The organism is Pseudomonas sp. GL-B-26 (assembly GCF_019947405.1).
Lineage (GTDB): Bacteria > Pseudomonadota > Gammaproteobacteria > Pseudomonadales > Pseudomonadaceae > Aquipseudomonas.
Map to the genome: position 1 here is coordinate 1 of NZ_JAGYGJ010000027.1, position 57,671 is coordinate 57,671.

Annotated in this window: 48 protein-coding genes, 8 tRNA genes and 1 pseudogene (1 of these 57 running past the window's edge); 42 read left to right on the forward strand and 15 right to left on the reverse strand. The window is 59.6% G+C overall.

From position 1 onward, the window contains the following. Window positions 1–160 precede the first annotated feature (160 nt). Entirely contained in the window at window positions 161–430 is a 270-nt protein-coding gene (locus KGB23_RS18105) for a hypothetical protein (RefSeq protein ID WP_046047769.1), read from the reverse strand. A 473-nt stretch (window positions 431–903) separates the two neighbouring features. Between KGB23_RS18105 and KGB23_RS18110 the strand changes: the two genes are divergently transcribed. Then, window positions 904–1,122 carry a hypothetical protein gene (locus KGB23_RS18110; RefSeq protein WP_223432055.1) on the forward strand — a complete coding sequence of 73 codons (219 nt, stop codon included), beginning with the start codon at window positions 904–906 and terminating at the stop codon, window positions 1,120–1,122. A gap of 119 nt (window positions 1,123–1,241) precedes the next feature. On the opposite strand, the gene KGB23_RS18115 is transcribed toward KGB23_RS18110, so the two are convergent. From KGB23_RS18115 to KGB23_RS18140, 6 genes are all read right to left on the reverse strand, one after another. Further along, window positions 1,242–2,027 carry a transporter substrate-binding domain-containing protein gene (locus KGB23_RS18115; protein ID WP_223432056.1) on the reverse strand — a complete coding sequence of 262 codons (786 nt, stop codon included), beginning with the start codon at window positions 2,025–2,027 and terminating at the stop codon, window positions 1,242–1,244. A gap of 122 nt (window positions 2,028–2,149) precedes the next feature. Continuing rightward, window positions 2,150–3,085 (reverse strand): copper homeostasis membrane protein CopD, encoded by a 936-nt coding sequence (gene copD / locus KGB23_RS18120; RefSeq protein WP_223432057.1) that lies wholly within the window; start codon window positions 3,083–3,085, stop codon window positions 2,150–2,152. A gap of 3 nt (window positions 3,086–3,088) precedes the next feature. Beyond that, on the reverse strand, window positions 3,089–3,460 hold the full coding sequence (gene copC, locus KGB23_RS18125) for a copper homeostasis periplasmic binding protein CopC (RefSeq protein WP_223432058.1): 372 nt from the start codon (window positions 3,458–3,460) through the stop codon (window positions 3,089–3,091). A gap of 55 nt (window positions 3,461–3,515) precedes the next feature. Continuing rightward, the gene (locus KGB23_RS18130; RefSeq protein ID WP_223432059.1) at window positions 3,516–4,403 is read right to left on the reverse strand and encodes a copper resistance protein B; all 888 of its coding nucleotides are present in this window, start codon (window positions 4,401–4,403) and stop codon (window positions 3,516–3,518) included. Between the two features lie 11 nt (window positions 4,404–4,414). Further along, complete coding sequence (locus tag KGB23_RS18135) at window positions 4,415–6,112, reverse strand: copper resistance system multicopper oxidase (protein ID WP_223432060.1); 1,698 nt, start codon at window positions 6,110–6,112, stop codon at window positions 4,415–4,417. 110 nt (window positions 6,113–6,222) lie between these two features. Beyond that, window positions 6,223–6,927, reverse strand: a complete 705-nt coding sequence (locus KGB23_RS18140) for a murein L,D-transpeptidase catalytic domain family protein (RefSeq protein ID WP_223432061.1) — start codon at window positions 6,925–6,927, stop codon at window positions 6,223–6,225. Between the two features lie 81 nt (window positions 6,928–7,008). Between KGB23_RS18140 and KGB23_RS18145 the strand changes: the two genes are divergently transcribed. The 7 genes and pseudogenes from KGB23_RS18145 (at window position 7,009) to KGB23_RS18170 (ending at window position 14,761) form a co-directional block, all read left to right on the forward strand. Beyond that, the gene (locus tag KGB23_RS18145) at window positions 7,009–8,766 is read left to right on the forward strand and encodes a murein L,D-transpeptidase (protein ID WP_223432062.1); all 1,758 of its coding nucleotides are present in this window, start codon (window positions 7,009–7,011) and stop codon (window positions 8,764–8,766) included. A gap of 147 nt (window positions 8,767–8,913) precedes the next feature. Further along, window positions 8,914–9,309: a hypothetical protein gene (locus KGB23_RS18150; RefSeq protein WP_223432063.1), complete on the forward strand. Its 396-nt coding sequence runs from the start codon at window positions 8,914–8,916 to the stop codon at window positions 9,307–9,309. A 172-nt stretch (window positions 9,310–9,481) separates the two neighbouring features. Next, window positions 9,482–9,664, forward strand: a pseudogene (locus KGB23_RS30475) (hypothetical protein); the annotation flags it as partial. A gap of 65 nt (window positions 9,665–9,729) precedes the next feature. Beyond that, on the forward strand, window positions 9,730–11,301 hold the full coding sequence (locus KGB23_RS18155) for a GGDEF domain-containing protein (RefSeq protein ID WP_223432064.1): 1,572 nt from the start codon (window positions 9,730–9,732) through the stop codon (window positions 11,299–11,301). Between the two features lie 143 nt (window positions 11,302–11,444). Then, entirely contained in the window at window positions 11,445–12,851 is a 1,407-nt protein-coding gene (locus KGB23_RS18160) for a DUF1254 domain-containing protein (protein ID WP_223432065.1), read from the forward strand. Between the two features lie 177 nt (window positions 12,852–13,028). Continuing rightward, on the forward strand, window positions 13,029–13,823 hold the full coding sequence (locus KGB23_RS18165; protein WP_223432066.1) for an exodeoxyribonuclease III: 795 nt from the start codon (window positions 13,029–13,031) through the stop codon (window positions 13,821–13,823). 110 nt (window positions 13,824–13,933) lie between these two features. Further along, window positions 13,934–14,761 (forward strand): arylamine N-acetyltransferase family protein, encoded by an 828-nt coding sequence (locus tag KGB23_RS18170; RefSeq protein ID WP_223432067.1) that lies wholly within the window; start codon window positions 13,934–13,936, stop codon window positions 14,759–14,761. Window positions 14,762–14,764: 3 nt separating this feature from the next. Here KGB23_RS18170 and KGB23_RS18175 read toward each other — a convergent pair whose 3' ends face one another. Then, complete coding sequence (locus KGB23_RS18175; protein WP_223432068.1) at window positions 14,765–15,250, reverse strand: hypothetical protein; 486 nt, start codon at window positions 15,248–15,250, stop codon at window positions 14,765–14,767. Between the two features lie 241 nt (window positions 15,251–15,491). Here KGB23_RS18175 and KGB23_RS18180 point away from each other — a divergent pair, with 241 nt between their 5' ends. Then, window positions 15,492–17,009, forward strand: a complete 1,518-nt coding sequence (locus KGB23_RS18180; RefSeq protein ID WP_046047754.1) for a nucleobase:cation symporter-2 family protein — start codon at window positions 15,492–15,494, stop codon at window positions 17,007–17,009. 1,002 nt (window positions 17,010–18,011) lie between these two features. Here the strand turns inward: KGB23_RS18180 and KGB23_RS18185 are convergent. Next, a tRNA-Asn gene (locus KGB23_RS18185) sits at window positions 18,012–18,087 on the reverse strand. 227 nt (window positions 18,088–18,314) lie between these two features. On the opposite strand from KGB23_RS18185, the gene KGB23_RS18190 reads away from it, so the two are divergent. Continuing rightward, window positions 18,315–18,545: a hypothetical protein gene (locus tag KGB23_RS18190; RefSeq protein WP_008007186.1), complete on the forward strand. Its 231-nt coding sequence runs from the start codon at window positions 18,315–18,317 to the stop codon at window positions 18,543–18,545. Here KGB23_RS18190 and KGB23_RS18195 read toward each other — a convergent pair. Then, entirely contained in the window at window positions 18,542–18,742 is a 201-nt protein-coding gene (locus tag KGB23_RS18195) for a hypothetical protein (protein WP_008151298.1), read from the reverse strand. The two genes, KGB23_RS18190 and KGB23_RS18195, sit on opposite strands and share 4 nt — an antisense overlap. 250 nt (window positions 18,743–18,992) lie before the next feature. Then, the gene (locus KGB23_RS18200; protein WP_095128606.1) at window positions 18,993–20,189 is read right to left on the reverse strand and encodes an amino acid aminotransferase; all 1,197 of its coding nucleotides are present in this window, start codon (window positions 20,187–20,189) and stop codon (window positions 18,993–18,995) included. A gap of 337 nt (window positions 20,190–20,526) precedes the next feature. Here KGB23_RS18200 and uvrB point away from each other — a divergent pair, with 337 nt between their 5' ends. Further along, entirely contained in the window at window positions 20,527–22,542 is a 2,016-nt protein-coding gene (gene uvrB, locus KGB23_RS18205) for an excinuclease ABC subunit UvrB (protein WP_223432069.1), read from the forward strand. Window positions 22,543–22,712: 170 nt separating this feature from the next. Here the strand turns inward: uvrB and KGB23_RS18210 are convergent, their stop codons facing one another. Both KGB23_RS18210 and KGB23_RS18215 read right to left on the reverse strand, forming a co-directional pair. Then, window positions 22,713–24,203, reverse strand: a complete 1,491-nt coding sequence (locus tag KGB23_RS18210) for an MDR family MFS transporter (RefSeq protein ID WP_223432109.1) — start codon at window positions 24,201–24,203, stop codon at window positions 22,713–22,715. A 49-nt stretch (window positions 24,204–24,252) separates the two neighbouring features. Continuing rightward, window positions 24,253–25,302: an HlyD family secretion protein gene (locus KGB23_RS18215; protein WP_223432070.1), complete on the reverse strand. Its 1,050-nt coding sequence runs from the start codon at window positions 25,300–25,302 to the stop codon at window positions 24,253–24,255. Window positions 25,303–25,521: 219 nt separating this feature from the next. On the opposite strand from KGB23_RS18215, the gene gltX reads away from it, so the two are divergent. The 9 genes from gltX (at window position 25,522) to KGB23_RS18260 (ending at window position 30,995) form a co-directional block, all read left to right on the forward strand. Beyond that, the gene (gltX, locus tag KGB23_RS18220; protein ID WP_223432071.1) at window positions 25,522–27,003 is read left to right on the forward strand and encodes a glutamate--tRNA ligase; all 1,482 of its coding nucleotides are present in this window, start codon (window positions 25,522–25,524) and stop codon (window positions 27,001–27,003) included. 284 nt (window positions 27,004–27,287) lie between these two features. Further along, window positions 27,288–27,363 (forward strand) — tRNA-Ala (locus KGB23_RS18225). Between the two features lie 79 nt (window positions 27,364–27,442). Beyond that, window positions 27,443–27,518 (forward strand) — tRNA-Glu (locus KGB23_RS18230). A gap of 53 nt (window positions 27,519–27,571) precedes the next feature. Continuing rightward, window positions 27,572–27,647: transfer RNA gene (locus KGB23_RS18235), tRNA-Ala, on the forward strand. 80 nt (window positions 27,648–27,727) lie between these two features. Continuing rightward, window positions 27,728–27,803: transfer RNA gene (locus KGB23_RS18240), tRNA-Glu, on the forward strand. Between the two features lie 183 nt (window positions 27,804–27,986). Then, window positions 27,987–28,526 carry a TetR/AcrR family transcriptional regulator gene (locus KGB23_RS18245; protein ID WP_008028313.1) on the forward strand — a complete coding sequence of 180 codons (540 nt, stop codon included), beginning with the start codon at window positions 27,987–27,989 and terminating at the stop codon, window positions 28,524–28,526. Between the two features lie 31 nt (window positions 28,527–28,557). Then, window positions 28,558–29,391 (forward strand): alpha/beta fold hydrolase, encoded by an 834-nt coding sequence (locus tag KGB23_RS18250; RefSeq protein WP_223432072.1) that lies wholly within the window; start codon window positions 28,558–28,560, stop codon window positions 29,389–29,391. Window positions 29,392–29,439: 48 nt separating this feature from the next. Next, the gene (locus tag KGB23_RS18255; protein WP_046047743.1) at window positions 29,440–29,877 is read left to right on the forward strand and encodes an acyl-CoA thioesterase; all 438 of its coding nucleotides are present in this window, start codon (window positions 29,440–29,442) and stop codon (window positions 29,875–29,877) included. Between the two features lie 158 nt (window positions 29,878–30,035). Continuing rightward, window positions 30,036–30,995, forward strand: a complete 960-nt coding sequence (locus tag KGB23_RS18260) for a tRNA dihydrouridine synthase (RefSeq protein ID WP_223432073.1) — start codon at window positions 30,036–30,038, stop codon at window positions 30,993–30,995. A 322-nt stretch (window positions 30,996–31,317) separates the two neighbouring features. Here the strand turns inward: KGB23_RS18260 and KGB23_RS18265 are convergent, their stop codons facing one another. Next, complete coding sequence (locus tag KGB23_RS18265) at window positions 31,318–34,596, reverse strand: EAL domain-containing protein (protein WP_223432074.1); 3,279 nt, start codon at window positions 34,594–34,596, stop codon at window positions 31,318–31,320. 65 nt (window positions 34,597–34,661) lie between these two features. Then, window positions 34,662–35,552 (reverse strand): LysR family transcriptional regulator, encoded by an 891-nt coding sequence (locus KGB23_RS18270; RefSeq protein ID WP_223432075.1) that lies wholly within the window; start codon window positions 35,550–35,552, stop codon window positions 34,662–34,664. A 146-nt stretch (window positions 35,553–35,698) separates the two neighbouring features. Between KGB23_RS18270 and leuC the strand changes: the two genes are divergently transcribed. The 22 genes from leuC to KGB23_RS18380 all read left to right on the forward strand — a co-directional run. Then, on the forward strand, window positions 35,699–37,117 hold the full coding sequence (gene leuC, locus KGB23_RS18275) for a 3-isopropylmalate dehydratase large subunit (protein WP_008151269.1): 1,419 nt from the start codon (window positions 35,699–35,701) through the stop codon (window positions 37,115–37,117). Between the two features lie 10 nt (window positions 37,118–37,127). Beyond that, window positions 37,128–37,772 (forward strand): 3-isopropylmalate dehydratase small subunit, encoded by a 645-nt coding sequence (gene leuD / locus KGB23_RS18280; protein WP_046047740.1) that lies wholly within the window; start codon window positions 37,128–37,130, stop codon window positions 37,770–37,772. A 146-nt stretch (window positions 37,773–37,918) separates the two neighbouring features. Then, entirely contained in the window at window positions 37,919–38,686 is a 768-nt protein-coding gene (locus KGB23_RS18285) for a class I SAM-dependent methyltransferase (protein WP_223432076.1), read from the forward strand. Window positions 38,687–38,758: 72 nt separating this feature from the next. Continuing rightward, a complete protein-coding gene (gene leuB, locus KGB23_RS18290; RefSeq protein WP_223432077.1) occupies window positions 38,759–39,841 on the forward strand; it encodes a 3-isopropylmalate dehydrogenase in 1,083 nt (360 codons plus the stop codon). Window positions 39,842–39,910: 69 nt separating this feature from the next. Further along, a complete protein-coding gene (gene asd / locus KGB23_RS18295; protein WP_033061853.1) occupies window positions 39,911–41,023 on the forward strand; it encodes an aspartate-semialdehyde dehydrogenase in 1,113 nt (370 codons plus the stop codon). Window positions 41,024–41,280: 257 nt separating this feature from the next. Then, entirely contained in the window at window positions 41,281–42,291 is a 1,011-nt protein-coding gene (locus KGB23_RS18300) for an aspartate-semialdehyde dehydrogenase (RefSeq protein ID WP_223432078.1), read from the forward strand. 207 nt (window positions 42,292–42,498) lie between these two features. After that, the gene (locus KGB23_RS18305) at window positions 42,499–45,327 is read left to right on the forward strand and encodes a FimV/HubP family polar landmark protein (RefSeq protein WP_223432079.1); all 2,829 of its coding nucleotides are present in this window, start codon (window positions 42,499–42,501) and stop codon (window positions 45,325–45,327) included. Window positions 45,328–45,525: 198 nt separating this feature from the next. Continuing rightward, complete coding sequence (truA, locus tag KGB23_RS18310) at window positions 45,526–46,350, forward strand: tRNA pseudouridine(38-40) synthase TruA (protein ID WP_046047735.1); 825 nt, start codon at window positions 45,526–45,528, stop codon at window positions 46,348–46,350. 63 nt (window positions 46,351–46,413) lie between these two features. Continuing rightward, complete coding sequence (locus tag KGB23_RS18315) at window positions 46,414–47,034, forward strand: phosphoribosylanthranilate isomerase (RefSeq protein WP_223432080.1); 621 nt, start codon at window positions 46,414–46,416, stop codon at window positions 47,032–47,034. Between the two features lie 182 nt (window positions 47,035–47,216). Beyond that, window positions 47,217–48,137, forward strand: a complete 921-nt coding sequence (gene accD, locus KGB23_RS18320) for an acetyl-CoA carboxylase, carboxyltransferase subunit beta (RefSeq protein ID WP_027921583.1) — start codon at window positions 47,217–47,219, stop codon at window positions 48,135–48,137. Continuing rightward, window positions 48,134–49,441, forward strand: coding sequence for a bifunctional tetrahydrofolate synthase/dihydrofolate synthase (gene folC / locus KGB23_RS18325; protein ID WP_223432081.1), 1,308 nt, complete (start codon window positions 48,134–48,136; stop codon window positions 49,439–49,441). The genes accD and folC overlap by 4 nt, the downstream gene beginning before the upstream one ends. Continuing rightward, entirely contained in the window at window positions 49,425–50,090 is a 666-nt protein-coding gene (locus KGB23_RS18330) for an SPOR domain-containing protein (protein WP_223432082.1), read from the forward strand. Before folC ends, KGB23_RS18330 begins: the two co-directional genes overlap by 17 nt. Before the next feature lie 98 nt (window positions 50,091–50,188). Beyond that, complete coding sequence (locus KGB23_RS18335; RefSeq protein ID WP_074875247.1) at window positions 50,189–50,749, forward strand: CvpA family protein; 561 nt, start codon at window positions 50,189–50,191, stop codon at window positions 50,747–50,749. Window positions 50,750–50,790: 41 nt separating this feature from the next. After that, window positions 50,791–52,296, forward strand: coding sequence for an amidophosphoribosyltransferase (purF, locus tag KGB23_RS18340; protein WP_007905939.1), 1,506 nt, complete (start codon window positions 50,791–50,793; stop codon window positions 52,294–52,296). Between the two features lie 64 nt (window positions 52,297–52,360). Then, the gene (locus tag KGB23_RS18345; protein WP_223432083.1) at window positions 52,361–53,572 is read left to right on the forward strand and encodes an O-succinylhomoserine sulfhydrylase; all 1,212 of its coding nucleotides are present in this window, start codon (window positions 52,361–52,363) and stop codon (window positions 53,570–53,572) included. Further along, on the forward strand, window positions 53,569–54,345 hold the full coding sequence (locus KGB23_RS18350; RefSeq protein WP_223432084.1) for an SDR family oxidoreductase: 777 nt from the start codon (window positions 53,569–53,571) through the stop codon (window positions 54,343–54,345). The genes KGB23_RS18345 and KGB23_RS18350 overlap by 4 nt, the downstream gene beginning before the upstream one ends. 159 nt (window positions 54,346–54,504) lie before the next feature. Beyond that, window positions 54,505–54,580 (forward strand) — tRNA-Val (locus KGB23_RS18355). Between the two features lie 55 nt (window positions 54,581–54,635). Next, a tRNA-Asp gene (locus tag KGB23_RS18360) sits at window positions 54,636–54,712 on the forward strand. 93 nt (window positions 54,713–54,805) lie between these two features. After that, a tRNA-Asp gene (locus KGB23_RS18365) sits at window positions 54,806–54,882 on the forward strand. 379 nt (window positions 54,883–55,261) lie between these two features. Then, entirely contained in the window at window positions 55,262–55,771 is a 510-nt protein-coding gene (locus KGB23_RS18370) for a sigma-70 family RNA polymerase sigma factor (RefSeq protein ID WP_223432085.1), read from the forward strand. After that, window positions 55,768–56,718 (forward strand): FecR domain-containing protein, encoded by a 951-nt coding sequence (locus tag KGB23_RS18375; RefSeq protein ID WP_223432086.1) that lies wholly within the window; start codon window positions 55,768–55,770, stop codon window positions 56,716–56,718. Before KGB23_RS18370 ends, KGB23_RS18375 begins: the two co-directional genes overlap by 4 nt. A gap of 67 nt (window positions 56,719–56,785) precedes the next feature. Continuing rightward, a protein-coding gene (locus KGB23_RS18380) for a TonB-dependent receptor (RefSeq protein ID WP_223432087.1) crosses the window boundary here: on the forward strand, window positions 56,786–57,671 show its 5' portion. Its footprint extends 1,538 nt past the window's final position; 886 of the gene's 2,424 nt are visible here — the first part of the coding sequence; its start codon is at window positions 56,786–56,788; the stop codon falls past the right edge of the window.

Genomic DNA, 57,671 nt, shown 5'->3' on the forward strand with positions numbered 1-57,671 from the left:
GGGCTTCATCTCACATTACAACCATCGCCGTTGCCATTCCGCTTCGAACCACCTGCCGCCTGCGCTGTTTGAGCAGCAAGCGGCTTAATGCTCCTACAGAGCGGTTCAAAAAAACTGAACCACTACAAGGGGCGTCCGGGAAGGGCGCCCCTTTGTGACGTCAGGACGGTTCAGCATCCATACGTCGCGCAATGACATCCAGCACATCACAGCCATCGCGCAACGGTATGCAGCAAAGCATTGCGAAGTCGCTGAGGATGACCGAGTCCGTGGTGATATCACCGCGCATCGCGAGGTTTTCCAGGATCTGCGTTACCGCACCAATTCGGTAGCGTGCGGTGCTAAGCAGTGAGTGCAGCGGTTGGGTGGTGTTTACATACAGCGAGGGAAGGTCGTCGGCGTTACTGGTCAAAGCCATATATTCTTTCATGAGTGATTCCATGTAGGAGGAAGACCTACCACTCAATCGTCGCCAAACAATAGGGTGGTAGCTGTGCGCGGGTTGGCGAACCGGACCATGGTAAAACCGGCAGACCCTAAGGTCTCCCACGCACAGCCACCAAAAAAAGGTAGCCAAGTGCGTTCAAAAGCGCTCCGAGAACTACTCGGAGGCTTCTGTACCAGGTCATCGAGTCGCCAAACCCGACACGCCATTTGGGCGTGGACCGGACTATAGGCCTCGTGACAAAGGCACAGCAATGCGCAAGTGTACGGACAATTCCCAGAGTCGTGTAGGACGTTGCTCTTTTGACAGTTTGTCTGGAGAAGTCCCTTTTTTTGCCTCAAGCAATCACTACCTGAACCAACGCTGTCGCCGAACAAAGTTTCATAATTCCCGGCGGTCTCGCGGCATAGGATGACTACCTAAGGTCACCGCGCTTCCCACCCACAGGAAACTGAAAAATGATCTCGAACCTCTTCAAAGTCGCTCTGATCGCCGGCGCATTGCTATTGAGCGCCTGCTCGGGTGCAAGCACCCATAGCGAATATTCGGAAGCCACGCTGCCGTCTGCCGGTTTTGGTCCGGGGCCTACCAACAACCCCAATAAGATGAATTTCCATGGCAGTGCGCTCGGCAACAGCTTCGGCGAGTACGGTTCGGGGTTGTTGCACGACGATTAACGGCGGAAGTGTTTCCGCCGTTTTGCGTTTTGCCTGATGTGCCGTGTGCTTTGGGTTGGCGACTGCTGCGCAGCCGGACGCAGGCTTCGCCAGCTGCTACAGGGATTGTGTACGTGCGGTTATTTGGGTTCGGGTGTTGCTATCCACTGACCCAAAACTTTTTGGTAGTTGCCTGTGACTTTGGCCAGGTGCAGCCACTGATCGACGTACAGCTTCCAGGTCATGTCATCACGCGGTAGCAAGTAAGCCTTTTCGCCGTACTGCATGAATTGCTTCGGGTTCACCGCGCACAGGCCGGGTTTGAGTTTCTGCTGATAGAGCGCTTCCGAGGCGTCGGTAATCATCACGTCAGCCTTCTTGTCCAGCAGCTCCTGAAAGATGGTCACGTTGTCGTGAAGGCGCAATTGCGCCTTGGGTAGAAAGGCGTGAACAAAGGCTTCGTTGGTGCCGCCGGCCGGTTCGACCAACCGAACCGAAGGCTGGTTGATTTGCTCGACGGTCTGGTACAGCGCCTGATCTTCGCAGCGCACCAGTGGGATTTTGCCGTCGACGTCCAGTGTGGTGCTGAAGAAGGCCTTTTTCTGGCGTTCCAGTGTGACCGAGATGCCGCCGACGCCGATGTCGCATTTGCCCGCGAGCATGTCGGGCATCAGGGTTTTCCAGGTGGTCTGCACCCACTCGACCTTGACGCCCAGGCTGTCGGCCAGCGAGCGGGCCATGGCGATGTCGATGCCCGAGTATTCGCCGTCCTCGGCTTTGACGGTATAGGGTTTGTAGTCGCCTGTTGTGCACACGCGCAGTTGGCCCTGTTGGAGGACGCTGTCCAAGTGCGATGGCTCTGCCTGAGCGGCAAACGATAGAGCGAGCAGGCCACCGAGCATCATTGTGCTTTTTAGGTTGTTCATTGTTATCCGGCTTCCATGATGGAGTGGGGGCTGAGAGTACTTACTTTCTGCTGCCCCACTCAACATTGGCGTGGGATGTTGTAGCACTTGATTGGCTGCAGCCTGACCATTACTCGTGAGAGCTATTGCCCCGCCATCTCCATTTCCGGACTCAACGTCCCCAACCAAGCCACCAACCCCACAATCAACACCGCCGCCGCCAATTCAACCACCACGCTGCGCCGCAACGTGTTCGCCGCCACCCGATACTGACCCTCACGCAACGACCGCTGCAAAAACGGCCCCAGGTGAAACCGGTTCAACGCGGCGAGCACCAGCATCCCGGCAAACAGCGCGATTTTGATGGACAGCAAAATCCCGTAGGTACTGAGCAAGACATCGTCGAGCGTTGGGCCGACGATGAACAGGTAGTTCACGACTCCCGTGACCGTGATGACGGCCACGATCACTGCACCCACCCATTCAAATCGGCTGACAGCCCGAGCCAGCAATCTGATGCGTTCCTCGGTTTGCAGATCGTTGATCTTTGCCATCAAGGCAAGCGCAACCAGCGCACCGAGCCAGGCCCCCGAAGCCAGCAGATGCAAGATGTCAGTGATGAAATGCCAATACCGCCGGCTACCTTCATCCATCGCCCCGTGACCGCTCCAGGCCAGGCTGGCCAGGGCGATAGCGCCGGCAAAAGACGCGATCAGCAGGCTGAATCCGGGCGCACGGCGATTGAGCATCACCGCCAGACTGGCGATAACCAACGCGATGATGCGCACGACCCAGGCCAACCCGACATCCGTCTCCAACACCATCATCTCGATATGCGGACGCAGCTCGGCAAAGTCCGTTTCACCGCTCATGGCGCTCGCCATCATCACCATGCTGGCGACAGAAAGCAGCACGCCCAGCAACGCCGCCCCGGTCAACATCGACCGAAGCGGCAGCGCCACCCCTGACACCCGCTCCTGTTCTTTCAGGCTATACAGCCCAAACAGCGCCAGCCCAAACAACAGCATCAAATCCACATACAACCCAAAGCGCAGTGCAATGCTGACCGAGTCGCTCATCAATCACTTCACTTTGAACGTGACGTTGCCGGTGATCGGGTGGGTGTCCGACGACACCGCGCGCCATTCGACTTTGTAGGTGCCGGCAGGCAGTGGCGAAAGCGGTGTGATGACCATGGTCTTCGGATCGCTACCACCAGAGACTTTGGCTTTCATGGGCATGGGGGAGTGCGCCATGCCGGGCATTTCTGTCATGACCAATTTTGCGCCGGAGAACTGGGTCATGAGGTTTTCCGAGAAGTGCAGTTCGATTTTGCCGGGTGTCGCGCCATCCGCACCTTCCGCCGGGGTGGAAGAGAGCAGTTTCGGGTGCGCTTGAGCGAGCGCGCTCATGAGCAGCCCAATGGCAACAGCGGTAGTTTTAATCATGCGCATGCAAGGCCTCTTACCGCTTTAAGCGGTTGTTTTTTTGGTTGTTGAGTTAATGCGTTTAGAACCACAGGCGAACGCCAAGAACGAGGCGTGCTTCGCTGCGATCCTCACCTTCATCGTTGGCGAAGTCGGCGGTTTTGCCGTAGGTGCGGTTCCAGGTCACACCGATGTAAGGCGCGATTTCCCGGCGGATTTCATAGCGCAGTCGCAAGCCGGCTTCGGTGTTGGATAACCCGGAACCGATACCCCGTTGCGGATCGTTTTTGCCGTAGAAGTTGAGTTCGGCGGTCGGTTGCAGGATCAGCCGGTTGGTCAGCAGGATGTCGTAGTCGCCTTCCAGTCGCGCGGCGGTTTGGCCGCCTTCGCCGATGAAGGCGGTGGCTTCGGTTTCGAAGTTGTACAGCGCCATCCCTTGCACGCCAAACGCGGCCCAGGTTTGCGGATCGCCGGGTTTGAAATCCTGGCGAACGCCGGTTACCACGTCCCACCACGGGGAGATCGCGTGGCCCCACAGGGCCTGGATTTCGGCGTCTTCGGTTTTGCCGTTGGTGCGTTCGCCTTCGGAGCGCAGCCACAGGCGATCGATGTCGCCGCCGATCCAGCCGGAGAGATCCCAGGCCAGGGTGCTGCCGTCGTCAGCGTCCTGCCATTCGAGTTTGTCGGCGAGGAAGTAATGGTTGAGCGCGGTGTCATGCACGCCGTGGCCGGTTGGGCTGGCGTACACCGCGGCGCGGTCGGCATCGGTCAGTGCCGGGATCGGCGTGCGGCTTTCGGTCGGCGCGGCTGGCTGCATCTGGCCGTCGTCCATGCTTTGCATTTGGCTAGGGTCCATGCCCTGCATCTGGCTGTGATCCATGTTCTGCATGTCGTCGGTGGCGGCCATCGCCGAAGAGAGGGTCAGGCTCGCGGTCACGAGTGCCAATGAAATTGGAGTGAGTCTGGTCATCGGTAGGCGCCTCATTCTTCCACGCGAACTTCACGGAACATGCCCATTTCCATGTGGTACAGGAGATGGCAGTGATAGGCCCAACGACCGAGCGCATCGGCGGTCACCCGATAGCTGCGCCGGGAGCCGGGCGGCATGTCGATGGTGTGTTTGCGCACCATGAACTCGCCGTTCTCGTCTTCGAGGTCGCTCCACATGCCGTGCAGATGGATCGGGTGGGTCATCATCGTGTCGTTGACCAGCACCACCCGAACCCGCTCGCCGTATTTGAGGCGCACGGGTTCGGCATCGGAGAACTTCACGCCATTGAACGACCAGGCGAATTTCTCCATGTGGCCTGTGAGGTGCAATTCAATGGTACGGCTCGGCTCGCGGCCGTCCGGGTCTTCGAAGGTGCTGCGCAGGTCGGAATAGGTCAGGACGCGGCGGCCGTTGTTGCGCAGGCCGAGGCCGGGATCGTCGAGTTTGGGGGCGGTGGTCATGGCTTGCATGTCCACCAGCGGGTTGTTGTTTTCCGTCGCAGGGTGGGACTGCATGCCGGGTATGGCCATGGCGCTGTGATCCATGCCCGCCATGCTGCCGTGATCCATCCCGCCCATGCCCATGTCATCCATGGTCACCAGCGGTCGAGGGTCCAGCGGCGGTACCGGCGCGGATAAACCAGCCTTCGCTGCAAGCGTGCCGCGTGCAAAGCCAGTCCGATCCATCGACTGGGCGAACAAGGTGTAAGCCGCTTCGGTCGGCTCGACAATCACATCGAAGGTCTCCGCCACCGCAATGCGAAACTCATCGACGCTCACCGGTTTGACGTGCAGCCCATCCGCAGCGACCACCGTCATTTTCAGCCCGGGAATGCGCACGTCGAAGTACGTCATGGCGGAGCCGTTGATGAAGCGCAGGCGCAGCTTCTCGCCCGGTCGGAACACGCCCGTCCAGTTCGAGTTCGGCGCCTGGCCGTTCATCAAGTAGGTGTAAGTTGCGCCGCTGACGTCGGCGAGGTCCGTGGGGTTCATCTTCATTTCGGCCCACATCTTTCGATCGGCGACCGTGGAACCCCAACCTTTCTCGCTGACGTCGTGGATGAAATCACCCACGGTGGGTTTGTTGTAGTTGTAGTAATCGGACTGTTTTTTCAGCGTCTTCATCAGGTCGACGGCATCTTCGTCGGTCCAGTCGGTCAGCATCACCACGTAATCGCGGTCGTACTGGAAAGGCTCCGGCTCCTTCGCATCGATCACCAACGGCCCGTAAACGCCGGACTGTTCCTGTAAGCCTGAATGGCTGTGGTACCAGTACGTGCCGTTCTGTCGGACCTTGAATTGATAGACGTACATCCCACCCGGCTCGATGCCGTGAAAGCTCAGCCCCGGCACGCCGTCCATGTTGGCCGGCAGCAAGATGCCGTGCCAGTGAATGGAGGTGTCGGCGTTGAGTTTGTTCTTCACCCGCAATGTAACTGTGTCGCCTTCGCGCCAACGCAGCAGGGGGCCGGGAATACCGCCGTTGATGGTCATCGCGGTGCGCGGGTTGCCGGTGATGTTGACCGGGGTTTCGCCGATGAGCAGGTCGAAATCGGTGCCCGCCAGCACCTGAGGTTCGCCAGGACTGGTGACCGCCCAGACAGGCGTGCGCCATAACCCGAGGCCGCCGAGGAGCCCGCCCGCGGCCAGGCCCTTCACGAAGGTGCGTCTTGATGTGTTGGAGTGCATGCCGTGTTCCCGGTCCGTCAGCGTGGAGAGAGCTTGACGACGAGGCTAACGGGCGATGCCTTTCAGCAGGCTGAGGCGGGGATTACAGTTTTGTCAGGTTCATGCCGTATTTATTGGCGTGTATCGGGCGTTGACGCTGCGGCCACAGTGCCGCCACCGCAATTGATATACGAAGACGACTTCAACCAACGCTGATCCGGATAGTAAGAAAACAACAACTGCCCATCTTTCATCGAATCAATCAGCTTATGCGCAATCGCCGGCCGCACAGCCGGACAACCCAGGCTTCTACCGATCCGGCCATTCGCTCGGGCAAGAACCGGACTGACATAGGGCGCCCCGTGAATAACGATCGCCCGCTCAAATGCGTTGTCGTTGAAACCCGGCTCCAATCCTTCCATGCGCAAGGAATAACCGTTTTGGCCGACATAGCTCGATTGGGTCCGATATAAACCAAGGCTGGTGGCAAAGCTTTCATTCTGGTTGGAGAACTTGACCGCCATGTTCTCGCCGCTGTTGCGACCGTGGGCGACCAGTTCGTGGAACAGTAATTTACGTTTCTTCAGATCGAACACCCACAACCGTTGTTCGGTCGAAGGCAGTGAGTAGTCGATGACAGCAAGTCTTTGGACAGGTGCTTTACCTTGGGCCAAGCTGCATTGGGTAGCGCGTACGGCCAGCCCGATGACTTTGGCGTTGGCGCCAGGTGCTGCTTTGAGCAGCGCGGTTTCAAGCGAATCGGCGTAGGCTGCCGGTACCGAAACTGACGTCAGCAGCAAGGCCGTGAATAGGAAACCAAAGCGGTCTAGCGCCATATGAAAGTCTCACATTAATGTTTCGAGTCTAGCAGTGTGCAGGATGCTAGCCGTTGAATACGGGGCGATTAAGGATTATCCATGGGGCAGTTAACAAGGTTATTCGTCATAAGCCGCATCTTTTTTATGGGCTTTCTGATCAGCGGCGCAGCGATGGCAGAAACTTCGCCGATTGAGGCGGTATCTGCTGCCATCAGCAGAACTGGCGCAGCACCTGACGATTACGTCGCTCAAACGATTCAGGCGGCACTTGAGCCATTGAGTTCAGCGTTTCCACCCTTGCTCACTTCCCGTGGTCATCAACGGGTGGATCCGAGTCGTGTGGTCATGGATTTTTACATGCATCGGGGTTATCGCTCGGCCTGGGCGAACGACAACGATGTCATTCAGTTATTGAAAAGCCTGAGCGAGACCCGGGCCGACGGGCTGGACCCTGCGGACTTTCATATTGATGAGTTGGCTAACGCCAGAGCGTCGATGCAGGCAGCAGAGCCGACGGTGGCGCAACGGGCGGCGTTCGATATCGCGGCGACCCGGACCTTTATCACGGCGCTGCTGCAATTGCGGCGCGGCAAGGTTGACCCTTCGCGTCTGGACATCCACTGGAATTTCGACCCTGTCGGCGCCGATCCTCGTGGAGACATGAATAACTTGTTCGCCGCGCTTGATGCTCATGACGTGGCGCGCGCCTTTGCGCAAGCGCCGCCACAAGAGGCGGTTTACCGTAGCCTGCGCGTAGGCCTGGCGCAACTGCGCAAGGTTCGGGATGCGGGTGGCTGGCCGAAGATTGCCGAAGGCCAATCGCTCAAGCCAGGCATGGATGACGCCTCTGTCGCGCAGTTGCGAGCACGTTTGGTGGTGGGTGGTTATCTGGCCCCATCAAAGAAGCAACGCACTGATTACGACGACAGCGTCACCGCAGCGGTGAAAAAGTATCAGACCGAGCAATACCTGGGGGCGGATGGCGTGGCGGGAGCCGCGACACTGGCTGCGTTGAATGTGCCCGTAGAGGCGCGGATAGACCAGGTTCGGGTGAACATGGAGCGCGCGCGTTGGTTGCTGTTCAAACTTCAGGGCACTTTTGTCATCGTCGATATTGCGGGTTACAAGGTGGCGCTTTATCGCGACGGTAAGGCGATATGGCGTTCCCGGGTTCAGGTGGGTAAGCCGTTCCGCAGTACGCCGGTGTTTCAATCCGAGATTACTTACGTAACGTTCAACCCCACCTGGACCGTGCCACCGACGATCCTCGTCAAAGACATGCTGCCGAAGATTCAAAGAGACCCTGGCTACCTTGCCGCCAACCGTATAAGAGCCCTTGATCGAGAGGGGAATGTGCTCGATCCGTCGACCGTCGACTGGGATAACGCGCGCGGTATCACCCTGCGGCAGGATGCCGGGCCGGATAATTCGTTGGGGCAGGTGGTCATTCGGTTTCCCAATGAGTATTCGATTTATCTCCACGACACGCCACATCGCGAGTTGTTTGCGCAATCGCGCCGTGCCACCAGTTCAGGTTGCATACGAGTGGAGAACCCGTTGCAGTTGGTAGAGCTGTTGTTCAACGACCCGGTTCGTTGGAACAGCGCCGGGATACAGGCCCAGTTGGCTAACGGCAAAACCGAAAACATCAGGCTGCCCGTCAAGGTGCCGGTGCTGTTGGCTTACTGGACGGTGGACCTGAGTAACGATGGTCGAGTGATGTTTAAACCTGACGTATACGGGTACGACTCCGCGGTGCTGCGGGGATTGAATCTGCCTTCGGAATTGCCCGTTCTGGATGTGCGACGAGCAGGAACTTCCGCTGTCGCGACGGGGCAAAACCGGCAATGGCCGTGAAGGAAGCGGGACTTGCAGGCCATCAATGCACCAACGATGCAAGCGCTCTGCGTCAACCGTTCGGCACCTGCGTCGGATCGTAAATCAGCGTCGCCTAAGCTTTGATTTATCCGGACATTCTTCCGGTACTTACAAGGAAGGTGTGGCATGACTTTATTAAAATTTGGCGCATCGATCCTGATGGTCTGTTTGGCAGGCTGCGCAACCAGCAGTAGTTATGAACCTCCACCGGTTCCGGCATCAGCGATGACACTAGACGATGGGCAAATTCATAGCTCGTTAGTGGGTAAGCAGTTTTATGGAACCACCCGGCAGGGCAGTCACCCCTACTCGATCAGGTTTTTAGCCGATGGTATCGATGTGTTCGAGATGGCGCCTGACGCGCCGGAGAAAGAACGGTGGACTCTCAAAGACGGTGTTGTTTGCGTCATACCTAACAAGTACCCAGCGGAGTGCAGCCAAGTGAAGGTCGCCAATAATGAGTATTGGTTTGTCGACCCAAAAAACGGGAGAGTTAACGCACATCTGAAGCTCGCGCCTTGATGGTAATGCTCGAGAAGGAATGGGCGTTCGTGGTACGCCCATTCTTTGTGATCATGCCTGGCCCAGCTCATCGCGCAAAAACTCCACCAACGCCCGTTGCAACGCGGTCAGTGCTCCCTCGCGGCTGCCCAGCACGGCCCGCTGTCCGGTTCGCGCTTGACCAGCGCACCGCCGTGTCGCCCAAGTGCAGTTGATGGCGATGGCGACCCAGCGCGAACTCAAACCGGTGGCCCATGAGATTGCCCGGCGGGCGTACGAGCAAATGCGCCTGGGGGATGCAGAAAGTGCTCGGGCGCATTTGCACAGTGCGATGCGGCGGCTAGCCAAAGGACATTTGCCCCTTACACCCCTGTAGACTAAGCTCACAAAAAATAAGGGTTTTGGGGTGTTGCCCATGCCTTACCCTTACAGGACGAGCTTTTGCCTACCCCTCTTCACGATCCGCACAACGCCACCGGCGTCACGTTGAAACGGTTACCTCTGCGCAAAGCAGCGGTACTGTTTATTGCGGTCGTGTGCCTGAGCCTGTGTGGTTTGCTTTACCTGCAACTGGAGCAGTCGCGCCGGCATGACCTGGCGTTGGCGCAAGTGGCGTCATCAAACCTGACGCGGGCCATGGCGCAGCAGGCCGAAGACACCTTCATGCAAGCCGATCTGGTGCTGACCAGTCTGGCCGACTGGATTCAGGCTGACGGTTTCGGCACGCCCCAAAAGCCACACTTGCAGAAAATATTCGCCCGGCGGGTGCAGGCGCTGAATCAATTGCACGGGATACTTCTGTTCGACCAGAAGGGGCAGTGGATCGTTAGCTCCTTCGAAAATCTGCCGCGCGGCCCGGGTGTGTCGGATCGCGAGTACTTCAAATTCCACCAGCAGAACGTCTCGTCCCTGGCGCACATCGGGCCGGCGATTCGCAGTCGGGAAAATGGCGAGTGGATCATTCCGATATCCAAGCGTGTGAATGACAAAAATGGCAATTTCCAGGGCGTCTTGTTGGCCGGCATCAAGATGGCGTACTTCGATCAGTTCTTCAAAAGCTTCAGCATTGATGACAACGGTTCGATGTTTTTGGGCTTGACCGACGGAACGCTGCTGGCGCGACGGCCGTTTGTGGAATCGCTGATTGGCACATCACTGGCCAAGAGCGAGATCTTCGAGAAATTGCTGCCCAACGCACCCTCCGGTAACGCGATGTTCAGCTCTCTGGTCGATGGTGTTGTGCGGTTGTATGGCTACCGTCAGCTCGACGCTTATCCGCTGGTCGTGTCTGCCGCCTCGTCCAGGGATTCGATTCTCAAGGATTGGAACGACACGGCATTTCGCTCCACAGTCATTGTTGCCCTGGTGGTGTTGGGCGTGGGGCTGTTCGGATGGATGTTCCTTTATCAGGTGCGTGTCGGCGAACAGGTCGAGGCGGATTTGCGCAAGGCGAAGGAAGCGCTGAAGCTGATCGCGACCCACGACAGCCTGACCGGCCTGGGCAATCGCCGGCTGTTCGAGGGAGCGCTGGACATCGAGTTCGGCCGAGGTGCCCGGCAGTCGAGTTCGCTGAGCCTGATCATGCTCGATATCGATTACTTCAAGCGCTACAACGACGCTTATGGCCACGTGGCGGGAGACCATTGCCTGGCTGAAGTGGCGCGGGCGGTGAAGGGGTGCTGCCATCGAAAAGCCGATTTGGCAGTGCGCTACGGCGGTGAGGAGTTTGCGGTATTGCTGCCCGACACTGACATTCACGGCGCGATGGTGATTGCCGAGCAGATCCGGCGCAGCGTCATGGACAAGAACATCATCCACAGCGGTTCACCCACGGGCTTCGTGACGGTCAGTCTGGGTTGTTACTCGTTTGTGCCGACGGGGCGGGACAGTATGGAGGTGTTCATCGAACGTGCGGATGCGGCGCTGTATCAAGCCAAGCATTCGGGGCGAAACCGCTCGGCGGTGCTGTCGATGGAGGGCGGTGTCGAGGCACTGATGCGTTCGGATCGTTGAGGTGTCTCGAGAGGGTGTTTCACCCGCGCAACACCCCGGCCAGCCGGCTGTCTGCCTGTCAGATCCCCTTCAATTGATCGTCTAGAGTTGCGGTAACGCTGCCGATCCCGGCAGGTCTCCCCACCGCACGGATGATCGTCAAAATGTTGATTACTCAAGCATTGGCAGCCGTTGCTCTAACCGTTGCAGCCTGCGCCATCTTTCCGCTCGCGAGCCACGCTCAATCGAAAGTCACAGCCGAAGAAGCACACGCCATCGGCGTGGATGCCTACCTTTATTTTTACCCGCTGTTGACCATGGACATCACCCGCAAGCAATTCACCAATATCGAGCCGGGCAAGGAATTCGGTAAAGGTCCGATGAATATGTTTATCAGCGTGCCGCAGTATCCACCTGCCAATTTCAAAGGGGTGGTGCGCTCGAACTTCGACACCTTGTATTCCATTGCCTGGCTGGATTTGACCCAAGAACCGCTGGTGATCGCAGCGCCCGATACGGCCGGGCGTTTTTACTTGCTGCCGATGCTCGACATGTGGACCGATGTGTTCGCCTCACCGGGTTGGCGCACCACGGGCACCCAAGCGGGGCAGTTTCTGGTGACACCGCCGGGCTGGACCGGGACGGTGCCTGCCGGACTGAACCATCTGCCGGCGCCTACGCCCTTTGTCTGGGTCATTGGCCGCACCAAGACCGACGGCGCTGCGGACTACGCGGCGGTGCACAAAATTCAGGCTGGCTACACCGTGACACCGTTGTCCCGACTGGGTAAAAGTCCCGAGGCAGCCAGCGTGAAAATTGACCCTGCCGTGGACATGAAGACCCCGCCCAAGATCCAGGTGGACTCAATGTCGGCGGCCGACTACTTCGCCTACGCCGCCGAATTGCTCAAAGTGCACCCTGCGCACATCACCGATCAACCGATCCTGGCGCAGATCAAGCGTATCGGTATCGAACCCGGAAAATCGTTCGACATGGATGCGTTGGACCCTGAAATCAAAGCAGCACTTCAGACCGTGCCCAAGGACGCGCAGGCGCTGATGACGTGGAAGGTTCCAACCCTCGCCCGCGTGGTCAACGGCTGGTCGATGAACACCGACACCATGGGCGTCTACGGCAACTACTACCTCAAGCGCGCGATCGTTGCGCAGATGGGGCTCGGCGCCAACTTGCCCGAGGATGCGATTTATCCACTGAACATCGGCGATGTCGAAGGCAAGCCACTCGATGGAGCGAACAAGTACGTGCTGCATTTCGACAAGGGTGAAATGCCGCCGGTAAACGCTTTCTGGTCGATCACCTTGTACGACCCTGAAGGATTCCAGGTCGGCAATGCGCTCAACCGGTTTGCGTTCAGTAGCTGGATGCCGTTCAAGACGAACGCCGACGGTTCGCTGGACATCTACTTCCAGCACGAAAACCCCGGCAAGGACCTTGAAGCCAATTGGCTGCCGGCACCGAAGGGCGGGTTCAACCTGACCATGCGTTTGTATGGGCCCAAGCCCGAGGTTTTGAACGGCAAGTGGAACCCGCCACCGGTCAAGCCAGCCTAGTCCCGCGTGAGTCGGCCTATGGAAAAGCAGGCGTTGCTGCCATTGCTCAAGGCGTCGCATGACGAGTTTCCAGTGTAGGGGCGTGCCTTTAGTCGCCTGACTCGCTCGTAGAGGCAACTGCCGGGGCGCACCCCCGGTCACAACTGGACATCGACCCTGCGTTGCGAGCGTTGGAACATGAAGAACCTGAAAATCGCGACATTCAACGTCAACGGCATGCGCGCCCGACTGCCGAACTTGTTGGCCTGGCTTGCGCGAGAGCAACCGGACATTGCGTGTTTGCAGGAGCTCAAGTCGGTTGACAGTGCATTCCCCGCCGCCGAGCTTGAGGCCGCTGGCTACGGCGCGATCTGGCAAGGTCAGTCTTCGTGGAACGGCGTGGCGATTCTGGCGCGGGATGCTCAGCCGCTGGAGAGTCGTCGAGGCCTGCCGGGTGATGACAGCGACACCCATAGCCGGTATCTGGAGGCCGCCGTGCACGGGATTCTGGTGGGTTGCCTGTACCTGCCCAACGGCAACCCGCAGCCGGGGCCGAAGTTCGATTACAAGCTGGCGTGGTTTGAACGGCTGATCCGCTACGCGCAGACGCTTCAGGCCAGTGAGCATCCCGTGGTGTTGGCCGGTGACTACAACGTGGTGCCCACCGACCTCGACATCTACAACCCGCGATCCTGGCTGAAGGATGCGTTGCTGCAACCTGAAAGCCGCGAGTGTTATCAGCGTCTGCTGGGTCAGGGCTGGACCGATTCCTTGCGCCATCTGCATCCGGAAGATCGGCTCTATACCTTCTGGGATTATTTTCGCCAGCACTGGCAAAAGAACTCAGGGCTGCGCATCGATCATCTGTTGCTTAACCCGGCGTTGAGTCCTTATCTGCAGCAGGCTGGAGTCGATGCCTGGGTTCGCAACGAGCCCCATGCGAGTGATCATGCGCCGACGTGGATTCGCTTGAGTTCGCGCAAGCAGCGTTGATATTGGCATGTGCGGCGATTGGCTAAATCAATTGTCAGTCGAGCCGCTTTATCCCTTATACATGGCGCCCATCGGCGGAGAAATCCGGCCCCCTGCATAAGGATCGAGCAATGAGCGAGCCACACCTGAGCAATCTTGCGTTGTACCTGCAGCGCCTGGGCTTCGACGCGCCTCCGGCGCCAACCCTGGAAACCCTGCGCCAACTTCAATTGCGCCACACCGGCGCCTTCGCGTTCGAAAACCTCACCACGTTGTCGGGTCAGCCGGTGCTCATCGACCTGCCGTCCATCGAGCAAAAGGTCCTGCACGATGGCCGCGGTGGTTACTGCTACGAACTCAACAACCTGTTCCTGGCCTTGCTCCAGGCACTGGGCTTCGACGCTCGCGGTATCTCCGGCCGAGTGGTCATGGGCCAGCCCGAAGGCGCATGGACCGCCCGGACACACCGCTTGAGCCTGGTGACCCTTGACGGCGTACGCTACATCACCGACGTCGGCTTCGGCGGCATGGTGCCCACCGCACCGCTGATGCTCGATACCCCGGCTGAACAGTTCACACCTCACGAACCCTATCGCATCGAGCCGCACGAGGATGGCTTCACCCTGCGCGCCAACGTCGCCGGCGAATGGCGGGCGATGTACATTTTCGATTTGCAGCGCCAGGAAGACATCGATTACGCCGTTGGCAACTGGTACGTCTCGACCCATCCGGAGTCGTCTTTCGCCAGGCAGCTGATGGTGGCGCGCACCGGCGAAGGGTGGCGCCGCACGCTGAACAACGGCAGTTTTGCGATTCATCGGATCGGCAGTGAGACTGAACGGCGGCAAGTGACGGATGTGGATGAATTGCTGGGTTTGTTGCGCAGCGAATTCGACATTCGGGTGCCACGGGAGGCGGCATTGCGCCGGGTTATTGAAGGGCTGATTCAACAGCCCTGAGCCTCACAGCTGCAGTCCCTCCTGCACCACCGACAGCAGATTGTCTTCGGTCATGGCAATTGCATCCGGTTGTTGCCCGGATTGATCGATCGCCTGCAGCCACCACTGCGTCTCGCCGTGTTCACTCACGGTTCGCAGCATCGAAAGTGCCTTTGCCTGTGTGCGGATCTCGACCCGCCCGGCACCATCCTCAGTGAAACGAGCGACGGGGTCGAAGGTGATGCTGTGGTGGTTGCCTTCAATCAGTAACTGGTCGATGGCGTAGTCGTAGGTCGCCCCGTCGGGATGACGCTCGAAGACGTGCGTCGGCACTCGCCGGATGTTCAGCCCGGCTTCGCTGAGCGGCTCCAGCCAGGTTTCGATGAGGTGGTACAGCTCGTAAACCTGTGCAGGCCAGCTGTCTATTTGGTGATCTGCACAGAGTGTCTCGTCGGCGCTGGACTGCTGGGTTTGCTTCAGTTTCGCGGCGAGTTGGTCAGCCTTGCTCATGTAGATTTCCTATCGTGGACTCAGTAAGAGCGTACCTCTATCAAGGTAGTGCACGTCTTGCCTTGCGTCATGTTGCCGGGAGGTTTTGGCTTCATATCAGGGAAGGTGCGGCGCAAGTCTCAGGTGTGGAATGGCCATGTGTCCATAATCTGACTGATTAGTTGTATACAACTCTATAGACATTTGTCCTGAGTATTGAATACAGTGTGCGCACAACAAAAACCAGGGAACCCCCCAAACCATGAAAACGCCCCATGTTTCACACCAGCGGCCTGAGGATGAAAATCTCGGGGTCGGCGCGAATATGGCTTACGGCCTGCAACACGTTCTGACCATGTACGGCGGCATCGTTGCGGTGCCTTTGATCATCGGCCAGGCGGCCGGGCTCTCGCCAGCGGACATTGGTTTGTTGATTGCTGCTTCATTGTTTGCAGGGGGGCTGGCGACGCTGCTGCAAACCCTGGGCTTACCGTTTTTCGGTTGCCAATTGCCGCTGGTACAGGGCGTGTCGTTCTCTGGTGTCGCGACGATGGTGGCGATTGTCAGTAGCGGCGGGGAGGGCGGGTTTCAATCGATTCTCGGGGCGGTGATTGCCGCGTCGTTGATCGGCCTGCTGATCACGCCGGTGTTCTCTCGAATCACCAGGTTTTTCCCGCCGCTGGTCACGGGCATTGTGATCACCACCATCGGCCTGACGCTGATGCCAGTGGCTGCACGCTGGGCCATGGGCGGTAACAGCCATGCCCCGGACTTTGGCAGCATGGCGAACATCGGTCTGGCGGCGGTGACACTGGTGCTGGTTCTGCTGTTGAGCAAGATCGGCAGCGCGACCATCTCGCGTTTGTCGATCCTGTTGGCGATGGTCATCGGTACGGTGATCGCGGTGTTCCTTGGCATGGCGGACTTCTCGTCCGTCACTCAAGGCCCGATGTTCGGCTTCCCGACGCCGTTCCACTTTGGCATGCCGACCTTCCACTTCGCCGCGATCCTGTCGATGTGCATCGTGGTCATGGTGACCCTGGTGGAAACCTCGGCCGACATCCTCGCCGTCGGTGAAATCATCGGCACCAAGGTCGATTCCAAACGCCTGGGCAACGGCCTGCGCGCCGACATGCTGTCGAGCATGATCGCGCCGATCTTCGGCTCCTTCACCCAAAGCGCGTTCGCCCAGAACGTCGGGCTGGTGGCGGTGACCGGCATCAAGAGTCGCTTCGTGGTGGCTACCGGCGGTTTGTTTCTGGTGATCCTCGGTTTGCTGCCGTTTATGGGCCGCGTCATCGCCGCTGTACCGACTTCTGTCCTCGGCGGCGCCGGTATCGTGCTGTTCGGCACCGTGGCGGCTAGCGGTATTCGTACGCTGTCCAAGGTCGACTACCGCAACAACGTCAACCTGATCATCGTCGCCACCTCCATCGGCTTCGGCATGATCCCCATCGCTGCGCCGAACTTCTACGACCACTTCCCAAGCTGGTTCGCCACGATCTTCCACTCTGGCATCAGCTCGTCGGCGATCATGGCCATCGTGCTGAACCTGACCTTCAACCACCTCACTGCCGGTAACTCCGATCAGCAGTCGGTGTTCGCGGCCGGCACTGAGCGCGTTCTGCGTTATCAGGATCTGGCAGCGTTGCGCGAAGGGGATTATTTCAGCGAAGGCAAACTGCGTGACTGCGACGGGAATGAGATTCCGGTGGTGGAGGTGGCTCATGCGTCAGACGAGCACCACCCTATCCATGCGAAAAGCAGTGAGCATGTCTGACTGCACTCAAGGGTAGATCGAGAGGCAGGTTGACACTCGCTCCAGTCATGATTGAAAATCGGAATCGAGGTCTGCAATTGCGCATCCTTGGGCTTGGCCTCCAGTATTGGCCCCCCATCTTGTTGGCAGCAGAGAAGCTGGCTCCCTCTGAAGTAGTGACGACTGGCATGCCGGTCGGATTCTGAACCCAAGGTCATTCGTGGTCTGGAGCTAAAGAATCGCTGCGACTACTCCTCGAAATATTCAAAAGGCGTCCTTTGGGGCGCCTTTTTTATTGCCTGGAATCTGGTTTGACAATGGTGCCGACCAAGGTGCCTTCGGCACGTCTTTTGGGATACCAGGTCACGACGTAGTAACCGAAACCACGACGCTCGTTCCTCGGCTCGAGAATGAGTGAGCCAGTGGGGTTTTTGAGTACGGCGACTCTGTGGTCTCCTCGCATTTCCTTGAATTCGCAGTAGATGGGGGCTCCAGGTACGACCATTTTGGCTATGTGAGTCGCGACATCGTCGATGGTGTGGCAGCCATACTTTCCCAAGTCAACTTTGTGGGCTTCCCAAACATGCCGGACGCCGAACCCTTTGTTTATTCCTTTGTGTATCCCGACCCTCAGGAAAATCTCACCTCCCCGTAAATCGAACTTGGGCATGACGGGGGAGAGTGCCAAAGCTCAACGAGCCTGAAGGGTGAGGGACAAGGGTGTTCTCCTTGAGTTTGAGTAACTCTGACACGCGAACAATCCAAGGCTATCGGTAGGCGAAAGGCGCTATTCATAACGTACAAAGTTGCTGATTCACAGGCCGCATCTGGCCATCACCGAAGTCGTTGCTGGCGCTCTGGTCCAAGGTTTACGGGGGTAAAAGGAAAGTAGAAATCTCGGCTACGGAAAGTTAGGAGATTTCCTACTTTCAACGGCGGGATGATTTGAGGGATTGCGTGTTTATGGCGGCCACAAAAAAGCCCCTGAACCTTTCGATTCAGGGGCTTTTCGATATTGCTGTCTGGCTCCACGACCTGGACTCGAACCAGGGACCCAGTGATTAACAGTCACTTGCTCTACCAACTGAGCTATCGCGGAATGGCGTGTATGTTACTGATTCAAAAAGAGAAGTCAAGCATCTATTAGCAATTTGGCGGGTTCACGGGGACGGACGGTGGTTTATCGACCGTGGGCGGTTACCAGAATCGCCTCAGAGGTCTACCATGGCCACCCGGAAGTGGTTACACGCGCTGCCGGCCATTCGCCGAAAAGGTACGCGCCATGAATCACCCAACCACCACACCTCGCCACAACGGGGTGTTCGCATGAGCATCGCTCAAATCAGCTTGCCCAAAGGCGTCGGCCCTCACGCCGAAAAACTGTTCGACGCAATCACTCAGGCCAGCACCGCTGATGAATTGAACCGTGCCGGTGGCAAGGCCGAAGGGTTTGTCCTGGGCCTGGAAAGCACCAAGGCCATCAAAAGCCAGGTCGCCGAATCGCTCTACGTCGCCTATGACGACGCTGCCAGCCAGCGTGCAACCGAACTGGCCTAACCGCCGAATGTGACAGTGGCGAGCATCAGTTTTGCGTACAGCATCGTTGCGGCCAGTTGCACCAGCCACAAGGCCAGGCCGCCGAGAAACACGCCAGCCGCGACTTGCATCACCAGGTTGTTACCGCGTTTGGCCGGGGTGCGAGGCACGAAGTGGTCCAGCTCATCGCGGTCGGCGCGTAGGTCATCGTTTTTCATGTTGGCTCTCGTAAGAATTTCGGGGTGTACATAAAACCTGTGGGAGCGGGCTTGCTCGCGAAGAGGGTGTGTCAGTCGATATCAATGTTGCCTGTTGCACCGCTTTCGCGAGCAAGTCGGATCGCCGCACCGCTGCTCCCACATTTGATCTGTGTGCAGTCTAGAGCGCCCGGTCGCCGGGTTGAGAATTTTCTGAGGCAATTAAAAACGGGAAGCCCTAGGGCTTCCCGTTTTTTTACCACTCGACGACTCAGATCACCGCAACGATGGCCTTGGTCACAACGTCGATGTTGCTCTGGTTCAGCGCGGCCACGCAGATGCGGCCGGTGTCCAGGGCGTAGATACCGAACTCGCTGCGCAGGCGGGTCACTTGCTCGACCGTCAGGCCGGAGTAGGAGAACATGCCGCGCTGACGACCGACGAAGCTGAAGTCGCGCTGCGGGGCGTTTTTCGCCAGCAGGTCGACCATCTGAATGCGCATGCCGCGAATCCGCAGACGCATTTCAGCCAGTTCTTCTTCCCACTGAGCGCGCAGTTCCGGGCTGTTCAGTACAGCGGCGACGATGCTTGCACCGTGGGTCGGCGGGTTGGAGTAGTTGGTGCGGATCACGCGTTTGACTTGCGACAGCACGCGCGCGCTTTCTTCTTTCGATTCGCTGACAATCGACAGGGCGCCCACGCGCTCGCCGTACAGCGAGAACGATTTGGAGAACGAGCTGGAGACGAAGAAGGTCAGGCCCGATTCAGCGAACAGGCGTACAGCTGCGGCGTCTTCGTCGATGCCATCGCCAAAGCCCTGGTAGGCCATGTCGAGGAACGGTACGTGACCTTTGGCTTTCACCACGTCCAGTACGTTATTCCAGTCCGCCGGGCTCAGGTCCACACCGGTCGGGTTGTGGCAGCAAGCGTGCAGGACAACGATGGAGCCGGACGGCAGGGCGTTCAAGTCTTCCAGCAAGCCAACACGGTTCACGTCGTGGGTTGCGGCGTCGTAGTAGCGATAGTTCTGCACCGGGAAGCCGGCCGTTTCGAACAGCGCGCGGTGGTTTTCCCAGCTTGGGTCGCTGATCGCCACGACAGCGTTCGGCAGCAGTTGCTTGAGGAAGTCGGCACCGATTTTCAGTGCGCCAGTACCGCCAACGGCTTGGGTGGTGATGACGCGGCCAGCGGCGATCAGTGGCGAGTCATTGCCGAACAGCAGTTTCTGCACAGCCTGGTCGTAGGCGGCGATGCCGTCGATTGGCAAGTAGCCACGGGAAGCATGTTGAGCGACGCGAATCGTCTCGGCTTCGACAACGGCGCGCAGGAGTGGAATTCGCCCCTCCTCGTTGCAGTAAACACCGACCCCCAGGTTGACCTTGTTGGTACGGGTGTCGGCGTTGAATGCTTCGTTGAGGCCCAGGATTGGATCGCGTGGTGCCATTTCGACAGCGGAGAACAGGCTCATTTTGCGGCGGCTCTGAATGGAAAGTGGAGGGACGTGTCGCGCTCCAGCCGAATGCACTAGAGCGGTGCACAAACGGGGAGCTAGTATAGAGGCCATCTGCGATTGATGGCGACAGACGATTCGGCTTTTACGGTAAGTTTTTCCGATTATTTCTCGACCGTTAGTCGATTGGCATCGTCAAAGGTTTTACCCGATGTAGGACGTTTGCCTTGAAAGCGAGGGCAATCGGCTCCACATTGAGCACAATCCAGTTTTTTCCTCGGGCGACATCGGTCGTTTGCGGTCTTTCCCGTTGCTGCCCGGTTCGCCCGGACAGGCGCGAACCCAGAGGTTTTTCATGTCTGAATTCCAGCTAGTCACCCGCTTCGAGCCCGCCGGCGATCAGCCGGAAGCCATCCGCCTGATGGTCGAGGGCATCGAAGCCGGGTTGGCGCACCAGACGTTGCTCGGTGTGACCGGCTCGGGCAAGACCTTCAGCATCGCCAATGTGATCGCCCAGATTCAGCGTCCGACTCTGGTGCTGGCACCGAACAAGACCCTGGCCGCGCAGTTGTACGGTGAGTTCAAGGCGTTCTTCCCGAACAACGCCGTCGAATACTTCGTTTCGTACTACGACTACTACCAGCCCGAGGCCTACGTGCCGTCATCGGATACGTTCATCGAGAAAGACGCCTCGATCAACGATCACATCGAGCAGATGCGATTGTCGGCGACCAAGGCACTGCTGGAGCGCAAGGACGCGATCATCGTCACCACCGTGTCGTGCATCTACGGTCTGGGCAGTCCGGAAACCTATTTGAAGATGGTTCTGCACGTTGATCGCGGCGACAAGCTCGATCAGCGTGCGTTGCTGCGTCGCTTGGCTGACCTGCAATACACCCGCAACGACATGGAGTTTGCCCGTGCGACCTTCCGGGTCCGCGGCGATGTGATTGATATCCACCCGGCGGAATCCGATTTCGAAGCGATCCGTATCGAGCTGTTCGATGACGAAGTGGAGAGCCTGTCCGCTTTCGATCCGCTGACCGGCGAAGTGATTCGCAAGCTGCCGCGGTTCACGTTCTATCCGAAAAGCCACTACGTGACCCCGCGAGAAACCCTGCTGGGTGCCGTCGAAGGGATCAAAGTCGAGTTGCAGGAGCGCCTGGACTACCTGCGCACCAACAATAAACTCGTTGAGGCCCAGCGCCTGGAGCAGCGCACTCGTTTCGATCTGGAGATGATCCTCGAACTGGGTTATTGCAACGGCATCGAAAACTACTCGCGCTACCTGTCGGGCCGTGAATCCGGCCAGGCGCCGCCGACTTTGTTTGACTACCTGCCGGCTGACGCCTTGCTGGTGATCGACGAATCCCACGTCAGCGTGCCGCAGGTCGGCGCCATGTATAAGGGCGACCGCTCGCGTAAAGAGACGCTGGTGGAATACGGTTTCCGTCTGCCGTCCGCGCTGGATAACCGACCGATGCGCTTCGACGAGTTCGAAAACATCAGCCCGCAGACGATTTTCGTCTCGGCCACGCCGGGTAATTACGAGGCAGAACACGCCGGTCGCGTGGTCGAGCAACTGGTGCGTCCGACTGGCCTGGTGGACCCGCAAATCGAAATCCGCCCGGCGTTGACCCAAGTCGATGATCTGCTCTCGGAGATCGGCAAGCGTGTGGCGCAGGAAGAGCGGGTGCTGGTCACCACGCTGACCAAGCGTATGTCCGAAGACTTGACCGATTACCTGGCCGACCACGGCGTGCGGGTACGTTATCTGCACTCGGACATCGACACGGTGGAACGGGTCGAGATCATCCGCGATCTGCGTCTGGGCACTTTCGATGTGCTGGTGGGGATCAACCTGCTGCGTGAAGGCCTGGACATGCCGGAAGTCTCGCTGGTGGCAATCCTCGATGCAGACAAGGAAGGCTTCCTGCGTTCCGAACGCTCGCTGATCCAGACCATCGGCCGGGCAGCGCGCAACCTCAATGGTCGGGCGATTCTCTACGCGGATCGCATCACCGGTTCCATGGAGCGGGCGATCGGCGAAACCGAGCGTCGTCGCGACAAGCAGATTGCCTTTAACCTGGCCAATGGCATCACGCCCAAAGGCGTGTTCAAGGACGTTGCCGACATCATGGAAGGCGCCACCGTGCCGGGTTCGCGCAGCAAGAAGCGCAAAGGCATGGCCAAGGCCGCCGAGGAAAACGCCAAGTACGAAGCGGAACTGCGCTCGCCGGGTGAAATCGCCAAGCGTATCAAGGCGCTGGAAGAGAAAATGTACCAACTCGCCCGCGACCTGGAGTTCGAAGCAGCGGCGCAGATGCGCGACGAGATTGGCAAGTTGCGGGAGCGGTTGATTACTGTCTGATGGCGAAACGAGGTCCCTGTGGCGAGGGGGCTTGCCCCCGTTCGGCTGCGCAGCAGTCGTAAAACCCGCTAGCGATGTAATCCTGACACATCGCGGCGTCAGGTTTTGGGGCCGCTGCGCAGCCCAGCGGGGGCAAGCCCCCTCGCCACAGGTTCGTGCATGGCTCGAAATTAATGAGCTTCCCCAGCCTTCAATCCCGCAGGCAACGCCTTGGTCAGCAACACCGCAATCATGCTGACCCCCAGCGCAATCCCGACAAAGTGAAACGCATCGTTGTAAGCCATGATCGACGCCTGCTGATGCGCAATTTCACTGAGCTTGCCCAGCGCTGCCGTCTCACTGCCAAACCGGTCCGTCAGCGACGCCATGCGCTCGGCCACCTGCGGGTTGGTCGGCACAATCGCTTCACGTAAATAATCAAAGTAAGTCTTGGTTCGTGCATCCAGCAACGTGGCGAGGAGGGCGATGCCAATCGCGCCGCCGAGGTTGCGCAGGATGTTGAACAGGCTCGACGCCGACCCCGCGTCTTGCGGCAGAATGTACGCCGTGGCGATCAGCGAGATGGTCACCATGATCAGCGGCTGGCCCAGCGCGCGGATGATCTGGATCTGATTGAACTGCGGCCCGGCGAAGTCCGGGTTCAACACCCCCGATGAAAAACTCGCCAATCCAAACAGCCCGAAACCCAACGTGCACAGCCATTTCGGCGAGACGTACTTCATCAGCTTCGGCACCAGCGGAATCAGAAACAGCTGCGGCACGCCCATCCACATGATCACTTCGCCGATCTGCAAGGCGTTGTAGTTCTGGATCTGCGCCAGGTACAGCGGCAACAGGTAGATCGAGCCGTACAATCCGACTCCCATCCCGACACTGGAAATACTCGATAATCCAAAGTTGCGATTGCGCAGGATGCCGAGGTTGATCAGCGGATTGGGCTTGGACGTCTGCACGATCACAAAGGTGATCAGGCTGACTAGCGCGATGCTGCCCAGGGTTACGATCAGGCTGGATTCCAGCCAGTCCTTGCGATGGCCTTCCTCCAAAAACACCTGCAAACAACCGAGGCCGACGCCCAGCGTGAGAATGCCCAGGTAGTCGGTGCTTTTCAGCAGTTCCCAATGAGCTTCTTTCTTCTCCAGGCCGTACATCAGGCCGGCGATCATGATCAGCCCCGGCGGAATGTTGATGTAGAAGATGTATTCCCAGCCCCAGTTCTCGGTCAGCCAGCCACCGAGGGTCGGGCCGATGGAGGGCGCGAATGTTGCGGTCATGGCAAACATCGCCATGCCTTTGGCGCGGTGATGTTCGGGGAGTTTGATCAGCGTGAGGGTGAATGCCAGCGGGATCAGCGCGCCGCCGGTGAAGCCCTGCAAGGCACGGAAGACGATCATGCTTTCCAGGCTCCAGGCCATGGAGCAGAGCAGGGAGGCCGCGAGAAATCCGAGGGACACCCACACTGCCAGCCGTCGCGCCGAGAGCAACTGCACCAGCCACGCCGTCAGCGGGATCATGATGATTTCCGCCACCAGGTACGAGGTGGAAATCCACGAGCCTTCTTCCAGGGTGGCCGACAGCGCGCCCTGAATGTCCTTGAGCGACGAGTTGGTGATCTGGATGTCGAGCACCGCCATGAAGGCGCCGAGCATCACGCTCATCACCGCGATCCAGTCCCGCCGGGTCGGTTCGCCGACCGGTCGGATCAGTTGATCACCGGCCATCGTCAGGCGTGTCTTTGATGTTCACTTTAGCGGTGACCGACATGCCCGGACGAATTTTGCCTTGCAGCGGATTGTCCGCGGCGAAGGTCAGTTTTACCGGAATCCGTTGTACGACTTTGGTGAAGTTGCCGGTGGCATTGTCCGGCGGCAACAGGCTGAACTGCGCGCCCGAGGCGGCAAACAGGCTGTCGACTCGCGCATCGATTGGCATGTCGCTGTAGGCGTCAAAGATCAGTTCGGCTTTTTGGCCGGGCTGCATATGACCAATCTGGGTTTCCTTGAAGTTGGCCTGAATCCAGATGTCCTGATCCGGGACGATCGACATCAGGTAAGCACCTGTCTGCACATACTGGCCTTCGCGGGCGGCGCGCTGGCCGATCAGGCCGCTGATGGGCGCGTGGATTTCGCTGCGGGTCAGGTTCAGCTCGGCCTGGGCCAGATCGGTTTTGGCGTTGGCGATCATGGCGTCGAGGCGTTTGATCTCGGCGCTCAGTGAGTTGATTTGTTGGCGCTGACTTTGGGCGTCCGCCTGGGCCTTGGTCACTTGCGAGCGGGCGATGTGGTTGTCGGCGGAGAGGGTGGTCACCCGTTCTTCCGACACGTAGCCGGGTTTGCGCAGGGTTTGCGCGCGAGACAAGTCGATCTGCGAGCGGCCGAGACTGGCCTGGCTGGACGCGACTTGCGCGTCACTGGCGGCAATCAGGCTGGCTTGCTGAGTGAGTTTGCTCTGGGCTTGCAGGCGTTCGGCCTGGCGGGTCGCGAGGGTAGCGTTGGCGCGGTCGACGGCGAGGTGGAAGTCATCGCCTTCGAGCTCGATCAGCAACTGGCCTTTCTCGACGTGCTGGTTGTCCTGCACCAGCACCTGATCGATGCGCGCGCCCAGTTGGCTCGACACGCGGGTGATCTCGCCCTGGACATAAGCGTTGTCGGTGCTTTCATAGAATCGCCCCTTGAAGAACCACTGGGCGAAAAAGCCCCCGGCAATCAGCAGGACGAGCAGCAGGAAAATAGACAGGCGACGCTTGAGTTGGGCAGGCATGGGCAGACTGTAGTCGAGAAATTGTAAGGAAAGTTATCAGTGGTCAAATCTGGCATACAGCGAATGATGGGTAAATGCCATCGGCTGATAATCGGCCATTCACCAAGGCTAGAGCCCGTTGTAGACGCAACCTTGGCTTAAATGCCCTGCTCACTGGAGCCGGGCGGGCAACGCCTGTTACCATTCGCCCTTTGTTTTATCTTCATTTCGAGACTTGCCATGACCACCGTCCGCACTCGCATCGCGCCATCGCCTACCGGGGATCCCCACGTAGGTACCGCTTACATCGCTTTGTTCAACTACTGCTTTGCCAAGCAGCACGGCGGTGAGTTCATCCTGCGGATCGAAGACACCGACCAATTGCGTTCGACCCGCGAGTCCGAACAACAGATTTTCGACGCCCTGCGCTGGTTGGGTATCGACTGGAGCGAAGGCCCGGACGTTGGCGGCCCGCACGGCCCTTACCGTCAGAGCGAGCGTGGCGACATCTATCAGAAGTACTGCCAGCAGTTGGTCGAAATGGGCCACGCGTTCCCGTGTTTCTGTACGGCCGAAGAGCTGGACCAGATGCGCGCCGAGCAAATGGCCCGCGGCGAAACCCCGCGTTACGACGGCCGTGCGCTGTTGCTGTCCAAGGAAGAAGTCGATCGTCGTCTGGCAGCCGGCGAGCCGCACGTGATCCGCATGAAAGTGCCGAGCGAAGGCGTTTGCGTGGTGCCGGACATGCTGCGTGGTGACGTCGAGATCCCATGGGATCGTATGGACATGCAAGTGCTGATGAAGACCGACGGTCTGCCGACGTACTTCCTGGCCAACGTGGTCGATGACCACCTGATGGGCATCACCCACGTTCTGCGGGGCGAAGAGTGGCTGCCGTCGGCGCCGAAACTGATTCTGCTGTACGAGTACTTCGGTTGGGAGCAACCGCAGCTGTGCTACATGCCGCTGCTGCGTAACCCGGACAAGAGCAAGCTGTCCAAGCGCAAGAACCCGACCTCGGTGACGTTCTACGAACGCATGGGCTTCATGCCGGAAGCGATGCTCAACTACCTCGGGCGCATGGGCTGGTCGATGCCGGACGAGCGTGAGAAGTTCTCGCTGCAGGAAATGGTCGATAACTTCGACCTGAGCCGCGTCTCCCTCGGCGGGCCAATTTTTGACGTCGAGAAGCTGTCGTGGCTCAACGGCCAATGGCTGCGTGACCTGCCGGTGGAAGAGTTCGCTTCGCGCCTGCAAACCTGGGCGCTGAACCCGGAATACATGATGAAGATCGCGCCGCACGTGCAGGGTCGGGTTGAAACGTTCAGCCAGGTTGCACCGCTGGCCGGTTTCTTCTTCGCCGGTGGCGTGAACCCGGACGCCAAGCTGTTTGAGTCCAAGAAGCTGTCGGGCGATCAGGTGCGTCAGTTGATGCAGTTAATCCTGTGGAAGCTGGAAAGCCTGCGTCAGTGGGAGAAGGACAGCATCACCGCAACGATTCAAGCGGTGGTCGAATCCCTGGAGCTGAAGTTGCGTGACGCCATGCCGCTGATGTTTGCCGCGATCACTGGCCAGGCCAGTTCGGTATCGGTGCTCGATGCGATGGAAATCCTCGGTCCGGACCTGACCCGTTTCCGTCTGCGCCAGGCGATCGACCTGCTGGGCGGCGTGTCGAAGAAGGAAAACAAGGAGTGGGAAAAACTGTTGGGCAACATCGCCTGATCCACTCCGTTCCCGTGTAGCAGCTGCCGAAGGCTGCGTTGGGCTGCGCAGCGGCCCTTTGTGGCCGCTACACATTCTGTCTGAAAGGGCAGGGTGGCCGAATCGCGAGTGCTGCGCACTCGAACGCAGCCTGCGGCAGCTGCTACTGGGACGGATATGGCCTCGGATTTATGGGGTTCGGCGGTAAGTGATTGTTATGTCGGCAAAAAACTTTGAAATATTTTAAAAATAAGTTTGACAGCCTTCCGATGCGCCATTAAGATTCGCCCCGTCCTCAGCGATGAGGGGCTATAGCTCAGCTGGGAGAGCGCTTGCATGGCATGCAAGAGGTCGACGGTTCGATCCCGTCTAGCTCCACCAATTTACACTTCAAGGTCTGGCCACACCGGCCTTGAAGCGATCAACACTCAGCGTTGATCTGTTGTATAGAAGGGTTTGCGTCCCCTTCGTCTAGTGGCCTAGGACACCGCCCTTTCACGGCGGTAACAGGGGTTCGAGTCCCCTAGGGGACGCCAGTTTTACAGAAGCGATGTTGCAAAATGTCGCTCCGCCGCGAGGCGAAAAATCCGGGGCTTTAGCTCAGCTGGGAGAGCGCCTGCATGGCATGCAGGAGGTCAGCGGTTCGATCCCGCTAAGCTCCACCAATTTTACAGTTCAAGGTCTGGCCACACCGGCCTTGAATCGATCAGCTCTCAGCACTGATCAGTTGTATAGAAGGTTTTGCGTCCCCTTCGTCTAGTGGCCTAGGACACCGCCCTTTCACGGCGGTAACAGGGGTTCGAGTCCCCTAGGGGACGCCACGATTACCCGCTCTGCGGGATTTTATAAGGGTCATTCAATTATTGAATGGCCCTTTTGTTTGTCTGGCGTTTGGCCAAATCCCCTAATTCTTTCAAACTGTTCTTCAGACCAGCGGTCACATCCACGACTTGCGTAAAATTATTATGAGAATAATATTCTAGTCGTAATATTCGGAGGCAACGATGAACGATAAAAAAGCTCAAACCCGCGAACGCATCCTCAAGGCTGCCAGCGCAGCGCTGATTCAGCGCGGCCCGGCCGAACCGAGCGTGGGCGAAGTGATGGGCGCGGCCGGCCTGACCGTCGGCGGCTTCTACGCGCACTTCGAAAGCAAGGACGCGATGATGCTGGAAGCGTTCAAGCAACTGCTCGGTCACCGTCGTGGCTTGATCGCCGACATGGACGCCGAATTGACCGGCGAAGAGCGTCGCGCGTTGGTCGCTGCATTTTATCTGTCTCGCAAACACCGTGATTCCTCTGAGTCAGCCTGCCCGATTCCGGCTTCTGTCGGTGAGCTGGGGCGCCTGCCGGACGCGTTTCGCGTGGCGTTGAATGAACATGTGGAAATGATGGTCGCGCAGTTGGCGGCCAGCCCGGAAGACACTGATAAAGCCTTGGCCGACATGGCCTTGATGGTCGGTGGTTTGGCTTTGGCTCGCGCGTTGGGGCCAGGAGAGTTGTCCGATCGATTGCTGCGCGCCGCCAAGTCTGCGGTGCTGTGACCTAAAGGTATTAGCCTGAGGAGTGAAAGCGATGAGCACGTTGAAGTGGGTTCGTGGCGTTAATGGCACCTTGGGCTGGTTCGCACCGAAACTGGTCGCGAGCAAAATGCGACTGGCATTCATGACGCCGCGGGAACTGCCACCGCGCGATTGGGAATTACCGCTGCTGGCGAAGTCCGAGCGAATCACCCTGCGCTTCGGCCTCTCGGCGCTGCGTTGGGGGCAAGGCCCCGCCGTGTTGCTGATGCACGGTTGGGAAGGCCGGCCGACGCAGTTTGCCAGCCTCATCACCGCGTTGGTCGATGCCGGTTACACCGTGGTTGCGCTGGACGGTCCGGCCCACGGTCGCTCGCCGGGTCGCGAAGCCAATGTAGTGCTGTTCGCCCGGGCCATGCTTGAAGCCGCTGCCGAGTTGCCGCCGCTGCAAGCCGTCATCGGTCATTCCATGGGCGGCGCCAGTGCCATGCTCGCCGTTCAGTTGGGCTTGCGTACCGAAACCCTGGTCACTATCGCTGCCCCGGCGCGGATTCTCGGCGTGTTGCGCGGTTTCGCGCGCTATGTGCGGCTGCCGCCGAGAGCCCGCTCGGCGTTCATTCGTCAGGTCGAAAGAGACGTCGGCATGCGCGCTGCTGCGCTGGATGTCGCGCACTATCAGCTCGACATGCCCGGCCTGATCGTTCACGCCGAAGATGATAACTACGTTCCGGTCAAGGAATCGCAGCTGATCAACGAAGCCTGGTTCGACAGCCGTTTACTGCGCCTGGAAGAGGGTGGTCATCAACGGGTGCTGGCTGACCCTCGGGTGATCGAAGGCGTTCTCTCGTTGCTCGCCGGTCGCAGTCTGCAATCGCGCCAATCGGCCTGAGCATCCGTTACACTGCCCCGGTGAAAATTTTCTGACCGGGAGTGGGGCATGGGCTGGGATCGGGCAACGCCATTTATCATTGATCTGGAAGTCGGCGCAGAGGACATCGATGGGCTGGGTCACGCGAATAACGCGGTGTACGTGACCTGGCTCGAGCGCTGTGCCTGGCGCCACTCCCAGCGGCTTGGCCTGGACCTGGTCGAATATCGTCGACTGGATCGGGCGATGGCGGTGGTGCGGCACGAGATCGATTACCTGGCGGCCGCCTATGAAGGCGATGAGTTGCAATTGGCGACATGGATCGTCGATTGGGACCAACGTCTGAAAATGACCCGCCACTTCCAGTTGAAGCGCCCCAGCGACAACACCACGTTGCTGCGGGCCCAAACCACCTTCGTCTGCATCGAACTGTCGACCGGCAAGCCCAAGCGCATGCCGGCGGAGTTCATCGAGGGTTATGGCCCTGCACTGCAACTCCCGGCCTGACTGTCCCTTGTAGGAGCTGTCGAGTGAAACGAGGCTGCGATCTTTTGATGTTGTCTTTGAAGTGCAAGATCAAAAAATCGCAGCCTCGTTTCACTCGACAGCTCCTACACGGGCTAAACCTGTAAACTGCCGCACGTTTTTCGTTGAGTGTGTTTTTCATGCAAATTGCTTTGGCGCCCATGGAGGGGTTGGTCGACAACATCCTGCGGGACGTGCTGACCCGTGTGGGCGGTATCGATTGGTGCGTGACCGAGTTCATTCGGATCAACGACCAGCTGCTCACGCCTGCCTATTACCACAAGTTCGGCCCCGAACTGTTGACCGGCGCCCGCACCGCGTCCGGCGTGCCGCTGCGGGTGCAGCTGCTCGGTTCCGATCCGGTGTGCCTGGCGGAAAATGCTGCGCTGGCCTGCGAACTGGGTTCCGAGGTCATCGACCTCAACTTCGGCTGCCCGGCCAAGACTGTGAACAAGTCCCGTGGCGGCGCCGTCCTGCTTAAAGAACCTGAGCTGCTGAACCAGATCGTCGAACACGTGCGTCGCGCCGTTCCGGCGCACATTCCGGTGACTGCCAAGATGCGCCTCGGTTTCGACAGCCCGGACGGTGCGCTGGTGTGTGCCACGGCCCTGGCCGAAGGTGGCGCGGCACACATCGTGGTTCACGCACGGACCAAAACTGACGGCTACAAGCCGCCAGCCCATTGGGAATGGATCCCCCGAGTGCAAGATGTCGTCAAGGTGCCGGTGTTCGCCAATGGCGACATCTGGAGCGTCGAAGACTGGCGTTGTTGCCGCGAAATCAGCGGTGTCGAGGACATCATGCTCGGTCGCGGCCTGGTGTCGCGCCCGGACCTGGCACGGCAAATCGCAATGGCGCGAGCTGGTGAGGACGTCGTCGAGATGACCTGGGCCGAGTTGTTGCCGCTGATTCAGGACTTCTGGTTGCAAGCCAAGGCGCAGATGACGCCACGCCAATCGCCGGGTCGCTTGAAGCAGTGGCTGGCGATGCTGACCCGCAATTATCCCGAGGCGGTCGAGCTGTTCACCGTCCTGCGTCGCGAGACCGAACTGGATCAGGTCTCACGTTTACTGGGTCTTCAGGTGTCCGAAGCCGCCTGAAAAAATCTGTAAATAATCTCTTGAAAAGCAATCCAAACGCATCCCGATCAACGGGACGCAAAAGCCAGCGCTGTAGCACTAAGGCAGAGCAATGAAAAGGGCGCCACTGGCGCCCTTTTTTGTGCCCGTCATCTCGAACTTAACGCACGTTCCGTAGCAGCTGCCGAGCAGCGCGAGGCTGCGTTCGGCTGCGAAGCAGTCGTAAAACCTGCAAGCGAGTTTTAACTGAAACACCGCGTCGTCTGAATCAACGACTGCTTCGCAGCCGAACGCAGCCTCGCGCTGCTCGGCAGCTGCTACAAGAGTTTCATGCGCTTCGGCGTTATTTGAGGAGCTTCTGGAAGTCCTCCACCGGCAGCGGCGGGCTGTGCAAATACCCCTGATAAAAATGGCAGCCCAGCCCCTGCAAGAATTCCAGCTGCTCCGGCGTCTCTACCCCTTCGGCAATCACTTTCAATTCCAGGCTACGGGCCATGGCAACGATGGCGCGGATGATCTCGGCGTCGTTGGGGTCGGTGGTGGCGTCGCGGATGAACGATTGGTCGATTTTCAGGGTGTCGACCGGCAGACGCTTGAGGTAGGTCAGCGAGGAATAACCGGTGCCGAAATCGTCCATGGCGAAACTCACGCCGAGTTTTTTCAGGCTACGCATTTTGTTGATGGTGTCTTCCAGGTTCTGGATCACGATGCCTTCGGTGATTTCCAGTTTCAGCAGCGAGCAGGGCAGACCGTGGCTGGCGAGGCTGTGTTCGATGCGTTCGACAAAGTCATTCTGACGAAATTGCCGTGGGCTGATGTTGACGCACAGGCTGAAGTCGAGCGGGTCTATCAGGCCCTTGGCAATCAGCTGCCTGAAGGCGGCGCAAGCTTCATCGATGATCCATGTGCCGACTTCCAGAATCAGGCCGCTGTCCTCCAGTACCTTGATGAACTCGGTGGGCGATTGCGCGCCGAGGTCCGGATGGTTCCAGCGCACCAGCGCCTCGGCGCCGACGATGCGGTCGTTCCGGGCGTCGACCTGAGGCTGGTAGTGCACGCGGAACTCACCCCGGGAAAGGGCCAGGCGCAGGTCGGTTTCCATGCGCAAGCGTTCGCTCGCCGCCTTCTGCATGGTGTTGTGGTACATCTGCGCGGTGTTGCGGCCCGAATCCTTGGCCCGGTAGAGGGCGATGTCGGCGCGTTTGAGCAGGTCGGTCGGGGTCGAGCCGTGATCGGGAATCAGCGCGATACCGATGCTCGGGGTTACTTGCAGGCGTTGTCCGTCGAGGAACATCGGCTCCGACAGCAGTTCACGCAAGGTGTCCGCCAGTTGCAGGACTTGCTCGCTGACGTCGTTGCGCGAGCCTTCGAGCCCGCTGAGCAGCACCACGAACTCATCACCGCCCAAACGCGCGACGGTGTCTTCCATGCGCACGCTGGCTTCGAGGCGCGCAGTGATGATTTTCAGCACCGTATCGCCCACCGGATGACCGAGCGAATCATTGATGTGCTTGAAGTGATCAAGGTCGAGAAACATCAGGGCGCCACGCAGGTTGTGGCGCTTGAGCAGGGCAATCTGCTGACTCAGGCGATCCATCAGCAGGGCGCGGTTGGGCAGGTTGGTCAGCGGGTCGTGGTAGGCCAGGTGACGGATCTGCGCTTCGGCGTTTTTCAGCAGGCTGACGTCCCGCGCGGTCAGCAGCAGGCAGGCGGTTTCGTTGAGGGTGATCGGTTCTACCGACACTTCGACGGTCAGCAACTCGCCGCGTTTATTGCGTCCGAGCATTTCCTGATGAAGTACCCGACCCTTGATCTGGAGTTCGGCGAGCAGCGCCGAACGTTGTTTTTCCTCGGCCCAGATGCCGACCTGATACACCGTGCGACCAACCACTTCATCAGCGCGGTAACCGGTCAGGCGGCAAAAGCCATCGTTAACCTCCAGATAACGCCCGGTGTCGCGCTCGGTGATGGTGATGGCGTCGGGGCTGGAGTGGAACGCCTTGGCGAACTTCTCTTCGCTGGCCTTGAGCGCGGCTTCCGAGCGTTGCTGCTGAGTGATATCGCGCAGGGTGGTGACAACGCACGGCTGGTCACCGACGCTGATCTGGCGGCTGGAAATCACGCAGGTCAGGGCTTGCCCGTCTTTGTGCTGAACGAGGATCGCCACGTTGTTCAGACCCTGTTCGCGGATGACCTGCTCGATGCGTCGCAGGCTTTGCGCCGATGCGTCCCATAGACCGATTTCGTCGGCGCCGCGGCCAATCACGTCGGCGGCGCTCCAGCCGAAGGTCTGGGTGAAGCTGGAGTTGATCTCGATAAATTGGCCGGTGTCCTGACGGGTCACGCAAATCGGGTCCGGGCTGACCTGGAACAGGGTGGCGAACTTCTCTTCGGACGCTACCAGCAGCTGCTCACGTTCCACCTGATCGGTAATGTCGAGCAGGGTGCCGGCCATGCGCAGCGGGACACCGTTTTCATCGCGATAGAGTCGGGCGCGGCTTTCCAGGAAGCGCGAGCTACCGTCCGGCAGTTGCACGCGGTAGGTCAGTTGATAATTGCCGGCAGGGCCTTCTCGGAGGCTGCGATAGGCATCGCGCATGGTGTCGCGCTCTTCGCCGGGCACGCCTTCGAAAAACTCGTCGAAGGATTCATGGAAAGGTATGGGGTCCAGCCCGTGCAGCTGGGCGGCGCGTGCCGAGCCGTAAAGCATGCCACTGGGAATGTGCCAGTCCCAGGTGCCGAGTTGCGCGGAATCCAGCGCCAGGTCGAGGCGCTCCTGGCTGTCTTTCAGGGCATGTTCGGCGGCTTTGCGTTCGGTGGTGTCAAGGAACGTACTCAGCAGATAAGGCTGGCCTTCGAGCTCGACCTTTTGCGCGCTGAGGATTCCGTCGTGGATCTGGCCGTTGCTGGCACGAAATTGCACCTCCATGCTGACCAGTTCGCCCTTGGCCTTGGTGGCTTTGACGAGTTGCGCCCGTTGCTCCGGATGCACCCAGAGGCCCAGTTCCAGAGTGGTGCGACCAATAGCGTTCTGCACTGGCCAGCCAAACAGGCTTTCGAAATACTGGTTGGCTTCGCTGATCAGACCGTCTTCCTGGCGAGTCAGCAGCACCATGTTCGGACACAGGTGGAACAGCGTGGCGAAGCGTTTTTCCGAGCTGCTCAACGCCTGTTCGCGCTGGCGCTGGTGGGTGATTTCACGGATGACGCCAATCATCCGTGGTCGACCGTGTTTGTCCGGCAGCAGACTGCCGTTGATCTCAAGCCAGTGCAGGCTGCCGTCGGGCCAGCGGATGCGGTGATGCATTGCCTGTTCCAGCGGGGCGCCGGCGATCACCGCGTCGAAGGCGCGAATGGTTTTCGCCCGATCCTCTGGCGGCAGCAAGTCGAGGTATTCCAGATCCGCCGGCAGCGGTTGCCGGGGATCGAAGCCGAACAGCGCCTGAGTCCCCCGCGACCAGCTGATCTGCCCACGTTCAATGTCCCAATACCAGGCGCCCAACCGTGCACCGTTAAGGGCGGCCAGCAATTGTGGGGCGCTTTCCCAGCTCTGCTCGGACCGTTTTGGGTCAAGCGCCTGTATACGCGGCATCGGCGGAATACGGTCAACAGATTTCGGCATTGGCAAGCCTTGGCTGAGTGGGGTATCAGTTTCAGTGACTCGAGGCTCTATAGGAGTAGCACAGCTTAGCCGAGAGTCCCTGGCAGATCGATTTGCGCATCCAGCAAGGCCATGAAGGCCCGTGCCGCATTCGACAGCGTCCGCTCTGTGTGCAGGATATAGCCTAGCTGGCGAGTCAGTTGTATGCCCGGTAAAGGAATTCTCGCAACCTGATCATCAAGCATGGTGCGCGGCAACACGCTCCAGGCCAGGCCGATCGAGACCATCATCTTGATGGTTTCCAGGTAATTGGTACTCATGGCGATGTTCGGCGTCAGGCCTTGAGCTTCGAACAGACGCCGGACGATGTGGTGAGTAAAGGTGTTGCCGCCGGGGAATACCGCCGGGTGCAGGGCGATGTCCGCCAGGCTGACCGGGCCGTGGCTGATCAGCGAGTGCTCCGGGGCGACCACGAAGTCCAGCGGGTCGTCCCACACCGGCGTGGCCTTGACCAGTGCGTGGGGCTCCGGCGCCAGGGTAATGACCGCCAGTTCGGCGCGGCCATGGAGGATTTCTTCGTAGGCCACTTCCGAATCTAAGAACTGAATATCCAGCGCCACTTGCGGGTAACGTCGGGTGAACTCCCTTAATAAGGGGGGTAAGCGGTGCAGGCCGATGTGGTGACTGGTGGCCAGGGTCAGGCGGCCGCTCACTTCGCCGGTCAGGTTGGTCAGGGCGCGGCGGGTGTCGTCCAGCACATTCAGAATCTGATAGGCCCGTGGCAGCAAGGCGCGTCCGGCCTCGGTCAGGCTGACTTCACGGCCCAGGCGATCGAACAGGCGCACCTTCAATTGCTGCTCCAGTCCGGCGATACGCTTGCTGATGGCCGGTTGCGTCAGGTGCAGCCGTTCGCCAGCGCCAGAGAAGCTGCCGCTCTCGGCAATCGCGATAAAAGCATTGAGGTTGGCGAGGTCCATTGCGGTATTCCAGTTGGTTATCCAAAGCATGAAAAATATGAATTTGAGTTATTTAATGTAACCCCCTAGGATCGACCTCACAAGCCAAGGGGTTATTGAATCTCTCAAGATCCAGGGCATAGAAACACGCTGATGAGGACCGTCTGATGGCCGGCAAAACGCTTTACGACAAGCTTTGGGATTCCCATGAAGTGAAACGGCGCGACGATGGGTCGTCGCTGATCTATATCGACCGCCACATCATCCATGAAGTGACATCGCCCCAAGCTTTCGAAGGCCTGCGACTGGCCGGGCGCAAGCCTTGGCGCGTCGACTCGATCATCGCCACCCCGGACCACAACGTACCGACCACTCCTGATCGCAAGGGCGGCATCGAAGCGATTACCGATCAGGTCTCGCGCCTGCAGGTTCAAACCCTCGATGACTATTGCGACGAATATGGCATCACCGAATTCAAAATGAATGACGTGCGTCAGGGCATCGTCCACGTGATTGGTCCGGAGCAGGGCGCCACCTTGCCGGGCATGACCGTGGTCTGCGGCGACTCGCACACCTCGACCCACGGCGCGTTTGGCGCATTGGCCCACGGCATCGGGACTTCCGAGGTCGAACACGTGTTCGCCACGCAATGCCTGGTGGCGAAGAAAATGAAAAACATGCTGGTGTCGGTCGAGGGCAAGTTACCGTTCGGCGTGACCGCCAAGGACATCGTGCTCGCCGTCATCGGCAAGATCGGCACCGCCGGCGGTAACGGCCACGCCATCGAGTTCGCCGGCAGCGCCATTCGCGATTTGTCCGTCGAAGGCCGCATGACCATCTGCAACATGTCCATTGAAGCCGGCGCGCGTGTGGGCCTGGTGGCTGCCGACGAAAAAACCGTGGCTTACGTCAAGGGCCGTCCATTTGCCCCGAAAGGCGCGGAATGGGACATGGCGGTCGAAGCCTGGAAAGACCTGGTGTCCGACGCCGATGCGGTGTTCGACACCGTGGTCGAGCTCGACGCCACTCAGATCAAGCCGCAAGTCAGCTGGGGCACTTCGCCCGAGATGGTCCTGGCGGTTGATCAGAACGTGCCGGACCCGGCGAAGGAAATGGACCTGGTCAAACGCGGTTCCATCGAGCGCGCCTTGAAATACATGGGTTTGAGCGCCAACCAGGCGATCACCGACATTCAACTGGACCGCGTCTTCATTGGTTCCTGCACCAACTCGCGGATCGAAGACTTGCGTGCTGCGGCGGTGATCGCCAAGGGCCGTAAAGTCGCTTCGACCATCAAGCAAGCCATCGTGGTGCCGGGCTCGGGCCTGGTGAAGGCGCAAGCCGAGGCCGAAGGCCTGGACAAGATTTTCCTCGAAGCCGGTTTCGAGTGGCGTGAACCGGGTTGCTCGATGTGCCTGGCGATGAACCCGGACCGTTTGGAGTCGGGCGAACATTGCGCGTCGACCTCCAACCGCAACTTCGAAGGGCGTCAGGGCGCCGGTGGCCGTACGCACCTGGTCAGCCCGGCCATGGCCGCGGCGGCTGCCGTCCACGGTCGTTTCATCGACGTTCGCGAACTGATCTGAGGAAACGCACATGAGAGCTTTTACCCAACACACCGGTTTGGTCGCGCCATTGGACCGTGCCAACGTCGACACCGACCAGATCATTCCGAAGCAGTTCTTGAAGTCGATCAAGCGCACCGGTTTTGGTCCGAACCTGTTCGACGAATGGCGCTACCTGGACGTGGGCTATGCCTACCAGGACAACTCCAAGCGTCCGCTGAACAAGGATTTCGTGCTCAACGCCGAGCGTTATCAAGGCGCCAGCGTACTGCTGGCCCGCGAGAACTTCGGTTGCGGCTCCAGCCGTGAACACGCGCCGTGGGCGCTGGAAGAGTACGGTTTTCGCAGCATCATTGCGCCGAGCTACGCCGACATCTTCTATAACAACAGCTTCAAGAACGGCTTGCTGCCGATCATCTTGAGCGACGCTGAAGTGGATGAGTTGTTCCAGCAGGTCGAGGCGAATCCTGGCTACGAGTTGACGGTTGATCTGCAAGCCCAGACCGTGACCCGGCCTGACGGCAAGGTCTACAGCTTTGAGCTTGACGAGTTCCGCAAGCATTGCCTGGTCAACGGCCTGGACGACATCGGCCTGACCTTGCAGGACCACGAAGCGATTGCGGCGTTTGAAGCCAAACACCGTGCGAGCCAGCCTTGGTTGTTTCGCGACGTTTGATTTTGCGTAAGGCGACATGACGCCATCGCGAGCAAGCTCGCTCCCACATTGGATTTGCGGCGTACACAAAATCCCTGTGGGAGCGAGCTTGCTCGCGATGGCGGCACCCCAGGCAACACAAGACTCACCCCAAAAAGGAAGTCCATATGACCAGCAACGCCCAGCACAGCCAAGTCGTACAAAAGCAATTCGGTGAACAAGCCTCGGCCTATCTGAGCAGCGCGGTACACGCTCAGGGCACCGAATTTGCGCTGCTACAGGCTGAACTGGCAGGGCAGGGCGATGCTCGTGTGCTGGATCTGGGCTGCGGCGCTGGTCACGTGAGTTTTCACGTGGCCGCGCTGGTGAAAGAAGTGGTGGCCTACGATTTGTCGCAGCAGATGCTCGACGTGGTGGCCGGTGCCGCCGTCGATCGCGGTCTGACCAACGTGTCCACCGTGCTGGGCGCCGCCGAGCGCCTGCCCTTCGCCGATGGCGAATTCGATTTCGTCTTCAGCCGTTATTCGGCGCACCATTGGAGCGATCTCGGCCTGGCCCTGCGAGAGGTTCGTCGGGTGCTGAAGCCGGGCGGCGTGGCGGCGTTCATCGACGTGTTGTCACCGGGCAGTCCATTGTTCGACACTTACCTGCAAAGCGTCGAAGTGCTGCGCGACACCAGCCATGTGCGCGATTATTCCGCCGGCGAGTGGTTGCGTCAGGTCAGCGAAGCGGGGTTGCATACCCGCAGCACCACCCGTCAACGGCTGCGCCTTGAATATACCTCCTGGGTCGAGCGCATGCGCACGCCCGAGGTGATGCGCGCGGCAATCCTCGAGTTGCAGCAATCGATGGGCAATGAAGTACGCGAATATTTTGAGATTGAGGCCGATGGTTCGTTCAGTACCGATGTGCTGGTGCTGATGGCTGAGCGATAAGCTCTGAACGATAGAATTTTTCCCGGCTAACCCGTGACCCACGGGCGCACCGACTGATGACATGAGGAAAGCATGAGCAAGCAGATTCTGATTCTCCCAGGCGACGGTATTGGCCCGGAAATCATGGCCGAAGCGGTCAAGGTGCTGGAGCTGGCCAACACCAAGTACAGCCTGGGCTTCGAGCTGAGCCATGACGTGATCGGTGGCGCTGCCATCGACAAGCACGGCGTGCCGCTGGCTGACGAAACCCTGGAACGTGCACGCGCGGCAGACGCTGTACTGCTCGGCGCCGTGGGCGGCCCGAAATGGGACACCATCGAGCGTGATATCCGCCCTGAGCGCGGCCTGCTGAAAATCCGTGCGCAACTGGGCCTGTTCGGCAACCTGCGTCCGGCGATCCTGTACCCGCAACTGGCCGAGGCTTCGAGCCTGAAGCCTGAAATCGTTGCTGGCCTGGATATCCTGATCGTCCGTGAACTGACCGGTGGTATCTACTTCGGCGCGCCACGCGGTACCCGCACCCTGGAAAACGGCGAGCGTCAGGCTTACGACACCCTGCCGTACAGCGAAAGCGAAATCCGCCGTATCGCCCGTGTCGGTTTCGACATGGCCATGGTGCGCGGCAAGAAGCTGTGCTCGGTGGACAAGGCCAACGTGCTGGCCTCCAGCCAGCTGTGGCGTGAAATCGTCGAACAAGTGGCCAAGGATTACCCTGAAGTCGAACTGAGCCACATGTACGTCGACAACGCCGCCATGCAGCTGGTGCGTGCACCGAAGCAATTCGACGTGATCGTCACCGACAACCTGTTCGGCGACATTCTTTCCGACCAGGCGTCGATGCTCACCGGTTCCATCGGCATGCTGCCGTCGGCGTCGCTGGATACCAACAACAAAGGCATGTACGAGCCGTGCCACGGTTCGGCGCCGGACATCGCTGGCAAGGGCATTGCCAACCCGTTGGCGACCATTCTGTCGGTGTCGATGATGCTGCGTTACAGCTTCAATCTGCAGGATGCGGCCGATGCGATCGAGAAGGCCGTCAGTCTGGTATTGGACCAGGGCTTGCGCACTGGCGACATCTGGTCGGCCGGTTGTACTAAAGTCGGTACGCAGGAAATGGGTGACGCAGTAGTCGCCGCGCTGCGGAATCTGTAATCTCTCGGGCCCGCTGCAACTTTCACTCTTGAAAGCAGCGGCCCACTTTTTAAAGAAGGTGTAGTTGCGATGAAACGTGTAGGTCTGATCGGTTGGCGCGGTATGGTCGGTTCCGTGCTCATGCAGCGGATGCTGGAAGAGCAGGATTTCGATCTTATTGAGCCGGTGTTTTTCACCACTTCCAATGTCGGTGGCCAAGGCCCGTCCGTGGGCAAGGACATTGCTCCGCTCAAGGACGCTTACAGCATTGATGAGCTGAAAACCCTCGACGTGATTCTGACCTGCCAGGGTGGCGACTACACCAGCGAAGTTTTCCCGAAACTGCGCGAAGCCGGCTGGCAGGGTTACTGGATCGACGCCGCTTCCAGCCTGCGCATGCAGGATGACGCGGTGATCGTGCTGGACCCGGTGAACCGCAAGGTTATCGACCAGCAGCTCGACGCAGGCACCAAGAACTACATCGGCGGCAACTGCACCGTCAGCCTGATGCTGATGGGCCTGGGCGGTCTGTTCGAAGCCGGTCTGGTCGAGTGGATGAGCGCCATGACTTATCAGGCGGCCTCCGGTGCCGGCGCGCAGAACATGCGTGAACTGATCAAGCAAATGGGCGCGACCCACGCCGCTGTCGCTGATCAACTGGCCGACCCGGCCAGCGCGATCCTCGACATCGACCGCCGTGTGGCCGAAGCCATGCGCAGCGACGCGTACCCGACCGAAAACTTCGGCGTACCGCTGGCCGGCAGCCTGATCCCGTGGATCGACAAGGAGCTGCCGAACGGTCAGAGCCGCGAAGAGTGGAAAGCCCAGGCCGAGACCAACAAGATCCTCGGTCGCTTCAAAAGCCCGATTCCGGTCGATGGCATCTGCGTGCGTATCGGCGCCATGCGCTGCCACAGCCAGGCGCTGACCATCAAACTGAACAAAGATGTACCGATCGCCGATATCGAAGGGCTGATCAGCCAGCACAACCCTTGGGTCAAACTGGTGCCGAACAGCCGCGAAGCCAGCATTCAGGAACTGAGCCCGACGAAAGTCACCGGCACCCTGAACGTACCGGTTGGCCGTCTGCGCAAGCTGAACATGGGCACGCAGTACGTCGGCGCGTTCACCGTTGGCGACCAACTGCTGTGGGGCGCGGCCGAACCGCTGCGTCGCATGCTGCGGATCCTGCTTGAGCGTTGATCGGTTGAAGTAATAAAAGAACCCGTGCCTTGAAAGAGGTGCGGGTTTTTTTATCCCCGACAGTCTGAAATTCATCGGTTGCCTGATCGGCCGCCTTCGCGAGCAAGCCCGCTCCCACATTTGAAATGCATTCCAAATGTGGGAGCGGGCTTGCTCGCGAAGGCGGCGGTTGAGGCGCCGCAAAGTCCCGGCAGAATTGCCTGCATGCCAACCACCCGGTAAAGTGCCGCTCCCCCCGTTTCGCCAGAGGTAGAACCATGAGCCAGTCCTTTGATATTGCCGTGATCGGCGCCACCGGTACTGTCGGCGAAACGCTCGTGCAGATTCTCGAAGAACGCGACTTCCCGGTGGGCAATCTGCACCTGCTCGCCAGCAGCGAATCGGCCGGGCATTCGGTGCCGTTTCGCGGCAAGAACGTGCGGGTGCGGGAAGTCGATGAGTTCGACTTCAGCAAGGTCCGGCTGGTGTTCTTCGCTGCCGGCCCGGCGGTAACCCTGAGTTTCGCTTCGCGTGCCACGGCCGCCGGTTGCTCGCTGATCGACCTGTCCGGCGCGTTGCCGGCTGATCAGGCGCCACACGTCGTGCCTGAAGCCAACGCTCAGGTGCTGGCCGGTTTGAAAAAACCGTTCCAGGTCAGCAGTCCAAGCCCTTCGGCCACCACGTTGGCGGTAGTACTCGCGCCGTTGCTCGGTTTGCTCGACCTGCAACGCATCAATTTGACCGCCAGCCTGGCCGTGTCTGCCCAGGGCCGCGAAGCCGTCACCGAGCTGGCACGGCAAACGGCCGAGCTGCTCAATGTGCGTCCGCTGGAGCCGACCTTCTTCGATCGGCAGATGGCCTTCAATTTGCTGGCGCAAGTGGGCAAGCCAGATGATCAGGGTCACACGCTGCTGGAAAAACGCCTGGTACGCGAGCTGCGTCAGGTCATGGCGCTGCCTTTATTAAAGATTTCCGTCACTTGCATTCAAGCGCCGGTGTTTTTTGGCGATAGCTTTAACGTGACCTTGCAGTCATCGAGCGACATCGACCTGGCAAAAGTCAACGCCGCCCTGGAAGACGCGCCCGGTATCGAGTTGGTGGAAGCCGGCGATTACCCGACGCCGGTAGGCGATGCGGTAGGGCAGGACGTGGTCTACGTTGGTCGGGTTCGCAGCGGGATCGACGACCTGTCGGAACTTAATTTGTGGCTGACGTCAGATAACGTACGCAAAGGTGCCGCGCTCAATGCTGTGCAGGTGGCTGAATTGTTGATAAAAGACCTGCTGTAAAAGATACTTGGCAACAATTTGTCGAATGAATCCAGCCGGGCGCTATGCTTGGCCGGACTGCTGAAGGCGGGCTCCCTCCGGGGCTTTGCGTGGCATGAATGAAATGATCGCGCGCGACGACTCTTCGCCGCCGCGCGCAATGCCTTACGGCAGCGACTATCAACACCTTCTCGCTGGCCGAGGAATGTTCAAACAAAGGATGAGGCTATGGTTCAAGTTCGCAAACTGGTGTTAGCAATAGCGGCCGCCTCGGCGCTGTCCTCCGGTATGGCGCATGCCCTCGGGCTTGGGGAATTGACCCTGAAGTCGACGCTGAACCAGCCCCTGGTGGCAGAAATCGAGTTGCTCGACGTCAAGGACCTCACCGCTGCCGAAGTGGTTCCGAGCCTGGCTTCGCCCGCAGATTTCGCCAAGGCCGGTGTCGACCGCCAGGCGTTTCTCAATGACCTGACCTTTACCCCGGTGCTCAACGCCAGCGGCAAAAGCATCCTGCGTGTGACCTCCAGCAAACCGCTCTCCGAACCCATGGTGAAATTCCTGGTTCAGGTGATGTGGCCCAACGGTCGCCTGCTGCGCGATTACAGCGTGCTGCTCGATCCGTCCAAATTCTCGCCGCAAACCGCTGATGCGGCTGCGCAGCCTGCACCGACGCAAACCGTCACCGCACCGGTGACCGGTGGCACCAAACCAACCCAGTACACCACCGCGCCGCGCGATACCCTGTGGGAAATCGCTGCGAAAACTCACACTGGCGGCTCGGTCCAGCAAACCATGCTGGCCATCCAGGCGTTGAATCCGGATGCCTTTATCGACGGCAACATCAACCGGTTGAAAGCCGGTCAGGTGCTGCGTCTGCCGGATCAGGCGCAGAGCAGCAGCCTGCCGCAACCAAAGGCCATTGCTGAAGTCTCCGCGCAGAACACCGCGTGGCGTCAGGGTCGTCGCTACGTGGCGAAGCCCGGGACCGGACAGCAGCAGCTCGATGCCACCAAACGCGCTCGCGGCGAAGGCCCTTCGTCGCAAACGGCGACAGACAAGCTGAGCCTGGTCTCTGCCGAGTCCGGCAAGGCCGGTGGCAAAGGTGCCGCGGGTGATGCCAAGAATTTGAGCAACAAGCTGGCCGTGACCCAGGAAAGCCTCGACACGACCCGTCGTGACAATGCCGAATTGAAAAGCCGCATGACCGATCTGCAAAGTCAGCTGGACAAGCTGCAACGCCTGATCGAACTGAAGAACAATCAACTGGCCAAGTTGCAGGCTGAAGGTGCGGCGGGTGCGCCGGCACCAGGTGCGACCGCTCCGGCAATGTCAGCCGAACTCGCAGCCAATCCTGATGCAACGCCTGCACCTGCGCCTGAGGCCACTCCGGCTCCGGCCGAGAAGCCAGTCGAACTGACGCCAGCAGCATCCGACGATCAGCAATTCAAAGAACTGCTGACCAATCCGTGGCTACTGGGTCTGGCAGGTGGCGGTGCCGTGGTGGCGCTGTTCCTGCTGCTGTTGCTGGCGCGTCGCCGCAAAGCCCAGCAAGAAGCCGAGAAGCATTTGCGCATGGCTCGTGACTTGGCCGAGGAGCAGGCGTTCTCCGCTGAACTCGACCTGCCAAAAGGCATCTTCGACGACCTGGAAGTGCCGCCGCCGAGCGTGAAGCTCGCTACCGCGCAAGCTCCAACGCCTGCACCAGCCCCAGCCCCAGCGCCAGTCATTGCTCCGGTTGTGGTAACGCCGCCGATCGCCGCGCCACTGGTATCGCCTGCTGGCGAACGCGACGACGACGTACTGAGCAAGGCTCAGTCGCACATCACCGCCGGTCGTCTGAATCAGGCGGCTGCCTTGCTGGAAGACGGGATCAAGCAAGAGCCGCAACGCAGTGACCTGCGCCTCAAGCTGATGGAAGTCTACGGTCAGCAAGGCGACCGCGATGCATTCGTTGCCCAGGAACGCCAACTGGTGGCCAACGGTGACAACTTTGCTCAGGTCGAAAAACTCAAGAGCCGCTTCCCGGCCATGGTCATTGCCGCAGCCGGTGGTATCGCAGCCGCTGCGATCGCTGCCGAACTGGACGCGCAATACGTCAAGGACCTGCTGCTGGACGAGCCTGAAGCGCCGGCACCGGCAGTGCCCGATGACTTCGAAAGTGCCTTCGATTTGAGCCTGGATGATCTGGAATCCGCCACTCCGGCAGTGGTTGCACCAGAGGTAGAAGCAGTTGCAGAGCCCGATGACTTCGACAGTGCCTTCGATTTGAGCCTGGATGATCTGGAAGCTGCCTCTCCGGCAGTGGTTGCACCAGAACCAGAACCAGAACCAGAGGCAGAGTCCGATGACCTCGACAGTGCTTTCGATTTGAGCCTGGATGATTTGGAAGCTGCCTCTCCGGCAGTGGTTGCACCAGAACCAGAAGCAGAAGCTGAGCCACTGTCTGTGGCTGAGCTGGACGAGTTCCCGCGGGACGACGACCTGAGCTTCGAGTCGGTGTTGCAGCAGCAGGCCGACATCAAGGAAAACCTCGGTGACCTGTCGGACTTCGACCTGGATATGGATCTCGGTGGGGATGCCTCGCCGGCGACCCTGGCCGAAGACGACTTCCTGTTGAGTTTGGATGAAGGCGTCAAGGATTTGGATTTACCTGTCGCTGAAGCGCAGGCTGTTCCCGAGGTTGCGCTGGACGATCTGGAGCTGCCTGCCGATTTCGACCTGTCGCTGGCTGACGAAATGGACGCGCCAGAAACGCCAGAGGCTCCGGACGCGTTTGCGGCCGAACTGGATGACGTCAACGCCGAACTGGATCGTCTGTCCCAGAGTCTTGGCGAGCCGAGCTTCACGGCGGAAGACGCCATGGTCTCCGCAGCTGACGAGCCGGAATTCGATTTCCTTTCCGGCACCGACGAAGTCGCTACCAAACTCGATCTGGCCCAGGCCTACATCGACATGGGCGACGCCGACGGCGCCCGGGACATCCTCAACGAGGTGGTGACCGAGGGTGATGCAGGTCAGAAGAGCGAAGCCAAGGAAATGCTTTCGCGTCTGGCTTGATTGATCGGTAAGGCGTAAACAAAAACGGCAGCCCATTGAGGCTGCCGTTTTTGTTTCAGTCCACGATCAACCCAGCCCCGGCAGGCCACAAACAACACGCGCCTCTGGCGTCCCGGTCCGGCGGCCTTATAATGCCCGCCTTTGCGTACATCAGCAGGCTGTCACTCCTTGGCAAATATAGATAATCCGGCCGCCGAAATGGTGGCCGACGGCTTTTTCCGGATCGCGTTGGGCGTTGAATACAAAGGCTCGCGCTATCGCGGCTGGCAGCGCCAGGCTTCCGGCGTACTCACCGTGCAGGAAACGCTCGAAAAGGCTTTGTCCAAAGTCGCCGACTCACCGGTATCGCTGCTCTGCGCCGGGCGTACGGATGCCGGTGTGCATGCGTGCGGTCAGGTGGTGCATTTCGATACCCAGGTCGAGCGTTCGATGAAAGCCTGGGTCATGGGCGCCAATATCAATTTGCCCCACGACGTCAGTGTCAGCTGGGCCAAGGTCATGCCGGCGCATTTTCATGCGCGGTTCAAGGCGATTGCCCGGCGCTATCGCTACGTGATCTACAACGACCAGATCCGCCCGGCGCACCTGAACGAAGAAATCACCTGGAATCACCGTCCGCTGGACGTCGAGCGCATGGCCGAGGCGGCGCAGTACCTGGTTGGCACCCACGATTTCAGCGCTTTCCGTGCGGGTCAGTGTCAGGCCAAGTCGCCGATCAAGGAGTTGCATCACCTGCGCGTCACGCGCCACGGCAAGATGATCGTGCTGGACATCCGCGCCAGCGCCTTCCTGCACCACATGGTGCGCAATATTGCTGGCGTGCTGATGACCATCGGTGCCGGCGAGCGCCCGGTGGAGTGGATGAAAGAAGTGCTGGAGAGCCGCATTCGCCGTTCCGGTGGGGTGACGGCGCATCCGTACGGCCTGTACCTGGTGCAGGTCGAGTACCGCGACGAGTTCGAATTGCCCGAGCGTTACATCGGGCCGCACTTCCTGACCGGTTTCTCGGAACTTGACGGCTGACGCCCTCGAACGCTTTTGTTACCATCCGGGACTTTCTCGGATTTACCTTGGGGTTCTATCGACATGTCCGCCGTTCGCAGCAAGATTTGTGGGATTACCCGCATAGAAGATGCGTTGGCGGCGGTTGAGGCCGGAGCTGATGCGATCGGATTTGTGTTCTACGCCAAAAGCCCGCGTGCCGTGACGTTTCAGCAGGCGCGCTCGATCATCGAGGCATTGCCGCCGTTCGTGACCACCGTAGGGTTGTTCGTCAACGCCAGCCGCTGCGAGTTGGGAGAAATCCTCGACGCCGTGCCGCTGGACCTGTTGCAGTTCCATGGCGACGAAACCGCGGCCGACTGCGAAGAATGGAATCGTCCGTACATCAAGGCGCTGCGGGTCAAGGCCGGTGACGATATCGCGGCTGCGTGCGATGCGTTTCCAAGTGCCAGCGGTATCCTGCTCGACGCCTACGTTGAAGGCGTACCCGGCGGAACCGGCGAAGCATTTGACTGGTCTCTGATACCGCAAGGCTTGAGCAAGCCGATCATCCTGGCGGGTGGCTTGACGCCGGACAACGTCGCCGAGGCGATTGCAAGGGTTCGGCCTTATGCCGTGGACGTCAGCGGCGGGGTGGAGGCGAGCAAGGGCATCAAGGATCACGCAAAGATTCAGGCATTCATTAAAGCGGTAGTAAGAGCTTGATGTGACGGCTGGCACACTGCCGCCGTCCACAGGCATGGCTGAGGGTTTTTGGGGTGTACGCAGGTCACGTTTAGCTGATCCGGCAACCCATCGATCATCGCCACACACATGAATTTAGCTCAAGGGCATACGCGGGGCTGCGAACCAGAGCGTTCGGGCCGCCGGTACTGGAGAAAGAAAGCATGAGCAACTGGTTAGTAGACAAACTGATCCCTTCGATCATGCGTTCCGAGGTCAAGAAGAGCTCGGTGCCTGAAGGTCTTTGGCACAAATGCCCGTCTTGCGAGGCTGTGCTGTATCGTCCGGAGCTGGAAAAGACCCTGGACGTTTGCCCCAAGTGCAACCATCACATGCGTATCGGCGCCCGCGCCCGTATCGACATCTTCCTCGACGCCGAAGGCCGTGCCGAACTGGGCGCGGACCTGGAGCCGGTTGACCGTCTGAAATTCCGCGACGGCAAGAAGTACAAGGATCGCCTGACCGCTGCCCAGAAGCAGACCGGCGAGAAAGACGCACTGATTTCCATGAGTGGCACCCTGCTGGGCATGCCGGTGGTGGTGTCGGCGTTCGAGTTCTCCTTCATGGGTGGTTCGATGGGCGCCATCGTTGGTGAGCGTTTTGTTCGCGCCGCCAACTACGCCCTGGAAAACAAATGCCCGATGATCTGCTTCGCCGCTTCCGGCGGTGCGCGGATGCAGGAAGCCCTGATCTCCCTGATGCAAATGGCCAAGACCTCTGCGGTGCTGGCGCGTCTGCGTGAAGAAGGCATTCCGTTCATCTCCGTACTGACCGACCCGGTCTACGGTGGTGTTTCCGCCAGTCTGGCGATGCTCGGCGACGTGATCGTCGGTGAGCCGAAAGCCCTGATCGGCTTCGCTGGCCCGCGCGTCATTGAACAAACCGTGCGTGAAAAACTGCCGGAAGGTTTCCAGCGCAGCGAGTTCCTGCTGGAGCACGGTGCGATCGACATGATCATCCACCGTCAGGAACTGCGTCCGCGTCTGGGCAATCTGCTGGCACAAATGATGGGCCTGCCGACGCCGAAATTCGTCGCCGCGCCAATCGAGCCAATCGTGGTTCCACCGGTACCCGCCAACATATGATCGAACGTACCCTTGGCGAGTGGCTCGCCTACCTTGAGCAGTTGCACCCTTCGGCCATCGACATGGGCCTGGAGCGCTCGCAACAGGTAGCGTCCCGCATGGGGCTGGGCAAGCCGGCGCCTCGGGTGATCACGGTCACCGGCACCAACGGCAAAGGTTCTACCTGCGCATTCGTGGCTTCGTTGCTGCGGGCGCAGGGCCTGAACGTCGGTGTCTACAATTCTCCGCACTTGCTGCGTTACAACGAGCGGGTGCAGGTCAATGGCGTCGAAGCCACTGACGCCGAGCTGTGTGAAGCCTTTGCAGCGGTCGAGGCGGGCCGTGGCGATACTTCCCTTACGTATTTCGAAATGGGCACTCTCGCGGCGTTCTGGCTGTTTCAACACGCCAGTCTCGATGCAGTGGTGCTGGAAGTCGGCTTGGGTGGGCGTCTGGACACGGTCAACGTGGTCGATGCCGATATGGCGCTGGTCACCAGCATCGGTGTCGATCACGCGGATTATCTGGGTGATACCCGTGAATCCGTAGCGTTCGAAAAGGCCGGTATCTTCCGCCAGGGCGCGCCTGCGCTCTGTGGTGACCTGAGTCCTCCACAACCTCTGCTGGATAAAGCGCGCGAGCTCAATTGCCCGTTTTTCCTGCGTGGGCGCGATTTCGACCTTGGCATCACCGATCACAACTGGCAATGGCGCGGTCTTGACGCTCAAGGGCGTATGGTCGAGCTGCACGATTTGCCGTTGCTCGATCTGCCGATGGAAAACGCCGCACTGGCGTTGCAGGCTTACCTGTTGCTCGGGTTGCCTTGGGTGGATGCACAAATTATTGCTGCGCTGAAAGCCACTCGGGTGGTCGGTCGCCTCGATCGCCGTCAGTTTGACTGGCAGGGCAAGCGCCTGAACCTGTTGCTGGACGTGGGGCATAACCCCCATGCGGCCGAGTATCTGGCTCGCCGCCTGGCCAGCCGTCCACCGATCGGCAAGCGTCTGGCGGTGTTCGGACTGTTGGCGGACAAGGATCTGAATGGTGTTGTCGGTGAATTGAATGCTAGTGTCCAGCAATGGGCTGTTGCGCCGCTGGATTCACCGCGAGCGCGCCCGGTTGCCGATTTGCACGCAGCATTGCAGAGCCTTGGCGCCTCGGTAACATCCTATGACAGCGTTGCCGCCGCCCTGGATGGGCAGTGTGCGCTGGCGACGAGCGACGACGAGATTCTGTTGTTCGGATCATTTTATTGTGTCGCCGAGGCCCTCGAATGGCTGGCCCGGCGCTCCACGGAGGAAGCGGCAAATGGCATTGCTGGATAAGGCATACAAACAGCGCATGGTTGGCGCCCTGGTTCTGGTGGCGCTGGCGGTGATTTTCCTGCCGATGCTGTTTTCCCGTCAGGACGAACAGCGTCAAGTGACGGTTGAAGCCCCGGCTGCGCCACAAGCGCCTGCGGTGCCGCAAGTTCAGGTCGAGCCGGTGGTGGTGCCTGAGCCGCAAGCGCTGCCTCAGGAGCCCGTGCCGAGTGATGACGAAATCGCTCAGCAAGAAGCACCTTCGGCGCCGATTGCACCGGCTGTGCCAGTGGCCCCTGCACCCGCTGCCAAACCGGCCGCGCCAGCTCCGGCACCTGCGTTGGCTGCCAAGCCTGCAGCTGCGCCATCTCAGCCAATCTCTGCCGCACCGGGCAAGCCGGACACGACTCAAAGCCGCGTCGATGCCAATGGCCTGTCGGTCAGTTGGTCGGTGCAACTGGCCAGTCTGTCGAGCCGTGCAAGTGCAGAAAGCCTGCAGAAATCCCTGCGTAGCCAAGGCTACAACGCCTACATTCGTACTGCCGACGGCAAGAATCGGGTGTTTGTCGGACCGCTGATCGAGCGGGCAGAAGCCGATCGTCTGCGTGACTTGTTGAGCCGCCAGCAGAACCTCAAGGGTTTTGTGGTGCGTTTCCAGCCTGAGCGTGGTTAAAACTATCGCCCCGATTTGAAATGCACTGACAATCGCAGCTTACCGATAGCCATGCGCTCTGCTAAAATGCGCCGCCTTATCCGTCTGTAGGCTGCACTGTGCCATTTACCTGGGTTGATTGGGCGATCGTTGCAATCGTCGCCATCTCCGCATTGATCAGTCTGAGCCGCGGCTTCGTCAAAGAAGCACTGTCGCTGGTGACCTGGATCATCGCAGGAGTCGTCGCCTGGATGTTCGGTGGTTCATTGTCCGAGTACCTCGCCGGATACATCCAAACGCCGTCGGCCCGTGTGATCACGGGCTGTGCCATCATGTTTGTCGCCACGTTAATCGTAGGCGCGATGATCAATTATCTTATCGGCGAATTGGTTCGCGTCACCGGGCTGTCCGGGACCGATCGATTCCTCGGCATGGCCTTCGGCGCCGCGCGTGGCGTGTTGCTGGTGGTCGTGGCGGTCGGGCTGTTGAGCCTGGGGCCGGTACAGCAGGACGGGTGGTGGCAAGAGTCACAGCTCGTGCCAAAATTTCTATTGGTTGCAGACTGGTCCAAAAACCTGATTCTCGGGTGGAGCAGTCAGTGGCTTGCCAGCGGTATCAGCGTACCCGCTGAGATACCGTTCAAGGAGCACCTCTTGCCGATGGCCAAAACGCCTCAGTGAGTTGTGTTCAGTTCAGATCCATTAAGTAGGGGTTGCGTCGCATGTGTGGCATCGTCGGTATCGTCGGTAAGTCGAACGTCAATCAGGCGCTGTATGACGCGCTAACCGTCCTCCAGCACCGCGGCCAGGACGCTGCCGGTATCGTGACCAGCCATGATGGCCGGTTATTCCTGCGCAAGGACAATGGCCTGGTACGTGACGTGTTTCATCAACGTCACATGCAGCGCCTGGTCGGCCACATGGGTATTGGCCATGTGCGTTACCCGACCGCGGGCAGTTCGACTTCGGCCGAAGCCCAACCGTTTTACGTCAACTCGCCTTACGGCATCACCCTGGCGCATAACGGTAACCTGACCAACGTTGAACAGCTGGCCAAGGAGATTTACGAATCTGACCTGCGCCACGTCAACACCAACTCCGATTCGGAAGTGCTGCTCAACGTGTTCGCGCACGAACTGGCCCAGCGCGGCAAGTTGCAGCCAACCGAAGAAGACGTGTTCGCCGCTGTTACTGACGTGCACAACCGTTGCGTCGGTGGTTACGCGGTCGTGGCGATGGTGACCGGTTACGGCATCGTCGGTTTCCGTGATCCGCACGGCATCCGCCCGATTGTCTTCGGTCAGCGTCACACCGACGAAGGCGTCGAGTACATGATCGCTTCCGAAAGCGTCTCTCTGGACGTGCTCGGTTTCACCCTGATCCGCGATCTGGCACCGGGCGAAGCGGTCTACATCACTGAAGACGGCAAGCTGCACACCCGTCAGTGCGCGACCAACCCGTCCCTGACCCCGTGCATCTTCGAACACGTGTACCTGGCGCGTCCGGACTCGATCATCGACGGCGTTTCGGTCTATAAGGCTCGTCTGCGCATGGGCGAGAAACTCGCCGAGAAGATTCTGCGCGAGCGTCCGGATCACGACATCGACGTGGTCATCCCGATTCCGGATACCAGCCGCACCGCGGCCCTGGAGTTGGCGAACCACTTGGGCGTCAAGTTCCGCGAAGGCTTCGTGAAGAACCGCTACATCGGCCGTACCTTCATCATGCCGGGCCAGGCTGCACGGAAAAAATCCGTACGCCAGAAGCTCAACGCGATCGAGCTGGAATTCCGCGGCAAAAACGTGATGCTGGTGGACGACTCCATCGTTCGCGGCACCACCTGCAAGCAGATCATCCAGATGGCCCGCGAAGCCGGCGCCAAAAACGTCTACTTCTGCTCTGCGGCACCGGCCGTTCGCTACCCGAACGTCTACGGCATCGACATGCCGAGCGCTCACGAGCTGATCGCACACAACCGTTCGACCCAGGACGTGGCTGATCTGATCGGCGCTGACTGGTTGATCTACCAGGACCTGCCTGACTTGATCGAAGCGGTCGGTGGCGGCAAGATCAAGATCGAGAAGTTCGATTGCGCGGTGTTCGACGGCCAGTACGTGACCGGCGACGTCGACGAGGCTTACCTGAACAAGATCGAGCAGGCACGTAACGATGCCTCCAAGGTCAAGACGCAGGCAGTCAGTGCGATCATTGATCTGTATAACAACTGAGTAACTACCGGCCCTGAGGGGCCGGTTTTGTATCTACTAAAAGAGCAAGGCAAGGAGTGACAGCATGAGTCAGGATTGGGATGCCGGTCGGCTGGACAGCGACCTCGAAGGCGTAGCGTTCGATACCCTGGCCGTACGCGCCGGTCAGCACCGCACGCCGGAAGGCGAACACGGTGATCCGATGTTCTTCACCTCCAGCTATGTATTCCGTACCGCTGCTGATGCGGCGGCACGCTTTGCCGGAGAAGTGCCGGGCAACGTTTACTCGCGCTACACCAACCCGACCGTGCGCGCGTTCGAAGAGCGCATTGCTGCGCTGGAAAGTGCCGAGCAAGCCGTGGCCACGGCGACCGGCATGGCCGCGATCATGGCGGTGGTGATGAGCTTGTGCAGCGCCGGCGATCACGTACTGGTGTCGCGCAGCGTGTTCGGTTCGACCATCAGCCTGTTCGAGAAGTACTTCAAGCGCTTCGGCATCGAAGTCGATTATGTGCCCCTGGCGGACTTGTCCGGTTGGGATGCGGCGATCAAGGCCAATACCAAACTGCTCTTCGTCGAATCGCCATCCAACCCGCTGGCGGAGCTGGTGGACATCGCCGAGTTGTCGAAAATCGCTCACGCCAAAGGCGCGATTCTGGTGGTCGACAACTGCTTCTGCACCCCAGCGTTGCAGCAGCCGCTGAAGATGGGCGCGGACATCGTCGTGCACTCGGCGACCAAGTTCATCGACGGCCAGGGCCGTTGCATGGGCGGTGTGGTGGCCGGTCGCAGCGAACAGATGAAAGAAGTCGTCGGTTTCCTGCGTACTGCCGGGCCGACCCTGAGCCCGTTCAACGCCTGGATCTTCCTCAAGGGCCTGGAAACCCTGAGCCTGCGCATGAAGGCGCACTGCGCCAATGCCCAGCAACTGGCCGAATGGCTGGAGCAGCAGGAAGGCATCGAGAAAGTCCATTACGCCGGTCTCAAAAGCCATCCGCAGCACGAGTTGGCCCTGCGTCAGCAGAAAGGCTTTGGAGCGGTCGTGAGTTTCGAGGTCAAGGGCGGTAAAGAGGGCGCCTGGCGCTTTATCGATGCGACCCGTCTGATTTCCATCACCGCCAATCTCGGTGACAGCAAAACCACCATTACGCACCCAAGCACCACCTCTCACGGCCGTCTGGCGCCACAAGAGCGTGAAGCAGCGGGCATTCGTGACAGCCTGATCCGCATCGCGGTCGGTCTGGAAGACGTGGCAGACCTGCAAGCCGATCTGGCGCGCGGGTTGGCTGCCTTGTGATCGAGTTGTCCACGCCAGGCACTGGCACCAATGGCCGCGTTGCACTGGTCACGGGTGCTGCGCGGGGCATTGGTCTGGGGATCTCGGCCTGGCTGATCAGCGAAGGCTGGCAGGTGGTGCTGACTGATCTTGATCGGGGGCGCGGTTCGAAAGTGGCGAAGGTGCTCGGCGACAACGCCTGGTTCATCGCCATGGACGTCTCCAACGAAGGGCAGGTGGCGTTGGGCGTCGCCGAGGTGCTGGGGCAGTTCGGGCGTCTGGATGCGCTGGTGTGTAACGCGGCGGTTGCCGATCCGCACAACATCACCCTTGAAAGCCTCGATCTGGCGTACTGGAATCGGGTGCTGGCAGTGAATCTCAGTGGGCCGATGCTGTTGGCCAAGCACTGTGCGCCGTACCTGCGCGCTCACAGCGGTGCAATCGTCAACCTGGCCTCGACCCGCGCCGGGCAGTCGGAGCCCGACACCGAGGCTTATGCGGCGAGCAAGGGCGGCCTGTTGGCCCTGACTCATGCCTTGGCGATCAGCCTCGGGCCGGAAATCCGCGTCAATGCGGTCAGCCCGGGTTGGATCGATGCGCGGGATCCCTCCGCACGTCGTGCCGAACCGCTGACCGATGCCGATCATGCCCAGCATCCGGCGGGCAGGGTAGGGACGGTCGAGGATGTGGCGGCGATGGTCGCCTGGCTGTTGTCGAAGAACGCCGGTTTTGTCACGGGCCAGGAGTTCGTGGTCGATGGCGGCATGACCAAGAAGATGATTTACAGCGAGTAATTCGAGCAGGGGCCGCGACAGCGGCGGCTTGAGGTTGCAGGCGGCCGTGGGCAGTGCTGCGGGAAATGACATGATTTTGTCTTTTTCAGAAAAACTTCAAGCGGGGTATTGACTTAGCTTCGGTACCTGCGTAAATTTCGCGGCCTCGGAGATGCAAACGGGTGATTAGCTCAGCTGGGAGAGCGTCTGCCTTACAAGCAGAATGTCGGCGGTTCGATCCCGTCATCACCCACCACTTCCGAGAGTCTTGCGAAAGCAAGATGGAAGCTTTTAAAAGCCTCCACCGACGCGCAGCGGTAGTTCAGTCGGTTAGAATACCGGCCTGTCACGCCGGGGGTCGCGGGTTCGAGTCCCGTCCGCTGCGCCATATTTTCCGAGTCAGAGTTTATTCTGGTTCGAGATTGAAAGCCTCGAAGCTTTCAGTCAGACGAGTTACTTGGGCGCAAGTCCAAAGCGATACGCAGCGGTAGTTCAGTCGGTTAGAATACCGGCCTGTCACGCCGGGGGTCGCGGGTTCGAGTCCCGTCCGCTGCGCCATATCTGCCTCAAGGCCCGCTGAACGCCTTGGAGCTACGAAGAAAGCCGTTGGCTGCTTCGAGTCGATAGCAAAGACCCTGGTCGAAAGACCGGGGTTTTTTGTGTCTGCGATTTGGCTTTTCATGTTTGACCCGTAACCACGGGTACTCGCGTCTGCCGGCCAAATGCGGCCGGGCATCGAATTCTTCCTCTTCTCGACGATTTCCCTCACTAACGCTCAGCCCTGATCAACCGGTGGCTGCGTGGCAGAAACACCTGTCTTTCATTCGCGTATTCAAATTTTTCCTGGGGGCAGAACGCATAAAGCGCTTGGTTTGAAGTATCAACACTAATTAGAATGAGTCGCATTTAAAATATTTTTCGCGCAGGGTTCCTTTAGATGAGTGATGCAGCGATGCCGGCGGCGCAAACCTTCCACGATCTGTACCGCGACCATCGTGGCTGGCTCGAAAGCTGGTTGAGGCGGCGCATGAGCAATGGCCATGATGCGGCGGACCTGAGCCAGGATACGTTCGTGCGTTTACTCGCCAGCTCCCAGCACATCGCTGACCTGCAAGAACCCCGCGCTTATCTGGCGACAGTCGGCAAGCGACTGCTCACCAATTTCTATAAGCGCCGCAGCCTGGAGCAGGCCTACCTCAGTGCGCTGGCGCTGCTGCCTGAGGATTGCATACCGTCTCCCGAGCAACGCTGGTTGCTGCTGGAAACCCTACAAGCCCTGGACGAATTGCTCGATGGATTGCCGATCATGGTGCGACGGGCGTTTCTCTGGAGTCAGCTGGAAGGCCTGGGTTATCACGTGATCGCCGAACGCCTGCAAGTCTCGGAGCGGACGATCAAGCGCTACATGGCGCAGGCCTATGAACATTGTCTGCTGGTGGAAATGTGATCGGTTCGGCCCCTTCGGCGCAAGCCCGGCAAGTTGTGCGGGCTGCCGCTCAATGGCTGGCACTCATGGAGTCAGGCGCCGCCAATGAGCGCGATCGTGCCAATCTGCAGCACTGGCGTGACAGCCATCCCAGTCACGAACTGGCCTGGCAGAAATCCCAACTCTTGCGCCAACGCTTTGCCGACCTGCCGTCGGCACTGGCCATGGCCAGCCTGGATCGGCCGCAGACGAGCCGGCGCACGGTGCTCAAGCGCGCCGTCGGAGCGGTGGCACTGGTGCCAACCGCCTGGCTGATCAGTCGGCAGCTACCTCTGGACGTCTGGCGTGCTGACCTTCGAACCGCGACAGGGGAGGATAAAAAAGTCCAGTTGGCCGATGGCAGCTCGCTGCAATTGAATACTGCGAGTGCCGTCGATATCGACCTGAAGAATCGGCGACTGACACTCGTGGAAGGCGAAATAGCGCTGAATGTGCCTGGCACATCGCCACTGACGATCCAGACACACTTCGGACAAGTAGTCGTCAGTCAGAGCGAAGTGTGCGTTCGTCAGGGGCAGACGGGGTGCAAGGTGTCAGTGCTTAAAGGCGCGGTGCAGTTGCAGCCTTTGCGCGGGCCGGTCTTTTCATTGCGCGCAGGCCAGCAAGTCAGTCTTCAGGCGATGGGTGCCGGACGCGTCGAACCTTTCGATGTGCTTGCTCCAGGCTGGCGCGACGGCGTGTTGATGGCACAGAACCAGCCCTTGGGCGATTTTCTGCGCGAACTCAGCACCTATCGTCCGGGATTGTTGCGCTGGGAACCGGAACTCGAATCCCTGCGCGTCACCGGCAGCTTCCGTCTGGAAGACACCGATCGCATCCTGACGTTGCTGGCGGCCAGCTTGCCGCTGGAGGTGCATAGGCGAACCCGCTACTGGGTTACGTTGCTGCCGCGCAAAAATAGTGTCTGAGACCTGTCCCCTTTTTTCGCGTCGCTTGTCATTCAAGGCAAGCGAAACGAAATCAGAGAGATTCTCAATGCCCGTAGTGATGCCCTGCAGTACGCGTCTGGGTTCTTCCAGGCTGCGCCCGTTGTTGCACTTGAGTCTGTTGTTGAGTCTGAGTGCCTGTCCATTATTCATCACTGCCGGTTGGGCCGAAGACGCGCCTCGACGCAGTTACCAGGTGCCGGCAGGAAGCCTCGGCGCAGCGCTGACCCGTTTCGCCGGGCTGGCCGGGGTCAATCTGTCAGTGGACCCGGCACTGGTGGGCAGTCGCACCAGCCCTGGACTTTCCGGCGAATACGCGGTCGAGGAGGGCTTTGCCCGACTGTTGCAGGGTTCCGGTCTGCAACTGCAGCCGGTAGGCGAAGAGGCGTACATCCTGACCCCGGCGCCAGAAGGCGGCAGCCTGCAACTGGGTGCCACCTCGATTGTCGGTGCCACTGACTCGGAGCACGGCGATCCGTATGTCGGCGGCCAGGTCGCGCGTCTCGGGTCGCAAGGCTTGCTGGGCTCGAAAGACTTTATGGAAACGCCGTTCAGCATGACCACCTACACCAGTGAGGTGGTCAAAAACCAGCAGGCGCGTACTTTGGGCGACCTGATCGCCAACGATCCTTCGGTTCGCGCCACCAACCCGGCGGGTGGGCGCTATGAGCAGTTCACCATTCGCGGGTTGAGCCTGTTCAACAGTGATGTTTCCTACAACGGCCTCTACGGCGTCCTGCCGACTTATTCGATCGACATGGAGATGGCCGACCGCGTCGACGTCCTCAAAGGCCCGAGCCAGCTCATCAACGGCATCTCGCCGCGAGGCAGCGTGGGTGGCGGGATCAACGTGGTGCCCAAGCGCGCGACCGACAAGCCCATCACTTCATTCACCGGCAGTTACGCTTCCGACAGCCAGGTCGGCGGTGCCGTGG

Coding starts and splice junctions, on each gene's coding strand:
- KGB23_RS18105 (WP_046047769.1), bottom strand. CDS start 430: ATGAAAGAATATATGGCTTTGACCAGTAACGCCGACGACCTTCCCTCG.
- KGB23_RS18110 (WP_223432055.1), top strand. CDS start 904: ATGATCTCGAACCTCTTCAAAGTCGCTCTGATCGCCGGCGCATTGCTA.
- KGB23_RS18115 (WP_223432056.1), bottom strand. CDS start 2,027: ATGAACAACCTAAAAAGCACAATGATGCTCGGTGGCCTGCTCGCTCTA.
- copD (WP_223432057.1), bottom strand. CDS start 3,085: ATGAGCGACTCGGTCAGCATTGCACTGCGCTTTGGGTTGTATGTGGAT.
- copC (WP_223432058.1), bottom strand. CDS start 3,460: ATGCGCATGATTAAAACTACCGCTGTTGCCATTGGGCTGCTCATGAGC.
- KGB23_RS18130 (WP_223432059.1), bottom strand. CDS start 4,403: ATGACCAGACTCACTCCAATTTCATTGGCACTCGTGACCGCGAGCCTG.
- KGB23_RS18135 (WP_223432060.1), bottom strand. CDS start 6,112: ATGCACTCCAACACATCAAGACGCACCTTCGTGAAGGGCCTGGCCGCG.
- KGB23_RS18140 (WP_223432061.1), bottom strand. CDS start 6,927: ATGGCGCTAGACCGCTTTGGTTTCCTATTCACGGCCTTGCTGCTGACG.
- KGB23_RS18145 (WP_223432062.1), top strand. CDS start 7,009: ATGGGGCAGTTAACAAGGTTATTCGTCATAAGCCGCATCTTTTTTATG.
- KGB23_RS18150 (WP_223432063.1), top strand. CDS start 8,914: ATGACTTTATTAAAATTTGGCGCATCGATCCTGATGGTCTGTTTGGCA.
- KGB23_RS18160 (WP_223432065.1), top strand. CDS start 11,445: ATGTTGATTACTCAAGCATTGGCAGCCGTTGCTCTAACCGTTGCAGCC.
- KGB23_RS18165 (WP_223432066.1), top strand. CDS start 13,029: ATGAAGAACCTGAAAATCGCGACATTCAACGTCAACGGCATGCGCGCC.
- KGB23_RS18170 (WP_223432067.1), top strand. CDS start 13,934: ATGAGCGAGCCACACCTGAGCAATCTTGCGTTGTACCTGCAGCGCCTG.
- KGB23_RS18175 (WP_223432068.1), bottom strand. CDS start 15,250: ATGAGCAAGGCTGACCAACTCGCCGCGAAACTGAAGCAAACCCAGCAG.
- KGB23_RS18180 (WP_046047754.1), top strand. CDS start 15,492: ATGAAAACGCCCCATGTTTCACACCAGCGGCCTGAGGATGAAAATCTC.
- KGB23_RS18190 (WP_008007186.1), top strand. CDS start 18,315: ATGAGCATCGCTCAAATCAGCTTGCCCAAAGGCGTCGGCCCTCACGCC.
- KGB23_RS18195 (WP_008151298.1), bottom strand. CDS start 18,742: ATGAAAAACGATGACCTACGCGCCGACCGCGATGAGCTGGACCACTTC.
- KGB23_RS18200 (WP_095128606.1), bottom strand. CDS start 20,189: ATGAGCCTGTTCTCCGCTGTCGAAATGGCACCACGCGATCCAATCCTG.
- uvrB (WP_223432069.1), top strand. CDS start 20,527: ATGTCTGAATTCCAGCTAGTCACCCGCTTCGAGCCCGCCGGCGATCAG.
- KGB23_RS18215 (WP_223432070.1), bottom strand. CDS start 25,302: ATGCCTGCCCAACTCAAGCGTCGCCTGTCTATTTTCCTGCTGCTCGTC.
- gltX (WP_223432071.1), top strand. CDS start 25,522: ATGACCACCGTCCGCACTCGCATCGCGCCATCGCCTACCGGGGATCCC.
- KGB23_RS18245 (WP_008028313.1), top strand. CDS start 27,987: ATGAACGATAAAAAAGCTCAAACCCGCGAACGCATCCTCAAGGCTGCC.
- KGB23_RS18250 (WP_223432072.1), top strand. CDS start 28,558: ATGAGCACGTTGAAGTGGGTTCGTGGCGTTAATGGCACCTTGGGCTGG.
- KGB23_RS18255 (WP_046047743.1), top strand. CDS start 29,440: ATGGGCTGGGATCGGGCAACGCCATTTATCATTGATCTGGAAGTCGGC.
- KGB23_RS18260 (WP_223432073.1), top strand. CDS start 30,036: ATGCAAATTGCTTTGGCGCCCATGGAGGGGTTGGTCGACAACATCCTG.
- KGB23_RS18265 (WP_223432074.1), bottom strand. CDS start 34,596: ATGCCGAAATCTGTTGACCGTATTCCGCCGATGCCGCGTATACAGGCG.
- KGB23_RS18270 (WP_223432075.1), bottom strand. CDS start 35,552: ATGGACCTCGCCAACCTCAATGCTTTTATCGCGATTGCCGAGAGCGGC.
- leuC (WP_008151269.1), top strand. CDS start 35,699: ATGGCCGGCAAAACGCTTTACGACAAGCTTTGGGATTCCCATGAAGTG.
- leuD (WP_046047740.1), top strand. CDS start 37,128: ATGAGAGCTTTTACCCAACACACCGGTTTGGTCGCGCCATTGGACCGT.
- KGB23_RS18285 (WP_223432076.1), top strand. CDS start 37,919: ATGACCAGCAACGCCCAGCACAGCCAAGTCGTACAAAAGCAATTCGGT.
- leuB (WP_223432077.1), top strand. CDS start 38,759: ATGAGCAAGCAGATTCTGATTCTCCCAGGCGACGGTATTGGCCCGGAA.
- asd (WP_033061853.1), top strand. CDS start 39,911: ATGAAACGTGTAGGTCTGATCGGTTGGCGCGGTATGGTCGGTTCCGTG.
- KGB23_RS18300 (WP_223432078.1), top strand. CDS start 41,281: ATGAGCCAGTCCTTTGATATTGCCGTGATCGGCGCCACCGGTACTGTC.
- KGB23_RS18305 (WP_223432079.1), top strand. CDS start 42,499: ATGGTTCAAGTTCGCAAACTGGTGTTAGCAATAGCGGCCGCCTCGGCG.
- truA (WP_046047735.1), top strand. CDS start 45,526: ATGGTGGCCGACGGCTTTTTCCGGATCGCGTTGGGCGTTGAATACAAA.
- KGB23_RS18315 (WP_223432080.1), top strand. CDS start 46,414: ATGTCCGCCGTTCGCAGCAAGATTTGTGGGATTACCCGCATAGAAGAT.
- accD (WP_027921583.1), top strand. CDS start 47,217: ATGAGCAACTGGTTAGTAGACAAACTGATCCCTTCGATCATGCGTTCC.
- folC (WP_223432081.1), top strand. CDS start 48,134: ATGATCGAACGTACCCTTGGCGAGTGGCTCGCCTACCTTGAGCAGTTG.
- KGB23_RS18330 (WP_223432082.1), top strand. CDS start 49,425: ATGGCATTGCTGGATAAGGCATACAAACAGCGCATGGTTGGCGCCCTG.
- purF (WP_007905939.1), top strand. CDS start 50,791: ATGTGTGGCATCGTCGGTATCGTCGGTAAGTCGAACGTCAATCAGGCG.
- KGB23_RS18345 (WP_223432083.1), top strand. CDS start 52,361: ATGAGTCAGGATTGGGATGCCGGTCGGCTGGACAGCGACCTCGAAGGC.
- KGB23_RS18370 (WP_223432085.1), top strand. CDS start 55,262: ATGAGTGATGCAGCGATGCCGGCGGCGCAAACCTTCCACGATCTGTAC.